Genomic DNA, 56448 nt, shown 5'->3' with positions numbered 1-56448 from the left:
CGCCTGTTCGACCTCGGCCTGGTGCCGCACCTGAACCAGATCCAGCTCGACCCCTACCACCTGCGCGACGACCTCGTCGCCATCCATCGCGAGCGCGGCATCGTCACCGGCGCCTGGCGTCCGCTGGGCTGCGGCAATGCCATGCTGGCCGACCCGGTGATCACGGCGATCGCCGCGCGTCACGGCCGCACGAGCGCGCAGATCGTACTGCGCTGGCTGGTGCAGCAGGGCTTCGTCGCCACGCCGAAGTCCTCCAACCCGACGCGCATGGCGCAGAACCTGGCCATCTTCGACTTCGCCCTCAGCGACGCCGAGATGGCGGCGCTGGGCAAGCTCGACCGTCCCGACCCCGAGATGTTCGACGCCGACAGCTTCGGGCACTGAGCATCCCTCGCTGAGCCCCTCGCCCACCCGCGCGGTGGGCGTGCGGACGGTGCCGTCCACACGCACGAAGGGGCGCCACGGCGCCCCTTCGTGCGTCTGATTCAGCCCGATCGCGCAACCCGCACGTGGGCCCGCAACTTGCTTAGCCCGTCAGGGCGTCGCCCTTCATGCCGCCAGCCTGATCCTCGCGCCCGATCAGCCCGATCTCGTCCATCCGCCGCTTCAGGCTGAGCCGATCCAGGCTCGCGATCGGCAGGTTCACGAACACCGCGATGCGGTTGCGCAGCATCCGATAGGCGTCCACGAACGCCAGGTGCCTCTCGGTGGCACTGCCTTCGACCACCACCGGATCCGGGACGCCCCAGTGCGCCGTCATCGGCTGGCCGGGCCACACCGGACACACTTCCCGCGCGGCCTTGTCGCAAACGGTGATCACGAAGTCCATCTCGGGGGCCTCGCCACCGGCGAACTCGTCCCAGCTCTTGGAGCGCAGCTCAGCGGTGGGGTAGCTCATCTTCTCCAGCAATTCGAGCGCGCGAGGGTGAACCTCGCCCTTGGGTTCGCTGCCCGCCGACCAGGCCCGGAAGCGCCCCCTGCCCTCCTCGTTGAGGATGGCCTCGGCAAAGATCGAGCGCGCCGAGTTGCCCGAACACAGGAAGAGGACGTTGAAGCATTCTTCGCTCGCCATGCGTTTCTCCTGGGATCCCTTGCGCATCAACCGAAGCGGCCGGTGATGTAGTCCTCGGTCCGCGACTCCTTCGGCCGGGTGAAGATTTCCTCGGTATCCCCCACCTCGACCAGGTCGCCCAGATGGAAGAAGGCGGTGCGGTTGGAGACGCGCGCGGCCTGCTGCATGTTGTGGGTGACGATGACGATGGTGTAGTTCGAGGCCAGCTCAGTGATGAGCTGCTCGACCTTCGCGGTCGCGATCGGGTCCAGCGCCGAGCATGGCTCGTCCATCAGGATCACCTCGGGGCTCACCGCCACCGCGCGCGCGATGCACAGACGCTGCTGCTGGCCGCCTGACAGGCCGGTGCCGGGCTGGTCGAGGCGGTCCTTGACCTCCTCCCACAGGCCAGCCCGCCGCAGGCTGCTCTCGACGATGCCGTCGAGCTCGCTCTTGGACGCGGCCAGGCCGTGCAGGCGCGGGCCGTAGGCGATGTTCTCGTAGATCGACTTGGGGAAGGGATTGGGCTTCTGGAACACCATGCCCACGCGCGCGCGCAGCAGCACGACGTCGAGCGAACGGTCGTAGATGTCCTCGCCGTCGAGCTCGATCCGGCCGGTCACCCGGCAGCCGTCGATGGTGTCGTTCATGCGGTTCAGGCACCGCAGGAAGGTCGACTTGCCGCAGCCCGAAGGGCCGATGAAGGCCAGCACTTCCTTCTCATAGACGTCGAGATCGACGCCGTGCAGGGCCTCCTTGTCGCCGTAGAAGACGCGCGCGTCACGCGCCTGCATCTTGATCACCGGCGTGGCAAGCGACTTGGCCGTCTCGCCCGGCGCAGCGGGCGCCTGGCGCAGTACATTCGATTCCATTTTCATCATCACCACCTTTGTTCGAACCGCTTGCGCAGGAGGATTGCCAGCGCGTTCATGCTGATCATCACCGCGAGCAGGACCACGATCGCCGCGGAGGTTCGTGCTTCGAAGAAGTTACGCAGTTCATTACCCTGCCACAGGTAGATCTGCACCGGCAGCGCGGTAGCCTGGTCGAGGGGCGTCGCCGGCACCGAGGCGACGAAGGCGCTCATGCCGATCAGCAGCAGCGGCGCGGTCTCGCCGATGGCCTGGGCCACGCCGATGATCGCTCCGGTGAGGATGCCCGGCAGCGCCAGCGGCAGCACGTGGTGGAAGATCGTCTGCGTCTTCGAGGCGCCGATGCCGAGCGCCGCCTGGCGGATCGAGGGCGGAATCGCCTTCAGGGTCGAGCGCGTGGCGATGATCACCGTCGGCAGGGTCATCAGCGACAGCACCAGGCCGCCGACGATGGGCGCCGACAGCGGCATCTTGAACCAGTTGATGAACACGGCGGCACCGAGCAGGCCAAAGATGATCGAGGGCACGGCGGCGAGGTTGTTGATGTTGACCTCGATGAGGTCGGTGAACCTGTTGCGCGGCGCGTACTCCTCGAGGTAGATCGCGCTCGCCACGCCCACCGGCACCGCGATCAGGATCACGATCAACATCATGTAGAGGGTGCCCATGATCGCCCCGGCCAGGCCGGCAGAGGCCAGCGAGCTGCGTGAGTCGGGGTTCATGAACAGCGAGGTGCTGAACTTCATCGCAATCACGCCGCGCTCGTAGAGCGTGTCGGCCCACTGGCGCACTTCGGGCGGAAGCTGCTGCTGGGCGTCGGGCAGGTCGCGATCGATGTTGCCCTTGAGCCACACATCCACATTGGCGTCCGCCAGCAGGCGCACCGTGACGCGCTGGCCGAGCAGTTCAGGGTTGGCCACGAACATGTCACGCAACCCGAAGCGCTCGCCGCTGGTCACGAGCCGGCGCACCAGCGCGCGCTTGGAGGCGGCCTCGGGCAGGTGCTCTATCAGCGCGTTCTCGATCACCCGGTTCCAGTTGACCATGGTCACCTGGGTCTGCCAGGCCAGCTCGCGATCGCGCAGCTGGGCGGGCGTCTCGCCGGCCTGCAGCTGCGGGCGCGGCTCGACCTTGACGATCTCCGGATCGAAATGGACGGGAATCTCCAGCGTCGCCTGCCAGAAGGCCGGAATGCCCTTGGCGAAGATGGTGATGAACAGCAGGGCCACCATGGCCAGGCCGAACAATACTGCCGACAGGCCGGCGGCGCGAAAGCGCTTCTCGGCAGCGTGGCGACGGCCGAGGGACTTCTGCACCAGCGCGTGCTGAGGTGTCCGCTGCCGGCCGGAGAGCGGCGCAACGGGGGAGGTATCAGGGGTCACGGCTTGCTCACTCATTCATATTGCTCGCGATACTTGCGCACGATGTAGAGCGCGACGACGTTCAGCGCCAGCGTGATGACGAACAGCGTCAGGCCCAGTGCGAACGCGACCAGGGACTGCGGGCTGGCGAAATCGAGGTCGCCGGTGAGCTGATTGACGATGGTCACGGTCACCGTCGACACCGCCTCGAAGGGATTCGCGTGCAGGACCGGGCTGTTGCCGGCGGCGAGCACGACGATCATGGTCTCGCCGATCGCACGGCTGGCCGCGAGCAGGAAGGCACCGACGATGCCCGGCAACGCCGCCGGCAACACCACGTTGCGGATCGTCTCCGCCTTGGTCGCACCCAGTCCCAGCGAGCCGTCGCGCATCGCGCGCGGGACCTGAGTGATGATGTCGTCCGACAGCGAGGACACGAAGGGGATGATCATGATGCCCATCACCACGCCCGCCGTCAGCGCACTGGTGGCGCGGATGTCGAGACCCACCGCGAGCCCGAGGCCATGGAAGAAGGGGCCGACGGTCACCAGGGCGAAGAAGCCATAGACGATGGTGGGGATGCCGGCCAGCACCTCGATGACGGGCTTGGCGATCGAGCGCAGCCATCCTGGCGCGTACTCCGCCATGTAGATTGCGGTCATCAGGCCGATCGGCACGGCGATCAGCAGGGCGACGATGCTGACCATGATCGTGCCCCACAGCAGCGGCAGCAGCCCGAACTGGCCCTGGCCACCGGCACCGACAGTGGAAAAGCGCGGGTTCCACACCGTGCCGAAGAAAAAGTCGACCGGACTGACGAACTGGAAGAAGCGCATCGCCTCGCCCAGCATCGACAGCACGATGCCGATGGTGGTCAGAATGGCGATGGTCGAGCACACGATCAGCAGCGTCTGCACCACACTCTCGACCTTGTTGCGCGCACGCAGGGCCGGCGAGATCTTCCTGAGGGTGAACACCAGGCCACCGACCGCCAGTGCGGCCATCAGGGCGACCATCGACAGGCGACCGGTGCTCTGCAGCTCGCTCACGCGCGCGGCGGCGGCAAGCTCATAGGCCGCAGGCTGGTCCGACACGCCGAAGCCGCTTGCAATCGACTCCACCCGGCGCAGGATCACGTTGATCTGGTTGCCGTCGAGCGCGGCCACCTCGGGCGGCAACTGCTCGATCACCACGGAGCGGATCATGCTCGGCTCGACCATGGACCACAGCAGGAACACCGCCAGCGCCGGCAGCCCGCACCACAGCGCGACCAGCAAGCCGTAATAGCCGGGACGGGAGTGCATCCGCACCACAACGCGGGCCGCCACCGAACGGCTGCGCAGGACGCCGAACTGATAGGCAAAACCCATCAGCACCAGCAGCGCACCGAGCATGATCCAGTTATTCATGTTTTCTCCGCAGCCGATGCCCCGGATGAAAGCCCCGGAAACAGGTTTCGTTTCACGGGGGTGGGCATCATTTCCTCAGTTCGGGGGCGCCACTGACAATCAGCGCCACCCCCGGGGCACATCACTGGACGACTTTCTCGGCACGCACGTCGGCGATGATGCGGGCCCGCTCTTCGTCGGCGAGCGGAATCAGCCCGGCACTCTCGAGCGCGCTGCCCGAGCCCGACATCTGCTCGCTGAGGAAGAACTCGGCGTACTCCTTGATGCCCGGCACCACGCCAAGGTGTTCACCCTTGATGTAGAAGAAAAGCGGGCGCGAGACCGGATACTCGCCCGAGGCGATCGTTTCCAGGCTCGGCGTGACGCCATTGACCGTCGCCACCTTCAGGCGGTCGCGGTTCTGGTCGTAGAAGGACAGACCGAACACGCCAACCGCGTCGGCCTGGGCCTGCAGGCGGGCCAGGGTCTCGGTGTAGTCGCCGGCGATCTCGATGATGCGGCCATCCTGGCGCAGGCTGTTGCAGAAGCTCTTCTGCGCGTCCTTGTCGAGCGCCTTGACCTCGGCGAGCGACTCGCAACCCGGGTGCGTCACCTTCTCCTCGAACACCTCACGCGTGCCGTGGTTGGAGGCCGGGATCACGAGCACGATTTCCTGGTCGGGCAGCGCGCTGTCGATCTGTGACCAGCGGGTGTTGGGGTTGGCGACCATCTTGCCATCGACCGGCACCTGGGCGGCGGCGGCCAGGAAGACCTGCTGCGGCGTCAGCGCGAAGCTGCCCTTGTCGGCGCGCGAGGCGAACACGATGCCGTCGTAGCCGAACTGCACCTCGATGATCTTGGCGACACCGGCTTTCTGGCAGCTCTCGACCTCCGCGGGGCGGATCGGACGCGAGGAGTTGGCGATGTCGATGGTGTTCACACCGACACCCTGGCAGAACTGGCGCAGGCCGCCACCCGAACCACCGGAGCCGACCACCGGGGTCTTGAACTGCGGGAAAGCGCCGCCGAACTCTTCGGCCACGATGCTGGCGAACGGCAGGACGGTCGACGAACCTGCGATCTGCAGGTTGTCGCGCGCCATGGCCGGCGCGGCGACCGAGGCAGCCATGGCCACGACGGCAGTTGCGATCAGGCTCTTCTTGAACATGTACAGGCTCTCCAGTTTCGTGAATTCATCTTGCCCCGGGGGGCGGGTGCCCCCGTCGTGCGGGAACGGAGTGGATTATCGGGATCCAAGATGACAGTTCTGTTAAACGTCACGAAACAATCGCAGAGGCAGCATGCCGGGCACTTCCGCATGGCATGAGGCCAGCGTCAACAGGAACAAGACGTCCCTATGAAACAAGGGCTTGTCACACAAAGCGACAAGCCCCTGTTGGTTTGCGCCGCATACTGCGGTGCAAGAAGCACTGGATGCAGGATCAGCCGATGGCGTGCTCCACCGCCGACGCGATCGATTTGGCCAAGCGCTCGACCTGCGCCCCGTCGCGTCCTTCGACCATCACCCGCAACAGGGGCTCGGTGCCCGAGGGCCGCAGCAGCACGCGGCCGCTGTCACCGAGTTCGCGCTCGGCGTCGTCGCGCGCACGAGCGATGGTAGCGTCGGCCTGCCAGTCGAAACCGGCGGCCATGCGCACGTTGATGAGACGTTGCGGGTAGAAGACGAGATCGGCGCAGGCCTCGGCAAGACTTTCGCCACGCTGCTTGAGGGCGGCCAGCACCTGCAGCGCCGACACGATGCCATCGCCGGTCGTGTGACGATCCAGGCAGATGATGTGGCCGGAGTTCTCCCCGCCCAGCTTCCAGCCCCGCTCGTGCAGCAGCTCGAGCACATAGCGGTCACCGACCTTGGCACGCGCAAAGGGCGCCCCCAGGCGGCCGATGGCATGCTCGAAGCCCAGGTTACTCATCAGGGTGCCGACCACGCCCTCGAGCCGACCTTCGGCATGGCGCGCGCGCGAGACCACATAGAGCAACTTGTCGCCGTCGTAGATCTCGCCCTGGCGGTCGACCATCATCAGACGGTCGGCGTCGCCATCGAGCGCGATGCCGAGATCCGCGGCCTGCGCAAGAACGGCCGTCTTGAGGTGTTCGGGGCGGGTCGCACCGACGCCGTCGTTGATGTTGAGGCCGTTGGGCTCGACCCCCACGGGCAACACTTCGGCACCGAGTTCGTGCAGGACCTTGGGCGCAATGTGGTAGGCCGCGCCATGGGCGCAGTCCACCGCGATCCGCAGGCCGCGCAGGTCGAGCTCGTTCGGAAAGGTGCTCTTGCAGAACTCGATGTAACGCCCGGCCGCGTCCGCGACGCGACGCGCCTTGCCAAGCCGCGCCGAATCCACACAGCCCATGGGCTCGTCGAGCCTGGCCTCGATCTCGGCTTCGACCGCGTCGGGCAGCTTCGCCCCCCCAGCCGAGAAGAACTTGATGCCGTTGTCGTAGAAGGGATTGTGCGAGGCCGAAATCACCACGCCCGCCTGCAGGCGCAGCGCCCGCGTCAGGTAGGCCACCGCGGGAGTCGGAATCGGGCCCGCCAGCATCACGTCGACGCCCGCCGCGGCAAAACCCGCCTCCAGCGCCGCCTCGAGCATGTAGCCCGAGATGCGGGTGTCCTTGCCGATCAGTACCGCCGGGTGTTCGCCGGCCGGCAGCTTCTCGCGCGCCACCAGGGTCAGGCCGGCCGCGTAGCCCAGCCGCATGACGAATTCCGGCGTGATGGGGGCTTCGCCGACCCTGCCGCGCACACCGTCCGTCCCAAAATATTTACGCCCCATCAGCACACCCGCCGCAGTCGAAAACCCGGATTATGACAGCGTTGAAACCGCCTGCCACACCTTGAGCGCATCGATGGTCGGCGCCACGTCGTGCACCCGCACGATGGCCGCGCCGCGCTGCACCGCGATCAGCGCAGCGGCAATGCTGGCCGGCATGCGCGCATCGACCTCTCGTCCGGTGACCGCGCCGAGCATGGACTTGCGCGACATGCCCGCCAGCACGGCCAGCCCCCCTTCGCCGAAGCGCGCGAGCTCGCGCAGCAGCGTGAAGTTATGCACCGTGCGCTTGCCGAAGCCGAAGCCGGGGTCGAGCACGATGCGCTCGCGCGCCACACCGGCCGCCTGCAGTGCCGCCACCCGTTCATCGAGGAAGGCGGACACCTCGGCCACCACGTCGTCGTAGCGCGGGTCGGCCTGCATCGTCCGCGGCTCGCCCTGCATGTGCATCACGCACAGCCCGGCGGCGCTGGCGGCAACCGCCTCGACTGCGCCCGGCGCGCGAAAGGCGTTGATGTCGTTGATCATGTCCGCCCCCGCTGCCAGCGCCGCACGCATCACCGCCGGCTTCAGGGTGTCGATCGACAGCGGCACCTGCCAGTCGCGCGCGCGCTCGACGAAGCGCACGACGCGCTCGAGTTCCTGCGCCTCGGGCACCGGGTCCGAGCCGGGGCGGGACGACTCCGCGCCGATGTCGAGCATGTCCGCGCCTTCTTCCAGCGCGCGCTCGGCGCGCACCAGCGCGGCCGACACGTCGCCGTGAAGGCCGTCACCGGAGAAGGAGTCGTCGGTCAGATTGATGATCGCCATCACCTTGGGCTGGCTCAGGTCGATCTGGAAACGGCCGCAGTGCAGAAGGGTCATGAGGGGCTCACGAGCGAATGAAAATGAGAGAGGAGGTTCAGCCAAGGGGGACGCAGGCAAGGAAAATGGGCCGGATCAACCGGCCCATTTTCGGGGAACTCCGCGTTGCCGCGACAGGCTTCAGGCAGCGGGTGCCGGCGCGTTGGGCTCGGCACCCGGCGACTCGTCCTTCGGACGCGGCGTCGGCGTGGCGACCGGCTTGGGCGGGCGCGGCGGCCGGCCGGCCATGATGTCGTTCACCTGGTCGGCGTCGATGGTTTCCCATTCCAGCAGCGCCTTGGTCATGGCTTCGACCTTGTCGCTGTTTTCCTCGATCAGGCGACGGGCGAGCGAATACTGCTGGTCGATGATGCGCCGGATCTCGGCATCGACCTTCTGCATCGTGGCTTCGGACACGTTACGGTGCGTGGTGACCTGGCGGCCGAGGAAAATCTCGCCCTCCTCTTCGCCATACACCATCGGCCCGAGCGTGTCGGACATGCCCCACTGCGTGACCATGCGACGCGCAAGATCGGTGGCGCGCGCAAAGTCGTTCGAGGCACCCGTGGTCATCTGCTTCATGAAGATTTCTTCGGCGATGCGGCCACCAAACAGCACCGCAATCGTCTGCGACAAGCGTTCGCGATCCTGGCTGTAGCGATCTTCGGTCGGCAACTGCATGGTCACGCCGAGCGCGCGGCCGCGCGGGATGATGGTGACCTTGTGCACCGGGTCAGTCTTGTCGAGCAGTCGCGCGACCACCGCATGACCCGACTCATGGTAAGCGGTGTTGCGGCGCTCTTCCTCCGGCATGACCACGGAGCGGCGCTCGGCGCCCATCATGATCTTGTCCTTGGCGCGCTCGAAGTCCTCCATGTCCACCAGGCGCTTGTTGCTGCGCGCGGCAAAGAGCGCAGCCTCATTCACCAGGTTGGCCAGGTCGGCACCGGCAAAACCGGGCGTGCCACGCGCCAGAACCTGCGGATCGACGTCGGGCGCGATCGGCACCTTGCGCATATGCACCTTCAGGATCTGCTCGCGGCCACGAATGTCGGGCAGCGCCACCACCACCTGGCGGTCGAAGCGACCGGGGCGCAGCAGCGCCGGATCGAGCACGTCGGGGCGGTTGGTGGCGGCGATCACGATCACACCGGCCTGGCCTTCGAAACCGTCCATCTCGACCAGCAACTGGTTGAGGGTCTGCTCGCGCTCGTCGTTGCCGCCGCCCATGCCGGCGCCACGCTGGCGACCAACCGCATCGATTTCGTCGATGAAGATGATGCAGGGCGCATGCTTCTTGGCCTGTTCGAACATGTCGCGGACGCGCGCCGCGCCCACGCCGACGAACATCTCGACGAAGTCCGAGCCGGAGATCGAGAAGAAGGGCACCTTCGCCTCGCCCGCGATTGCCTTGGCGAGCAGGGTCTTGCCGGTGCCGGGCGAGCCCACCATCAGCACGCCCTTCGGGATGCGGCCGCCCAGCTTCTGGAACTTGGAGGGATCGCGCAGGAACTCGACCAGTTCGAAGACCTCTTCCTTCGCCTCGTCACACCCGGCCACGTCGGCAAAGGTGACCGAGTTGGCCGATTCGTCCAGCATGCGCGCCTTGCTCTTGCCGAACGAGAACGCACCGCCCTTGCCCCCACCCTGCATCTGGCGCATGAAGAAGATCCAGACGCCGATCAACAGCAGCATCGGGAACCACGACACGAAGATGCTGGCGAGGAAGGACTGCTCCTCGTCGGGCTTGGTCGCATTGACCTGGACGCCGTAGCGCATCAGGTCGGAGACCATCCAGATGTCCTGCACGCCCGGGGTGTATACGGTGATCGTGCGCCCCTCCTGGGTCGTGGCCTTGAGCATGCGCCCGTCGATGGTCGCACGCGTGATCCGCCCCGCCCTCGCCTCTTCCAGGAATTGCGAGTATTCCATGGTGTTCGGCGGTGTCTGCCGGGCGTTGAACTGGTTGAATACGGTCATCAGCACGACGCCGATCACCATCCAGATCGCGAGATTCTTGAAGAGATTGTTCAACTTTCTATTCCCCGAAAGCCTGTTCGGCCATGTACGCGACAGACCGATTCTAGAGGTGAACGTTCCCACCGGCAAACCAATGGGCGCCATTGGCACAGGCAATGCCCATTGCCGATCGCCGGCTCAGGCCTGACGTGGCCCCTTGCCAAGCAGATAGACCTCGGCGCTGCGATCGCGGGAGGCCTTGGGCTTGCGCACGTGGACCGCGCTGAACGCGGCCTCCATCTGCTTGCGGAATTCCATGAAGCCCTCGCCCTGGAACACCTTGACGACGAACTGGCCGCCCGGTTTCAGGTGACGGACGGCGAAATCGAGCGCGAGTTCGCACAAGTGGATGGATCGTGCCTGGTCGACCGTCGCCACCCCCGACAGGTTCGGCGCCATGTCGGACAGGACCACATCGACCCGCGCGCCCTCGAGCCGGGTCTCGAGCTCGTCCAGCACCGCGTCCTCGGTGAAGTCGCCGAGCAGGAAGTCGACGCCGGCAACCGGCTCCATGGGCAGCAGATCGAGGGCGAAGATGCGCGCCTTCGGGCCACAACGCCGCACCGCGACCTGGCACCACGAGCCCGGGGCCGCACCAAGGTCGACGATGAGCGCGCCCGACTTGAGCAGGTGGTCGCGCTCATCGATCTCGAGCAGCTTGTAAGCCGCGCGCGCGCGGTAACCCTCGGCCTGGGCGCGCTGCACGTAGGGGTCATTCACATGATCGTGCACCCAGGCACGGCTGGTCTTGTTCTTCTTCATCGCAATGTCCGCCCTTTCCTTGCGGCCGCGAGGCCTGCTCTCGGAGTAGAATCCGGGTCCCTAGGCTTCAAGCACCCAGAGAATTTCAATGATCGAGCTCACCCCGGCACAGCGCCGCGACCTGCGCGCCCGCGCCCATCACCTCAACCCGGTGGTCACCATCGCCGGCAACGGTCTCACCCCCGGCGTGGTCGCCGAGATCGAGCGCGCGCTGCAGGCCCACGAACTCATCAAGGTCAAGGTTCAGGGCGCCGAACGTGAGCAGCGCGACGCCCTGATGCAGGAGCTGTGCGCCTCCCTGCAGGCCGAGCCGGTGCAGCACATCGGCAGCATCCTCATCGTCTGGCGCGCGCGTCGGGAGGAGGACAAGCCCGCCGCCACGGTCGAAAAGAAAGCCGTCCGCAGCTCCACCGCCAAATCGGCCGCCGCCTTCGCCGCTGCTGCCCGTCGCGCCGCACTCGCCAAGGCCAGCGCCGGCCCGCGCCGCTCTCCCGCGCGCACCCCTGCGCCTCGTGGCCGCACACCCGGGGGCGGCTCGCGCGGGCGCTGAACCCCGGCCGCCCTTGCCAGGGCGGCATCCGGAAAGCACGAGGCGGTGCAGCGCACCGCCTTTTTTCATGCCCTGAGCGCGCGCTGGGCTCAGACGTAGCGCACGTCGATGATCTCGAACTCGCGCACGCCACCCGGCGCCTGCACTTCGGCGACATCACCGGCGTACTTGCCGATGAGGCCACGCGCGATCGGCGAACTGATCGAGATCTTGTTGTCCTTGATGTCGGCCTCGTCGTCACCGACGATCTGATAGGTCACGACCTGGCCCGAGTCCATGTCCTCGAGCTCGACCGTGGCACCGAACACGCAACGGCCGTCGGCGTCGAGCAGCTTGGGGTCGATGATCTGGGCGTTCGCCAGCTTGGACTCGACCTCCATGATGCGGCCTTCGATGAAGCCCTGACGGTCCTTCGCGGCCTCGTACTCGGCGTTCTCGGACAGGTCGCCGTGCGAACGTGCCTCGGCGATGGCCGCGATCACGTTCGGGCGTTCGACCGTCTTCAGGCGATGGAGCTCGGCGCGCAGCTTCTCTGCGCCGGCAACGGTAAGCGGGGTCTTGTTCATGCTTGCTGATTCAGTTCTTGGTGCAGGCCCTGCACGGAATAGACCTCGAGCCCGCCCGCCAGATGACGCATGCCCATGCACGCGGCGCGCGCGCCCTCGATGGTGGTGAAGATCGACAGCTTGGCGGCGAGCGCGCTGGTGCGGATCGAACGCGAGTCGGTGATCGCCTGGCGCTTCTCCTCGACCGTGTTGATGACCATGACGAGTTCCTCGTTCTTGATCATGTCGACGATGTGCGGGCGGCCTTCGTTCACCTTGTTGACCACGGCGACCGGAATGCCGGCGGCCTCGATCACCGAGGCGGTGCCACGGGTCGCGACCAAGGTGAAACCGAGGTCGTGGAGTTCGCGCGCGACCTCGACGGCGACCGGACGATCGCTCGGCTTGACGCTGATGAAGACCGTGCCCGAGGTCGGCAGCTTGACGCCGGCGCCGATCTGGCTCTTGACGAAGGCCTCGGCAAAGCTGCGACCCACGCCCATCACCTCACCCGTGGACTTCATCTCCGGGCCGAGGATGGTGTCGACACCCGGGAACTTCACGAACGGGAACACCGCCTCCTTGACCGAGTAGTAGGGCGGCACGATCTCGCCGGTGACGCCCTGGCTGGCCAGGCTCTGGCCCGCCATGCAGCGCGCCGCGACCTTGGCCAGCGGCAGCGAGCAGGCCTTGGAGACGAAGGGCACGGTCCGCGAGGCGCGCGGGTTCACCTCGAGCACGTAGACGACCGCGTTGTCGCCCTCGCCCTGGATCGCGAACTGCACGTTCATCAGGCCGACCACGTTGAGGGCACGGGCCATGGCCTCGGTCTGGCGGCGCAGCTCGTCCTGCAGCGCGGCCGACAGCGTATAGGGCGGCAGCGAGCAGGCGGAGTCGCCCGAGTGCACGCCGGCCTGTTCGATATGCTCCATGATGCCGCCGATCATCACCTGCTTGCCGTCGGACAGTGCGTCGACGTCGACCTCGGTGGCATCGTTGAGGAAGCGGTCGAGCAGCACCGGCGACTCGTTGGAGACCTTGACCGCCTCGCGCATGTAGCGCTCGAGGTCCTTCTGCTCATGCACGATCTCCATCGCACGGCCGCCCAGCACGTAGGACGGGCGCACCACCAGCGGGTAGCCGATCTCGGCCGCCAGGCGCACGGCCTCTTCCGGCGTGCGCGCGGTGCGGTTGGGCGGCTGGCGCAGACCGAGGTCGTTGAGCAGCTTCTGGAAGCGCTCGCGGTCCTCGGCGGCGTCGATCATGTCGGGGCTGGTGCCGATGATGGGCACGCCGTTGTCGGCCAGCGCCTGGGCGCGCTTGAGCGGGGTCTGGCCGCCGAACTGGACGATCACGCCGACCGGCTTCTCGATGTGCACGATCTCGAGCAGGTCCTCGAGCGTGATCGGCTCGAAGTACAGGCGGTCCGAGGTGTCGTAGTCGGTCGACACGGTCTCGGGGTTGCAGTTGACCATGATCGTCTCGTAGCCGTCTTCGCGCAGGGCGAGTGCGGCGTGGACGCAGCAGTAATCGAACTCGATGCCCTGGCCGATTCGGTTGGGACCGCCGCCGAGCACCATGATCTTCTTCTTGTCTGTCGGACGGGCCTCGCACTCCTCCTCGTAGGACGAATACATGTAGGCGGTGGAAGTGGCGAACTCGGCCGCGCAGGTGTCCACGCGCTTGAACACCGGGCGCACGCCGAGCGCATGGCGATGCAGGCGTACCGCGGTCTCGTCGGCATTGAGCAGCTTGGCCAGACGCCGGTCGGAGAATCCCTTCCTCTTGAGCTCGCGCAGTTCGGGCGCCTGCAGCGCCTTCAGCGAGCGGCCGGCGAGCGCCTTCTCGGACAGCACGATGTCCTCGATCTGGGCGAGGAACCAGGGATCGATCTTGCTCAGGTTATGCACCTGCTCGAGCGTCATGCCTTCGCGGAAGGCCTGGCCGACGTACCAGATGCGCTGCGGGCCGGCACTCGACAGTTCGTGCTCGAGATCGGCACTGTCGGCTTCGATCTCGTCCAGGCCGTAGGCGCCCACTTCCAGGCCGCGCAGGGCTTTCTGGAAGGACTCCTGGAAGCTGCGACCCATGGCCATGACCTCGCCCACCGACTTCATCTGGGTGGTGAGGCGGTCGTTGGCCTGCGGGAACTTCTCGAAGGCGAAGCGCGGGATCTTGGTGACGACGTAGTCGATCGAGGGCTCGAAGGAGGCCGGCGTGGCACCGCCGGTGATGTCGTTCTTGAGCTCGTCGAGCGTGTAGCCCACCGCCAGCTTGGCCGCGACCTTGGCGATCGGGAAGCCGGTGGCCTTGGACGCCAGCGCCGACGAACGCGACACACGCGGGTTCATCTCGATGACGATCATGCGACCGTCTTGGGGGTTGATGGCGAACTGCACGTTCGAACCCCCGGTATCCACCCCGATCTCGCGCAGTACCGCGATCGAGGCGTTGCGCATGATCTGGTATTCCTTGTCGGTGAGCGTCTGCGAGGGCGCGACGGTGATCGAGTCGCCGGTGTGCACGCCCATCGGGTCGAGGTTCTCGATCGAGCACACGATGATGCAGTTGTCGGCGCGGTCGCGCACGACCTCCATCTCGTACTCCTTCCAGCCGAGCAGCGACTCTTCGATCAGCAGCTCGTTGGTCGGGCTGGCCTCGAGACCGCGCTTGCAGATCTCGTGGAACTCTTCCATGTTGTAGGCGATGCCGCCGCCGGTGCCGCCGAGCGTGAAGCTCGGCCGGATGATGACCGGGAAGCCGATGCCGCCCTGCACCTGCAGGGCCTCTTCCATGCTGTGGGCGATGCCCGAGCGCGCCGAGCCAAGGCCGATCTTGGTCATCGCGTCCTTGAACTTGAGGCGGTCCTCGGCCTTGTCGATGGCCTCTTCGGAGGCGCCGATCAGCTCGACCTTGTACTTGGCGAGCACGCCGTGGCGGCCGAGGTCGAGCGCGCAGTTTAGCGCCGTCTGGCCGCCCATTGTCGGCAGGATGGCGTCGGGGCGCTCCTTGTCGATGATGCGCTCGACGACCTGCCAGGTGATCGGCTCGATATAGGTGACGTCGGCCGTCTCGGGGTCGGTCATGATCGTCGCCGGGTTCGAGTTCACCAGGATGACGCGGTAGCCCTCCTCGCGCAGGGCCTTGCAGGCCTGGGCGCCGGAGTAGTCGAACTCGCAGGCCTGGCCGATGATGATCGGGCCGGCGCCGATGATCAGGATGCTCTTGATGTCTGTACGTTTCGGCATTGTCTTGCCTCGATGATTCCACGACGGCGCGCAGGCTGCGCGCGCGTCCGATACGGGAGGTGGCAGGGGTTGCGGCGGGATGCCTTCCGCCGCGTGCCGTGTGTTACTGAGCGGCGTCCATCAGACTGATGAAGCGGTCGAACAGATAGGCGACGTCGTGCGGGCCAGGGCTCGCTTCCGGGTGGCCCTGGAAGGAGAAGGCCGGCGCGTCGGTGCGCGCGATGCCCTGATTGGTGCCATCGAACAGCGACACGTGGGTGACGCGCAGGTTGGCCGGCATGGTCGAGGGGTCGACCGCGAAGCCATGGTTCTGGCTGGTGATCAGCACCTTGCCGGTGTCGAGATCCTTGACCGGGTGGTTGGCACCATGGTGGCCGGTGACCATCTTCATGGTCTTTGCACCGGAGGCCAGCGCCAGCAACTGGTGGCCCAGGCAGATGCCGAAGGTCGGCGTACCGGAGGCGACGATCTCGCGGATCGCCTCGATCGCGTAGTCGCAGGGCTCGGGGTCGCCCGGGCCGTTCGACAGGAAGACGCCATCGGGATTGAGCGCCAGCACCTCGGCCGCGGGCGTCTGTGCGGGCACCACCGTGAGGCGGCAGCCGCGCTCGGCGAGCATGCGCAGGATGTTGAACTTGACGCCGAAGTCGTAGGCGACGACGTGGAAGCGGCCCTCGCTGCGGTCGGCATAACCGCCCTCGAGCGCCCACTCGCCCTGCTTCCATTGGTAGCGTTCAGTGGCGCTGACGACCTTGGCGAGATCCATGCCGGCCAGGCCGGGAAAGCCGCGCGCCTGCGCCACGGCCGTCTCGGCATTGAGGGTTTCGCCCTCGGCGGCGGTGACGATGCAACCCGCCTGGGCGCCTTTCTCGCGCAGCACACGGGTCAGCTTGCGGGTGTCGAGCCCGGCGATGGCGACCACTTTCTCGCCCCGCAGGTAGGCATCGAGGCGCTGGCTCATGCGGAAGTTCGACGGCAGCAGGGGCAGGTCACGAATGACCAGGCCGGCCGCATGCACGCGGGTGGACTCGACGTCCTCGGCATTGACACCGGTGTTGCCGATGTGCGGATAGGTCAGCGTGACGATCTGGCGGGAATAGCTCGGGTCGGTCAGGATCTCCTGATAACCCGACATCGAGGTGTTGAACACGACCTCGCCAACCGTGCTGCCAACCGCGCCGATACCCTTGCCGTGGAAGATCGTTCCGTCGGCAAGCGCAAGAAGGGCGGACGGGTATGCACTCACGAGAAGCTCCTGGATTCAGCTTGATGATCCGGGGCGCACACGACGCGCACACCCGATATGTACAAAAAGCGGGACGGGCCTCGGGGCCGATCCCGCTTACAAACCCGCAAATTGTATATTTTCGCGAGATTGAAGGCAAACCGGCGCAGGGCCGATCGACCCACCCCCGCGCGCCGCCGACGTGTCGAACGCGGTGCGCCGCCAGGTTCAGCGCGCTTCGGCGAGTTCCGAGCGCAGCACCTGACTCAACAGGTTCAGCTCACCGATCAGCACGCGCGCCTGCGAGGTCGCCGCCTCCGGGTCGTTGGCGCGCGCCAGCTCCTCCAGCCGCTTCGCCGCCTCGACCGCACGATTTGCGGAGAACAGCCCGACCGAACCCTTCACCGCATGACCGAGTTCGCGCAAGTGCCTGAAATCCAGGCTCGCTGCGGCGTGCTGAAGCTCGCCCACGAGGCGGTCGTGGTCGCGCAGGAAGACGCTTACCAGTTGCTGCACCACGGCCTCGTCGCCCTCGAACATCGCCCGCGCCTCATCGAGGCATGCGATCTGGCGACGGTTTGCGTCGCCCAGCTCGAGCAGGCTGATGTCACTGCCCTGCTCGTCGGCCTCGCCACCGGGTTCGGACACCCGCGCAATGGCCGCGAACAAGTCGTCGGGACGGATCGGCTTGGAAACATAGTCGTCCATGCCCGCATCGAGGCAGCGCTGGCGGTCGCCTTCCATCGCGTGCGCGGTCATGGCGATGATCGGCATCGGCCGCCAGTCGCCCTGCACCACCCAGCTGTGCCTCGCCTCGCGCGCGCGGATCGCCTGGGTGGCCTCGATGCCGCCCATCACCGGCATCTGCACGTCCATCAGGATGAGATCGAAACGACCGCTGTCGAACGCCTCGAGGGCCTCCTCGCCATTATTGGCGAGCGTCACCCGATGGCCCGCACGCTCCAGGATGCGCTGCGCGACGGTCTGGTTGACCGGATTGTCCTCCACCACCAGGACATCAAGGTGTTCGGCGGCCTGAGGCTCGACCGCGCCGTCCTCGGGCAGGCGTGGGGGCTCGAGCGCGAAGCCCGCATCGTCCACGCTTTCGCCGCCGCCAGCGCCGCCGCCGCGGCGTGCGAGGCCCAGCACGTCGAGCAGGTCGTCGCGCGAGAAGGGTTTGGCGAGGCGGAACGGCAAGCCGATGTCGGCACAACGAGCGGCATCGTTGCGCTGGGAATGACTGGGCAGCATCATGATCAGCCGATCGAGCCGGGCATCCGCATCCGCGAAGCGCTGCGCCAGTGCGAAGCCCGCAGGCTCGGGCATGTCCGCATCCATCAGCAGGAAGTCGAACGGATCACTGCCATCGCGGGCCGAAACGAGCGCGGCGAGCACTGCATCGGCGCTGGTCGCGGGCTGCGGCCGCAGCGCCAACGCCTCCAGCAGCCGGCAGAGCATGGCGGCAAAGGCAGGATTGCGCGCGGCGACCAGCACGCGCGCGCCGCGCAGGTCAGACGCGTGCCGCGGCCGTGCATCGGCGACGCGCTCAAGCGGCAGCGAGAAGCGGAAGTTGCTGCCCCGTCCGGGCTGACTGTCGACCTCGATGCGACCATGCATCAGCTCCACCAGGTGACGGGTGATCGCCAGACCGAGGCCCGTTCCGCCGTACTTGCGCGTGGTCGAGGTGTCGGCCTGGGAAAAGGCACCGAAGATCGTCTCCAGCTTGTCCGGCGCAATCCCGCAGCCCGTGTCGCGCACTTCGACCTGCAGCGCCACCCCGTCCGCCGCCGCCGTGGCCCGCACGACGACCTCGATCTCGCCCTTGTCGGTGAACTTGATCGCATTGCCGATCAGGTTCATCAGGATCTGCCGCAGCCGCGTGGGGTCGCCTCTGAGCACCGCCGGCACGTCGGGAGCGATGTCGTGGAAGAGCTCGACACCCTTCTGGCTGGCCCGCAGCGCCAGCGCCCGCGCGGTCTCGGTGATGACCGACGTGATCGAGAAGTCGATCGACTCCACGTTGAGCCGACCGGCCTCGATGCGCGAGAAATCGAGGATGTCGTTGATGATGGTGAGCAGGGCTTCGGCCGATGACTTGACCGTCTGCAGGTACTCGCGCTGCTCGCCGACCAAGCCCGAATCGAGCAGCAGATCGGTCATGCCGATGATGCCGTTCATCGGCGTGCGGATCTCGTGGCTCATATTGGCGAGGAAGTCGCCCTTGGCGCGGTTCGCCGCCTCTGCCGCCTCCTTGGCTTCGAGCAGCTCAAGCTCGCGCCGCTTGCGTTCGGTGATGTCGCGATGGGTGCCTGCCACGCGCTGCCAGCGCCCATCGGCACCGCGCCCGCCGGCCTGGCCACGCACCTCGACCCAGTGCCAGCTGCCATCGCCCGCGCGCACCCGGACCTCGGCGAACAGCTCGGGCGCGTCACCGCGCAGGTGCGCGGTCAAGCACTCGCGCAAGGCCTCGCGATCCTCGTCCTGCACGAAGGACAGCCACTCGTCGGCCTGGTCCTGGTCCAGCCCCAGCGCCGCAAACAGGCCAGACCCGAACTCGAGCCTGCCACTACCCAGGTCGAGCTCCCACACGCCCGCACCGATGTTGCGTTGCACCAGTTCGAGATGCCTGCGCGCCCTGGCAAGCTCGGCCATCGCCTCCTCAGGATCGAGAGGCGGCTCCCCATTGGTCGGCATGGTCAGCGCAAGCCGAGCACGTCCTGCATGTCGAACAGTCCCTGCCTGCGTCCCGCGAGGAAGCGTGCCGCGCGCATCGCCCCCAGGGCGTAGGGCATGCGGCTGCCCGACTTGTGCGTGATCTCGATGCGCTCGCCGATGCCGGCGAACAGCACGGTGTGGTCGCCGACCACGTCGCCGCCGCGAATCGTCGAGAAGCCGATGGTCTCGGCCTTGCGCTCGCCCGTGTGCCCCTCGCGTCCGTAGATCGCGCATTCGTCGAGGCTGCGACCAAGCTCGCGCGCGACCACCTCGCCCATGCGCAAGGCGGTACCCGACGGCGCATCGACCTTGAAGCGGTGGTGGGCCTCGATCACCTCGACGTCATAGCCTTCGGCGAGAATGCGGGCGGCGACCTCGAGCAGCTTGAACACCGCATTGACCCCCACCGCCATGTTGGGCGCAAACACCACCGGGATCGCCGATGCCGCGTCGGCAATCGCTGCCTTGCCGGCGGCGTCGAAACCGGTGGTGCCGATCACCACCGCCTTGCCCAGCTCGCGCGCCAGATTCAGATGGGCAAGCGTGCCTTCGGGCCGGGTGAAGTCGATCACGCAATCGGCCTGGGCAATGGCGGCCCCCGGATCGTCGCTGATCGACACGCCCGTGTGCACCCCGGCCATCTCGCCGGCGTCGCGACCGATGAACGGTGTGCCAGGGCGATCGAAGGCCGCGCCGAGCGCGACCCCCTCTTCCCTGAGCGCGGCCTCGATCAGCATCCTGCCCATGCGGCCGGATGCCCCGGCGATGGCTACTCGAATGTCGGACATGGAACTCTATTCCTGAAATTGACGCGCCCGCCGAAATCTGGCGGGCAGAAACGAGGTGGCTTGTGCCGCCGCGGCGAGCTCAGTCTCGCCCGGCAGGGCCCGGCACCTCGACCACACGCGTGCGCGGCTGCACCTCGCCAGCGCTGGTCGCATCGGCGGCAACCTCGACATCCCCCTCGATGCGGTCGAGCACCTCATCGACGAAGAACACCGAGATCACCCGCTGCTCGGGCTGCCCGCGGCCAGGCCGATGGTGATAGACGTAATCCCAGCGGTCATCGCGGAACATGTCCACCACGAGCGGCGAGCCGAGCACGAAGCGCACCTGGTCGCGCGACATGCCGCGACGCAACTGGGACAGCATCTCCTGATCGACGTAGTTGCCCTGGCGGACATCGATGCGGTAGGGATTGACCATGCCGACGGCAGAATCGAAGGAGCAGCCGGCCAGCAGGCCGGAGGCGACGAGCGTCGCAGCGAGATAGGAACGCATGGAGGGTTTCGGGCCTGGCGCGACGGGGTCGCAGTTCTCAGAAGGGGGTAAAAAATATAACATAGGCTGTCTTTGCAAGGCGCCCGCTCGACATGAGGCTCACTGCCGGCGCCGCTCACGACGACTCATCTTCTGCTATGCCGCCCTCCTCACGTCCCCAGGCTCCCATGTCCGACAATTCGAAGAACCTGAAAAGCATCGGCCTGAAGGCGACCTATCCGCGGCTGAAGATCCTCGACCTGTTCCAGAGCTCGGATCAGCGCCACCTGACGGCCGAGGATGTCTATCGTGCCCTGATGAACGAAGGCATGGACATCGGCCTGGCCACCGTGTACCGCGTGCTGACCCAGTTCGAACAGGCGGGCCTGCTCGAGCGCCACTATTTCGAGTCGGGCAAGGCGGTGTTCGAACTCAACGAGGGCGGCCACCACGACCATCTGGTGTGCATGCAGTGCGGCAAGGTCGAGGAGTTCTTCGACGCCGAGATCGAGCGCCGGCAGAACAGGATCGCCGAAGAGCGCGGCTTTGCGATCCGTGAGCATGCGCTCTACATCTACGCCGACTGCAAGCGCGAGAACTGCCCCAACCGCGACGGCGGCCACCAAGGCGGCTGACGGGGACGCCAGCAGCGGCGGCGGCGCAAACGCCGCTCAGCGCTGGCCGAGCATCTCCGCCGCGTGCTCGCGTGTGGTCGCGGTGATGCTGACACCACCGAGCATGCGCGCAATTTCTTCCACGCGGCCTTCGCCATCGAGCACGACCACCTCGCTAATGGTCTCGCCCGCCTGCTCGCGCTTGGCGATGCGCCACTGCCAGTCGGCACAGGCGGCGACCTGCGGCAGGTGGGTCACGCACAAGACCTGACGGTCCTTGCCGAGCCGGGCCAGCAGCTTGCCGACGATCTCGGCGACGCGGCCGCCGATGCCGACATCGACCTCGTCGAAGATCAGCGTCGGCACCGCGGAATCACGACTGCTCATGACCTGGATCGCCAGCCCGATGCGTGAAAGTTCGCCCCCCGAAGCCACCTTGGCCATGCTGCGCAGTGCCTGTCCGGGGTTGGCCGCAACCCTGAACTCCACGGTTTCCACGCCGCTCGGCGCCGGCTCGCAGGGCTCGAGCGCGACATCGAAACGCCCGCCCGCCATGGCCAGCGTCTGCATGGCATCGGTGATCTCGTCGGACAAGCGCCGCGCGGCCGGTGCCCGCATTGCGCTCAGGCGCGCCGCGGCGGCATCGAAGGCTGCGCGCGCGGCGCCCTCTTCCTGCGCCAGCCGCTGCGGATCCGCGGTCGCCTCCAGGGTGGCGAGGCGCGCCGCCCACTGCTCGCGCAGTTCAGGCAATTGCTCAGGGGCGACACGGTACTTGCGCGCCATGTCCATCACCGCTGCAATCCGCTGCTCGATCTCGGCGAGGCGCTGCGGATCGAGATCCAGGCGGTCACGATAACGACGCAGCGCATGCAGCGCCTCGTCCGCCTGGATGGCTGCCGCCGACAGCAACTCACGCACGTCCGCCAGCCCGGCGTCGTAGTCGGCGAGGGCAGCCATGCGGCTGTCGAGATGGCGCAGGATCGAACACACGGCCATGTCCCCCTCGCCGAGCACGGCGAGCGTTTCGTCCGCGCCCTCGATCAGGCCGGCCGCATGCGAAAGGCGGCTGTGCTCGAGGTTGGTTTCCTCCCACTCGCCGGCCTCGAAGCCGAGTTCGTCGAGCTCGCGCAGTTGCCAGGCAAGGAGTTCGCGCTCGCGTGCCGAGCTCGCCGAATCGGCCTCGGCCTCGCGCCGCAGGCGCACAAGGCGCTGCCATTCGCGATGCAGCGCCCCCACCTCGGCCGCCAACGGAACGGCGCCCGCATAGGCGTCGAGCAAGGCGCGCTGCGCGTCGGCGCGCAACAGGGCGTGATGGGCGTGCTGTCCATGGATGTCGGCAAGCCACTCGCCTGCCGCTCGCAGTTGCGCCAGCGTCACCGTGCTGCCGTTGATCCAGGCGCGGCTGCGCCCGCCGGCGTCGATCGTGCGCCGCAGGATGACCATGCCCTCCTCCGCCGGCAGGTCCTGCTCGCGTAGCCAGGCGAGCAGGCTGCCTTCCGCGGGCAGATCGAACTCGGCCGCGACGTCGGCGCGTTCGCGCCCGGCGCGCACCATCGCCGCTTCGCCACGCCCACCCAGGGCGAGGCCGAGCGCATCGAGCAGGATCGACTTGCCGGCGCCGGTCTCGCCGGTAAGCGCACCAAAACCGGCCTGGAACTCCAGCTCGAGGCGATCGACGATGACAAAGTCGCGGATGGTGAGGCTGCGCAGCATGGTGGATTCGGCTGTTTGAAGGTTTCGACGGTTTGGAGGTGACAGCCCGTGGAGGCCGGACGAGGCAGCCGATTGACGGAGGCGGACCGCAGCGCCCATAACGTCACCGGCACGGATGTCGGATCAGTTGCGCGGCGTTGCGCTCCAGTGCAGCTTCTGGCGCAGCATGGCGAAGTAGCTGTAGCCCTCGGGGTGCAACAGGCGCAGGGAGCGCGACGAGCGCGACAGGCGCACGCAATCCCCGGCACGCAGATCGAAGCGCGTCTGGCCATCGAAATGCACGCGGGCGTCCTGCGGCGGCAGCAACTCGATGTCGATGCGGCAGGACGAAGGCAGGGTGATCGGGCGCGCCGTCAGCGCATGCGGGCACAGCGGAACGAGTGCGATGCCCCCGACGCTCGGGTGCAGGATCGGGCCATTGGCCGACAGCGCGTAGGCGGTCGAGCCGGTCGGCGTGGACACGATCATGCCGTCGGAGCGCTGGGTGTAGACGAATTCGCCATCGATCGACAGGTCGAACTCGATCATGCGCCCGAGGTCGCCCTTGTTGACCACCACGTCGTTGAGCGCCAGGGTGTGGAACACGCGCACGCCAGCGCGCAAGACCTCGGCGTCGAGCATGAAGCGCGTCTCTTCGGTGTAGCGTCCGGACAACATCTCGCCCAGGCGCTCGCAGGCGTCGGCGCGCGAGATGTCGGTGAGAAAACCAAGGCGCCCCAGATTGACGCCGACCAGCGGCACGCCGTGTTCGATCAGCCGGCGCGCGCTGTGCAGCATGCTGCCGTCGCCACCGACGATCACCGCGAGATCGGCCTCGGCGCCGATATGCTCGTAGCTGGCGACGGGAAAGTCCTGCGCACCGCCGATTGAACTCGCCGTACCCTGCTCGATCAACACCTGCAGACCGCGCTCGCGCAGGAAACGTGCAATGGTCAACACCGACTCGGCGACGTCGGGACTCTGGTATTTGCCGATCAGGGCAAGGGTGCGGAACTCGGTGCTCATGAGCGCGGATTAAACCACAATCGTGCAGCGCGCTGGCATCGCCGCGCCGTCGGTCCAAGTCCTCCGAGCCGCCCTCGCAAGCTTGCGCCGGGCAGCGCCTTGCACGCACACCCACGGCAATCCACGCCAATTCGCAGTATAGTTTGCGACTGCCATGACCTCGCTCGACGCACGCTCCCAGATCCTGCTGAAAACCCTGATCGAACGCTACATCGCGGACGGTCAGCCCGTGGGCTCACGCGCCCTGTCGCGCTACTCCGGCCTGGAGCTGTCGCCCGCGACCGTGCGCAACGTGATGAGCGACCTCGAGGAGATGGGCTTCATCGCCAGTCCGCACACCTCTGCGGGGCGGATCCCGACCGCACTGGGCTACCGTTTCTTCGTCGACTCCCTGCTTACCGTGCAACCGCTCGAGAATTCCCGGGTGCGCGCACTCGAGGGTCAGCTGCTGCCCGACCAGCCGCAGCGCCTGCTCAACTCAGCCTCGCACCTGCTGTCTGAGCTTACCCAGTTTGCCGGCATCGTCGTCGCACCGCGCAAGGATGCGGTGCGCATCCGCCAGTTCGAGTTCATAAGACTCGCCGAGACCCGCGTGCTGCTGATCATCGTCACCACCGCGGGCGATGTGCAGAACCGCATCCTCATCACCCGCCGCGCGTACACGACGGGCGAGCTGAGCGGCGCCGCGGCTTACCTCAACGAACACTTCGCCGGCCTGTCCTTCGACGAGATCCGCCACCGCCTCACCGACGAACTGCGACAGCTGCGCAGCGACATGACCGAGCTGATGACGGCCACCGTCGACGCCGGCAGCCAGGCCGCGGAGGAAAACGCAACGCGTTACGTCATCTCGGGCGAGACCAACCTGCTCGACGTCGAAGACCTGTCCTCGAACATGTCGCGGCTGCGCGAGCTGTTCAAGCTCTTCGAGCAGCGCACCGGGCTGATGCAGCTGCTCGACCTGTCCAAACGCGCCGAGGGCGTGCAGATCTTCATCGGCGGCGAGTCCGGCCTTGCCCCGCTCGATGGCTGCAGCGTGATCACCGCGCCCTACGAGGTCGATGGCCGCATCGTCGGCTCGCTTGGCGTCATCGGCCCCACGCGCATGGCCTACGACCGCGTGATCCCGATCGTCGACATCACGGCCCGCCTGCTGTCGAACGCGCTGTCCTCGAATCACTGAACATCAGCGCATGGGGCGACGGCTTGCGCCGGCCCCGGCTGCACCCCTGCAAAGGACCCCGATGCCCCGTTACTGGACCGAACCCCCGTTCAAGCATGGCACCTCGCCTCGCACCGGCGTGCTGCTGGTCAATCTCGGCACGCCCGAGGCGCCCACCGCGGCCGCCCTGCGCCCCTATCTGAAGCAGTTCCTGTCCGACCCGCGGGTGGTCGAGATTCCGCGCCTCGTGTGGTGGCCCATCCTCAACGGCATCATCCTCAACACCCGCCCCAAGGCCTCGGCAAAAAAGTACGCCAGCGTGTGGATGGACGAAGGCTCGCCGCTCAAGGTCCATACCGAGCGCCAGGCCAAGCTGCTCGCCGGCTATCTCGCCAAGGCCGGCCATGACGGGCTCGACATCGCCTACGCCATGCGCTACGGCGCCCCCTCGATCGCCGACACCCTGAATGCGATGCGCAGCCGCGGCTGCACCCGCATCCTGGTGCTGCCGCTCTATCCACAGTATTCGGCGAGCACCTCGGCCACCGTGGTCGACGAGGTCGGCCGTTGCCTCGCCCGCTGGCGCAACCAGCCCGAGATGCGCTTCGTGCGCAGCTTCCAGGACGACCCCGGCTATATCGCCGCGCTGGTGCAGAGCGTCCGCGACCACTGGAGGGTCAATGGCGAGCCCGAGCGCCTGCTGCTGAGCTTCCACGGCGTGCCGCGGCGCTCACTCGATCTGGGCGACCCCTACCACTGCGAATGCCACAAGACCGGCCGCCTGGTTGCCGAGGGACTGGGCGTCGCGCCCGAGCGGGTCATGGTCACCTTCCAGTCGCGCTTCGGCAAGGCAGAATGGCTCAAGCCCTATACCCAGCCCACGCTGGAAGCGCTCGCCGCCCAGGGCGTGGGACGGGTCGACGTGATGTGCCCCGGCTTCGTCGCGGATTGCCTCGAGACGCTGGAGGAGATTGCGATGGAGTGCAAGGAGGCCTTCCTCGAGAAAGGCGGCAAGGTCTTCCACTACATCCCCTGCCTCAACGAGCGCGACGACTGGATCCGGGCCCTGATGGCGCTCACCTGCAGCCATCTCGGCAACTGGCTCGACATCCCGCCCCTCGACGCCGCCGCCAGCGCGGCCTGCCAGGCCCGCGCGCGCGCGCTCGGCGCCAAACAGTGAGCGCGGGGCGCCCGGCTGCGGGGAATTCCCGTTCGAGCGGCAGCGCCGCTCAGGTGTCGAGCAGTTGCAGGTCGAAGCCGGTCGCCGTGTGTTCCGCACGCACGGCCGGCGGCGCAGCGGCCGCCATCTGCCGGGACAGGTGCGCCAGACGCCGCACCACCACGGTCGAGATCTCACGCCGGAAACGCTCCAGCACCTCCTCGCTGGCCAGCGCGAGCGCAGCCGGATTCACCTCGAGGTAGCTCAGGTCCTCGAGCGACACCACGGTGAGCATATGACGATGCTCGAGCTGATCGAGCCAGGCCTGCTCACCGAACACCTCGCCGGGCCCAAGCTCCATCACGCGGCGCCCCTCGACCGACAGCTCGACGCGCCCCTCGAGCACGATGCCGAAGCGCTGGTCGTTGTCGCCCTCGCGCATCAGTGCGACCCGCGGCCCCACCTTGCGCCAGGCGCAGATGCGCATGACCTCCCATAGATCGACATCCTCGAACTCGGTGAAGAAGGCCAGTCGGCGCAACCTGCCAAAGCGCTCGGCATCGAGCGGCACGTAGTTCTCATCCAGGATCTGGTAGCGCACCGCCGCCAGATCCTTGGCGAACTCGGCGCCGTTGCGGTAGCGCGAGTACAGGTCCTTCTCCAGCGCCTTGCGGATCACCGCATCCATCTGCTCGGGCACGTCGGGGTTGAGCTGCGACACCGAGGGCGGGTCGGCGTTGATGATCTTGTATACGAGCTGGGCCGGGTTGCTGGCACGGAAGGGCAGGCGGCCGGTCAGCAGATGGAAGAGCAGGACACCGAGCGAATACAGGTCGGTCTTCTGGTTGAGCGGGTAGCCCTTGATCTGCTCCGGGCTCATGTAGGCGGGCGAGCCGACCCCCATGATGAAGGTGGAGTCTGTGTCCATCTTCTTGTTGATGTTCAGCGCCAGGCCGAAGTCGGTGATCTTCACGTTGTCCTCGTCATCGACGAGGATGTTGGCCGGCTTGATGTCGCGATGGACGATGCCCTGCCTGTAGGCGTGATCGAGCGCCATGCAGCACTTGAACACGATGCCGATTGTGCGGTGGATGGGCAACAGCTTGTCGAAGCTGCAATAGCGCTCGAGCGAAGCGCCGGGAAAGTACTCCATCACCACGTAGGCCTGCGTCGGCTCGATCGACGCATCGAAGATGCGAATGATGTTGGGATGGTTGAGACGACTCGACACCACCTGCTCGGCCTTCAGCAACTTCACCAGCCGGCGGTTCCACTTGGCCTCGTCCTTGACCTTGTCGTCGAAGCGCACGTGCTTGACCGCAACCGGCCCGGGATGATCGTCGCTCTCGGCAAGATAGACGATCGCGGTGGCGCCCCGCCCGACCTCCCTGACGATCCTGTACTTGCCGATACGGTTCGGAATCCGGTTCATGCGTTTGTGGGCAGTTGCAGCACTGCCATGCGGCGTGACGAATGCACGGATTGTTGCATGAACCGGTGCGTGGCAGTGAGCCCTTGCACGCTTGGCGATCCCGTGCGCGCCGCTGCCGACACGCTGCGACCCGCACAGGCCGCATCGGGTCCGCCGACCGGCGTGTTGTGTGCCTGCCGGCCTGGATGCTTAAATCGGGCGCTGTCCTGCCCCCAAGCGATCCGCCCTCATCCGACCCGGAGCCCCGCCTTGATCGAAACCGTCGACCTGCTCATCCACGCACGCTGGATCGTCCCCGTCGAACCGGCCGGCGTCGTCCTCGAGGACCATTCCGTCGCCGTCCGCGGCGGCGACATCGTCGCCCTGCTGCCGCGTGCCCGGGCCGCGGCGACCTTTCGCGCCGACACGATCGTCGAACTGCCCGAGCACCTGCTGATGCCCGGCCTGGTCAATCTGCACGTCCACGCCGCGATGAACCTGATGCGCGGCATCGCCGACGACATGCCGCTGATGCGCTGGCTGCAGGAGGCAATCTGGCCTACCGAGGCGCGCCATGTCTCCGCTGCCTTCGTGCGCGACGGCACCTTGCTGGCCGCGGCCGAGATGCTGCGCGGCGGCATCACCACCTGCAACGACATGTACTTTCACCCGGAAGCAGCGGCCGAAGCCTTCTCGACGCTGGGGATGCGCGCCGTGGTCGGCGTCGTCATGCTCGAGTTTCCGACCCCCTTCGCGAGCGACGCCGACGACTACCTGCGCAAGGGCCTGGCCGCCCGTGATCGCTGGCAGGCCGACCCCCTGATCGATTTCGCGATCGCCCCGCATGCGCCCTATACCGTGAGCGACGCCAGCTTCGGCCGCGCGCTGGCGATTGCCGACGAGCTCGGCTTGCCGATCCACATCCATGTGCACGAGACCAAAGGCGAAATCGCCGACTCACTTGCCGCCCACGGCATGCGCCCGCTGTCCCGCCTTGCTCGGCTCGGCCTCCTCGGCGAGAACCTCATCGGCGTCCATGCCGTGCATCTGGACGATAGCGACATCGAGCTGCTCGCGCGCCACGGTTGCAGCGTGGCCCACTGCCCGACCTCGAACATGAAGCTCGCTAGCGGCATCGCCCCCGTGACCCGCCTGCTCGAAGCCGGTATCCGCGTCGGACTGGGCACCGACGGCGCGGCCAGCAACAACCGGCTCGACCTGCTGCAGGAAATGCGCCACGCCGCCCTGCTCGCGAAAGTGGCCAGCCACGACGCCACCGCCGTGCCCGCCCACACCGCCTTGCACATGGCGACACTCGGCGGCGCACAGGCACTCGGACTCGGCGCCCGCATCGGCTCGATCGAGCCTGGCAAGGCCGCAGACCTGTGTGCAGTCGACCTCGGCAGGCTGCACTGTCGGCCCCGCTTCGATCCGGTTTCACACCTCGTCTATGTTGCCGGCCGCGAGGACGTCAGCCATGTGTGGGTAAACGGAGAAACCCGCGTGGACAAAGGCGTTGCGCTGTTGCATATTAGAGACAGCGAATTGCTGCGGCTCGCGTCAGTGTGGCAAACTAAGCTCGGTAATTGAACTGGATATACTGGTGCAACCCGACGCGAAGACGGCATAACGCACGTTTTCATTTCGTTCAGTGGCAATTCCGGCGACTCGCCCTTCAAAGAGGAAACCATGATCAAACAAACCAAGAAGCAGATGCTCATGCTGGCCGCCATCGCCTCGTTCGGCGTGTCCGCTCCCAGCGCCTTCGCGCAGGTCAACGATGTTGTCGTGGCCGGCCAGGGGGAAATCCCGTACGTCATCGACGCCCGTAACGTCGTCGCCCGTAGCGGTACCGGCCTGTGCTGGCGCACCGGTTACTGGAGCCCGGCTGCCGCCTCGACCGCGCTGGCTGGCGAGTTCCCGGTTGGTTGCGCTTGCGACGCCGACATCGTTCCGGCCGACAAGTGCGTCGCCCCGGTCGCTGCCGCTGCGCCGGCGCCGGCTCCGAGGCCCACCGCCGACAAGATCAAGCTGTCGGCCGACGCCCTGTTCGACTTCGACAAGGCCGTGCTGAAGCCCGAAGGCCAGGCTCGCCTGAACGAACTCGCCGCCCAGGCCAAGGACCTCAAGCTGGAAGTGATCCTCGCCGTCGGCCACACCGACCGCATCGGCTCGGCCGCTTACAACCAGCGCCTGTCCGAGCGCCGTGCCGCCGCCGTCAAGACCTACCTGGTCTCGCAGGGTGTCGACGCCAACCGTATCTACACCGAAGGCAAGGGCAAGACCCAGCCGGTGACCGGCAACCAGTGCGACAACGTTCGCGGTCGCGCTGCGCTGATCTCCTGCCTGCAGCCGGATCGTCGCGTGGAAGTGGAAGTCATCGGCTCCAAGTAATTTCGAGCCCGATGCAAGAAAAGCCCTGCTTCGGCGGGGCTTTTTCATTTGGGCCGCGCCCCGCGCGGCCCCCCTGGAACATTGCCCCGACCTTGCGGTCCTTCTTGGCACGCATCCCTTCGCAAACTGCAACGCGAGTCCACCGACCATGAGCACACTCAACGCCGACCCCGCCGAACTGCAGAAATTCAGTGAGCTCGCCCACCGCTGGTGGGATCCTGCCTCGGAGTTTCGCCCGCTCCACGAGATCAATCCCCTGCGGCTGAGCTGGATCAACGGCAAGGCCGAGCTTGCCGGCAAGAAGGTCCTCGACGTCGGTTGTGGCGGTGGCATCCTGGCCGAGGGCATGGCAGCGGTCGGTGCCGAGGTGACCGGCATCGACCTGTCGGAAAAGGCGCTCAGCGTGGCGCGCCTGCACCTGTTCGAAAGCGGCCACAAGGTCGACTACCGCCTGTTCAGCGCCGAGGCCTTCGCCGACGAGAACCCGGCCGCCTTTGACGTCGTCACCTGCATGGAAATGCTCGAACACGTGCCCGACCCCGCCAGCACCATCGCCGCCTGCGCGCGCCTGGTCAAGCCGGGCGGCCACGTGTTCTTCTCCACGCTCAACCGCAACCTCAAGTCCTATGTGTTCGCCATCATCGGTGCCGAGTACGTCCTCAAGCTGCTGCCCGCCGGCACCCACGAGTACGCCAAGTTCATCAAGCCTTCGGAACTCACGCGCTACTGCCGCCAGGCTGCTCTCGACGCGCAGGAACTGATCGGCATGAGCTACAACCCGCTCACCAAGGTCTATTCCCTCGGTCGCGATACCGACGTCAATTACCTGCTGCATACCCATCGCCCGGACTGAGTCCGCGCGCTGAGCGCGCTGCGCGGATCCGCGCCCCGAAATGCACTGCGCCCCGATCGCCCTCAAGCGGCCGATCGGGGCGCAGTGCATTCACAGCCCGGTCTCAGGCGTCTTCGACAATCAGGACCAGCAGCTCCTTGGGCCCATGGGCGCCATAGGCCAGCGTCTGCTGGATGTCGGCGGTCTTGGACGGCCCCGATACCAGCAGCGCATTGGTCGGCAGGCCGCCAGACCAGTTCTGCGCCTGCATCATCTCGAACAGGTTGTCGCGCACCTCGCTCGCCTTCAGCAAGGCGATATGGAACGGCGGCACCAGACTCAGCAGGCGCGGCTCTTGCGGCGTCGGCCACACCACCAGACTGCCGGTGGCGGCGATGCCGCCCAGCGTGCCGGTCAGCGAGGCCGGTGTGCGGAAGAAGAGCTCGTCCTTCCACTCCTCCACCGGGCGATCGTAGGCCTTCAGGCGCAAGCCGGCGCCGGTGAGCGCCACATGTCCGGCAAGCTGCTGGCCATGCGGTGTCGCCGGCGAAATCAGCAATTCGCCGATGTTGCGCGTGGCCAGCGCCTCGAGCACCTGCTGCGGCCACGTGGCCTGGGTCGTCAGCCGGGTTTCACCATGCACCGCCTCGAGCATGGTGCGCAGGCGTGCGATGCGATCGGCGGGCGCGTAACGCCACGGCTCGGTGAGCAGGGCCACGTCGTAGTCGTCGGCGACCGGGGTCGTGCCCGCCAGGCTGCCGCGCAGCTTGGCGAGAATCCTGTCCTTGGCGCTCATTCACTGTTCTCCGAGATGCTCGCGAGCGAGCTCGTGCAGGGTGCGTGCGGCGGGTTTGGGGGCGCTGCGATGCTCGGTCCAGGGGCCGATCCTGGACGGCATCAAGGCGCTCAAGCGCGTGCCGGCGAAGGTGAGGGCGCGGTACAGCGCGGGCGAGGTGTTCATCTTGCGCCACGCCTTCCACACCATCGCCTCCTTCTTCGAGTACTTCGTCCCCTGCCCCCGCATGTGATGCGGCTCGGCCTGCGGCGGGCGCACCGCCTCCTCACGCAGCCGGCGCAGCAGTGCGGGGATGGGAATCTTGACCGGGCAGACCTCGCCGCAGGCGCCACACATGGACGAGGCCGTGGGCAGGTCGCGGGTCGTGTCCAGACCCAGCATGTGCGGGGTGATGATCTTGCCGATCGGCCCCGGATACACCGTGCCGTAGGCGTGCCCGCCGATTCGGGTATAGACCGGGCAGTGGTTCATGCAGGCGCCGCAGCGTATGCAGTTGAGCGTCTGGCGCAGTTCGCCGTCGGCAAAGGCCTGGCTGCGGCCATTGTCGAGCAGCACCAGGTGCACCTCCTGCGGACCGTCGAGTTCGTCGGCCTTGCGCGGGCCCGAGATCATATTGACGTAGGTGGTGATCGCCTGGCCGGTCGCCGAGCGCGTCAGCAGCGACAGCAGCGGCACGACGTCGCGCAGGTTCTCCACCACCTTCTCGATGCCGGTGACCGCGATGTGCACCGGAGGCACCGTGGTCGACATGCGGCCGTTGCCCTCGTTCTCGACCAGCAGCAGGGTGCCGGTCTCGGCGATGGCGAAGTTGACCCCCGACACGCCGATGTCGGCCTCGAAGAAGTTGCGGCGCAGCGTCTCGCGGCCGATCTGGATCAGGCGGTCGACATCCTCGGTGTAATCGACCTCGAGCTTGTCGTGGAACAGCGAGGCCACCTGGCCGACGTTGAGGTGGATCGCGGGCATGATGATGTGCGAGGGCTTCTCCTCGCGCAGCTGCACGATGAATTCGCCCATGTCGGATTCGAGGCAATCCACCCCGCGCTCACCGAGGTAATGGTTCATCTCCATTTCCTCGCTGACCATGGACTTGCCCTTGATCACCTTCTTCGCCGCGTGCCGCTCGACGATGCGGTGCACGATGGCATTGGCCTCGTCCACCGTCTCGGCCCAGTGCACCTTGACGCCGTTGCGGCTCAGGTTCGCATCCAGCCGCTCGAGCAGCTCGGGCAGCTTGGACAAGGCGCGCGCGCGCACACGGTTGCCGAACGCACGCAGGCGCTCGAGCTCGTCGCCGTCCGGGAACTGGACGCGGCGCTTGTCCATCAGGAAGTCCATCGCACCACGGAAGTTGCGCCGCAGCTGCGGATCGGCCAGCGCCTCGCGCGCATTGCGCTTGAACGCGATCGGGACGGCGGGCAGCTCGGTCATCGCGCTCATTGCCGACCTCCTTTCCTGCCCTCGCCTGCCCCGGCCACCGTGCGGCGCAGCAGGAAGCTCGCCAGGTGCTCGCCGCGCAGGCGCTCGCCCTGCTTCTCGAAGCAGCCGTTGATGTTGAGGAGGCAGCCACAGTCGGCGCTCACCACCTCGGCCGCGCCCGAGCCCTTCAGCGCCGCGGTCTTGTCCTTGACCATCGCGCCGGAGATATCGGGCATGCGCACGCTGAAGGCGCCGCCAAAGCCGCAGCATTCGCTCTCGTGGTCGTGATCGACCCGCTCCACGCCGTCCAGTTGCGCCAGCAGCGCTCGCCCATGCAGGTGGGTATTCATCTCGCGCCGTGCCGAGCATGAGGTGTGGAGCGCGACCTTCACCGGCGCGCCGCCGTCGTGCAGTTGCACGCGACACACGTTCAACAGGAACTCGGCAAGCTCGAAGGTGCGCGCCGCCAGCGACTCGACCTGCCTCAAGGCCTGCGGCTCGTCCTTGAACAGCTCGAAGTAGTGATGGCGGAACATCCCCGCACAGGAGCCGGACGGCACGACCACCGGCCACTCGCCGGCAAACAGCGCGAGCTGCGCGCGCGCCACCTCGCGCGCCTCGTCGGTGTAACCCGAGGTGTAGGCCGGCTGGCCGCAGCAACTCTGCGCCTGCGGAAAATGCACCTTGATGCCCTCGCGCTCGAGCAGGCGGATCGCGTCCATGCCGGCGCTCGGAAAGAACAGATCCAGCACGCAGGTCCCGAACAGGAACACGTCCGACGGCTTGGCCGGATACGCACGCGGCGGCTCGATGGCCGGCGCCACCCGGGTCGCGTTGGCTGCGGCTGATGTGGAATGACTCATGCGAATCGTCTCCCTTGGGGTCTTACTGATTCTGCAGCAGCGCGGGGGTGCCCGCGACTGCTGCTAACACTTACTGCGGCTACTGAGCGACCAGCGGATCGGTGACGCCGAGCACGTAGATCGCGACCATCGCCACCACGCCGGCCATCAGCACGTAATACACCGTCGGCCAGAAGGTCTTGCGCAGGATCGCGCCCTCGCGCCCGAGCAGGCCGACGGTGGCCGATGCCGCGACGACGTTGTGGATCGCCACCATGTTGCCCGCTGCCGCCCCGATCGCCTGCACCGCCACGATCACCGCGCCCGAGATGCCGAGCGTGCTCGCCACGCCGAACTGGAACTGGCTCAGCATCATGTTGCTGACCGTGTTCGATCCCGCGATGAAGGCGCCCAGCGCGCCGACCGAGGGTGCGAGCAGCGGATAGACCCCGCCCACACTGTCGGCCACCCACTGCGCCATCGCAATCGGCATGCTCGGCAGGTCGGCCGCGTTGACACCGGAGTTGATCAGGATGCGCACCATCGGCACGGTGAAGAGGAGCACGAAACCGGCGCCGAGCAGCACGCGCGACGACTCGCCCACCGCCTTGGCCAGGGAGCGCGCATGCATGCCATGCAGCACGACCGTGATCAGCACCACCGCCACCAGGATGCCACCCGGCAGGTAGAGCGGCTGGAAGTTGGCGCTGACGCCCTTTTCGCCGAGCAGGTTGGGGAAGCTCAGCACGACCGCCTTGAGCGCATCGCCGAACTCCGGCACCACCCGGCTCAGCACCAGCAGCGCACCGACCAGCACATAAGGCAGCCAGGCCCGCAGCATGCCGATCTGCTGGTGACGGGGCAGCTGGTCGAGCTTCATCTCGACGCTGCCCATCCAGTCGCTCGGCCAGTCCTTGGGCTCGGCGAAGTCCCAGTGCTTCTTCGGCACCAGGAAGCCGAAGCGCGCCGCCGAAGTGACGATCGCCAGGCCGACCAGGCCGCCGAGCAGCGAGGGAAACTCCGGCCCCAGAAAGACACCGGTCAGCGCATACGGGATGGTGAAGGACAGGCCGGCGAACAGCGCGAAGGGCAGCACCTCGAGGCCGGCCTTCCAGCTCTTGTCCTTGCCGAAGAATCGCGTCAGCATCATCGCCATGATCAGCGGCATCACGGTGCCGACGATGGCATGGATGATCGCGACGTTGCTCGTGATGAGCTGCAGGAAGACCTCCCAGCTCGAACCGCGCTCGACCAGTTGAGCGCCGATCGCCGCCGTGTCCAGACCGCTATTGACACCGATGATGATCGGCGTGCCGACCGCCCCGAAGGAGACCGGCGTGCTCTGCACCAGCATGCCGAGCAGCACCGCGGCCAGCGCGGGAAAGCCGATCGCCACCAGCAGCGGCGCCGCGATCGCGGCCGGCGTGCCAAAGCCTGAGGCGCCCTCGATGAAGCAGCCGAACAGCCAGGCGATGATGATGGCCTGGATGCGGCGGTCGGGGCTGATCGTGGCAAAGCCGGCGCGGATCGTGCTGATCGCCCCCGAATACTTCAGCGTGTTGAGCAGCAGGATGGCGCCGAAGATGATCCACAGCACGCCGATGGTGATGATCAGGCCTTGCAAGGTGGACGCGAGGACGCGGTTGAAGCTCATGTCCCATACGAAAAGACCGATGCACGCGGTGAGCACATACACGACCGGCATCGCCCGCTTGGCGGGCCAGCGCAGGCCGACGAGCAGGATCGCGGCGAGCAGGATCGGAGAAAAGGCGATTAAGGCGAGCGTACCGGCTTGCATGCAGTACCTCGCTCAGAACGGCAGGCGCGCGCTGCGCACCAGGGATTGAAGGACCAGACCCGACATCGACACTCTCCACGCAGCGGTTGAATTCATCTTTTACCAAACTTGGTCTTACCAATTGACCATTTGTTGGCTTAGACTAGGGGAGCCGGTGAGGGCTGTCAATCGCAAAGATCAATTTTCCCGATGTGCGTATAAGGTTGCGCCGGCTTGCCCGCAGCACCTCTAGCGGCTAGATTCCAGCCGCCGCGTGCCGATGCACGCGGCGCCGGTGTACGAACCTGGAGAAGAATCGATGAAAGCCACGCCTCTGCAGCAACGCCGCCTGTCCGATGACATCGTCGAGCGCGTCGAGACGCTGATCCTCGAGGGCAGCCTGCGCCCGGGCGAGCGCCTGCCGGCAGAGCGTGCGCTGGCGGAGCAGTTCGGCGTCTCCCGCCCCTCGGTGCGCGAAGCGCTGCAAAAGCTCATCGCGCGGGGCCTGCTGCTGAGCCGGCATGGCGGCGGCACCTTCGTCAGCGACGCGCTCGGCTCGTCCTTCCGCGACCCGATGATCGAGCTGCTCGAGCGCAGCCCCGAGGCCCAGCGCGACCTCATCGAGTTCCGCCACACGCTGGAGGGCTCGTGCGCCTACTACGCCGCCTTGCGCGCCACCGAGCCCGACCTTGAACGCCTCGGCGCCGCCTTCGAGCGCGTGGAGGCATGCTATCTACGCAAGGGTCGGGTGAGCCGTGCCGAAGAAGGGGCGGCCGATGCCCACTTCCACCTCGCCATCGCCGAGGCCAGCCACAACGCGGTGCTGCTGCACACCATCCGCAGCCTGTTCGAGCTGCTCGAACGCAACGTGGTGACCAATATTGGCGGCATGCTGCCGGCGGGCAGCGAAGTGCGGGATGCCTTGCTCGACCAGCATCGCGCGCTCTTCCACGCCATCAAGGAACGGCGTGCGGAAGATGCGCGCCAGCTCGTGTATGCGCACCTCGACTACGTGCAGGAGGTGCTCACCGAAGCACAGAACGAAGCCCGGCGCATCGAGCGCTCGCAGCGCCGTCGCGCGACGGCCTGAGCGTCAGCGCCCCCGTACCGGATTGCGTGTGCGCTGACGAACCAGAGCGCCACCGTCCGCCGACCAACCGGGCCCTCGCAGGCCCCCTCGCCTTGCTCGGCCCCTCCCCCGCCTTGCTCAGCCCCCGCCCTGACGCGCCGTCTGCGCCCGCAGCGCGTTGAGTGCGCGCTGGCCGGCACGGCCGTCGGCCTGCAGTCCGAGCCGGGCCTGCTCGAGCTTCAGCGCTTCGCGCGTGCGCGTACCGATCATGCCGTCGGCAGCGCCGATGTCATGGCCACGGGCGATCAGCAGCTCCTGCAGCTCGCGGCGCTCGGCACGCGACAGGCCCGGATCGTCGGTCGGCCAGGGGGTGGCGAAGCCGCCGGCGCCGCGCAGGCGGTCGGACAGGTGGGCGATTGCCAGGCCGTAGCTCTCGGCGGCGTTGTAGGAATACAGCGCGTCGAAGTTGCGCGTGACCAGAAAGGCCGGCCCCGCCGCCCCGGCGGGCAGCAACAGGCCGGCGGGCGTCGCGCCTGCCGGCAGCGGCGAGCCATCGACGCGCCTGACGCCGCGCGCCGCCCAGTCGCTCATCGGCTGCTTGTTGCGCCGCCCCGCGCCCGAGGTGTCCATGCCGCGCGGCAGGCGCACCTCGAAGCCCCACTGCAGATCGCTGCGCCAGCCGGCGCGCTTGAGGAAGTTGGCGGTCGAGGCCAGCGCATCGGGCACACTATCGACCAGGTCGCGCCGCCCGTCACCATCGAAATCCACCGCCAGGCGCATGAAGGTGCTGGGCATGAACTGGGTGTGGCCGAAGGCCCCCGCCCACGAGCCGGTGAGACGCTCGGGCGCCACATGTCCGTCCTGGATGATCTTCAGCGTGGTGAAGAACTCGCCGCGGAAGAAACTCTGCCGCCGCCCGAAGCAGGACAGCGTCGACAGCGAGGTGAGCAGCGGCCGGCTGCCGAAATTGCGCCCATAATTGCTCTCCACCCCCCACACCGCCACCACCGTGGCGGCATCGACCGCATATTCAGCCTCCACGCGGGCCAGCACCTCGCGCCACTCGGCGAGCATCGCCCGGCCGTCGGCCACCCGTTCCTCATCCACCAGGCCGGCCATGTAATCCCAGATCGGGGTGACGAACTCGGGCTGGGCGTCGAGGAAGCCGATCACCGCCATGTCCGGCGCCAGGGCGGCGGTATGGGTGTCGAAGCTTGCGGTGCTGACACCCTTGGCGGGCGCCTCGGCACGCAGGCCCGCCAGGCAGGCGGCGAAGGCCGCCTCGTCGGCCCGGGCGGGGGCAATGGCAGGGACAAGGGAGACGGCGAGCGTGGCAGCGAGCAGGTGGCGGCGCATGGGATTTCCGTTGCTGATGGTCAGGCGAAGTCTACCTCAGTGCGCGATCTGGATCGCGCGCCCGGGCGCATCCCAGACGCCACGATCGATGGCGCGACTACCCTCGAACACCAGCCAGCTCTGGCTGCCGTAATGCGGCAGCGGGCGCAGCAAGGCCTCGAGCGCCGCCGCATCCTGCGCCGACACCACCGCCAGCGGCGGGCCATCGCGGCCTTCCACGGTCCACACCTGGGCCGTCCCCCTGCCCTGCAGGGCCGTCGGCCGCGCCGGCAGTCCGGCCCCGGCGAGCAGCGCATCGACCGCCGCATGGCTGCCGACCAGCAGCAGCGGCTCGCCGCCGCGCGCCAGCTCGGCACCCCCCGACCTGCGCGGCGGGCGCTCGAACAGGCGCTGTGCGAGCGTATCCGCAGCCGCCACCAGCCCGGCCGGGGCGGCGCGCCCGGCGTGCTCGACATCGGCGACCACCAGGCGCGGTGCGCGGGCGATGATCCACTGGCGCAGGATGGGCGGCAGCTGCTCGGCCTCGGGCAGGCGCCAGACACGCAGTTCCGGGTCGAGGTGCAGTACGTCGGGACGAAAGTCGAGCGTCAGCGCGGTCTCGGCCGATTCGGCTTCGAGCGTGACCCACTGCGTCTGGCGCCGCCCCTCGGCGACGAATTCCAGGGGCAGGTCCAGCACATACGCGGGAGCATCCTGTTCGAGGCGCACCTGCACCCGCGTTGTCCGCGCTGCGCTGTCGTCGCCGTCGCCCGGTTCGGCGGCCGCGCCCGCCCGCTCCTCATCGTCCGCTGCCCGGTCCATCATGTCATCGATGATCCGCGCGGCCGCCACGCGCACCTGGGGGCCGCCCGCCCGCGCCAGCCACTGCGCAAAGAAGCCGTCCAGCGCCTCGCCCGACGCCGACTCGAACGCGGCCTGCAGCTCGCCCCAGCCCGCGATGCGAAAACGCTGCTGCTCCCAGAACAGACGGATGCCGCGCTCGAACGCCTCCTCGCCCAGGCGGTCGCGCAGCATCACGAACACCATCGCCGCCTTGCCATAGCCCACCGCCGCGGCCGCGCCATGGGTGCGCGAGCGGAAGGCGGCCAGCGGCTGGTGCTCACCTGCAGGCACGGCGGCAAAATCGCGCAGCCAGCCCAGGCGCATCTCGCGCGCCGCCGCGGCCGACTCGACCTCCTTGTAGGCGTAGTCGGCCATGAAGGTGGTCAGCCCTTCCGACCAGTTGCCGCGCGCATAATCGACCAGCACGCCGTTGCCCCACCAGTTGTGCAGCACCTCATGGCCGAGCGAGGTAGCACGGATGAAGGGCAGGCGCAGCACCTGCTCGCCGATGTAGGTCAGCGTCGGCATGCCGAAGCCGGTCGGCAGGGGGCTGGCCACCACCGAGAACTCGGTGAAGGGGTAGGCACCGATGCGCGTGCTGTAGTGCTCGATGTAGCGCAGGCTGTCGGCGAGATAGCCGTCCGCGAGGCCGTCCGTCGCGTCGAGCTCGGGCGGGAAATAGGTGCGCAGGCGCAGCGGACGACCGTCGGCCTGCACGTGTTCGCGCTCGCGCACCTGCCAGGGGCCGGCCATCAGGTCGATGCCGTCGCTGCGCTGCGAGAACTCGAACGATGCGCGGTAGGTGGGATCGTCGGCCGTCGGCAGCCTCTCATCCGCCAACCGTCCCGCCACCAGCGCGCGCTGCGCGCCAGGTACGGCAATATCGACCCGATAGGAGAAGAGCTCGGCCGGACGCGGATACCAGACACTGCCCGCCGGCAGGAAGCTCCCCTCGGGCGCCGCCATCGGCGGCATGCCCTGCAGCACGCCACGGTGATCGCGCCCGCGCTCGAGCGCCGCCAGCGTGCCGCCATACTCCAGGCGCAAGCGCGCGCCGTTCGGCACCTGCACCCGCCACGCGCGCAGGCTGCCGCGCTGGCCCAGCGCCTGCAACTGCAAGCTTCGGCCTGCAGCGCTCGCTGCGGAGGGCTGCAGGCCCTCGTGCAGCAGGAAACAAAAATCGGCCTCCGCCGGTTGCAGCTCGGCGCGCACCGCCAGAACCCGCGTGGCCGGGTCCAGCCGGACGTCGAGATGGATGTCGAAGGGCTGCTCGGAGACCGCCTGCGGCGCTGCCAGCGCACGGACGGAAACCATCAGCAGGCCGCACAGCAGCAGCACCGCCAGCCCGCGCAAACCCCGCCCCGTCATGCCCTCAACGTCCCTGCTGCGGGAAGCGCACCACCATCTCCAGCGTCTCCTCACCGCGCTTGAGCTTCATCGGCAACCAGGTGCCCGGCGGTTGCTGGCGCACCGCGGCGATGAGATGGATGCTGCGCTTCATCGGCGAGCCGGCCGCCTCGGTGACGATGTCGCCGCTCAACAGCCCGCTCTGCTCGGCCAGGCTGCCCGCACTGACCTCGGCGATGCGCACGCCATCGGCATGCTCTTCGAGCGCCACGCCCAGGCGCGGCGGTGGCGGCGGGCTGTGGATCGGCGCAGGCAAGGCAAACACGGCGTCGGCCAGACCGGGGCGAAGCTGACGGCAATCGGTCGTCGCCACCACCGGCAGCAGCTGGCCGATCGAAGCCACGCCAAGATCGCGCAACTGGTGCGCGACGCCATGGCCGAAGCGCACGTGCCCGCTGCCCATGATGCCGACCGCCAGCGGCGCCTCGCCCGCCGCCGTGGCATGCGCGCTGCGCGCGGCGATCAGGGCCTCGGCCATCGCGCGATCCCAGGTGAGTTGCGAATCGACGAAATTGCGGAAGCTGGCGTCGCGCCGCCCGCCCGGGCGCCGATCGTGGCCACCCATGCCGGCATGCTGGCGATGGATCCCGTACAGAAAGTCCTCGTACTCGCTCGAAGGCGCCGCGGCCGCGCCCACGCCCTCGCGCTCGGCTTCGGGCACGGCGGCCCAGCCCTTCTGTGCCACGCTGCGCGTCAGCGCCGAGTCCACGTTCAGGGCCACCATCGGGATGCGGTTGAGGCGCGCGAAGTGGAACAGCGGCAGGTAGAGCTCGGCCGGCATGCTCCACACCCGGCCCCAGTCGGCTTCGGCGAGGAAGGCCGCCTCGCTCAGCTCACCTGCGACCCAGCGATCGAGCACCGGCTGCACCCGGCGCGGGAACATCTCGAAGCCGATCACCATGTGTGGCCGCTGCGCATGCAGCGCGGCCAGCGTCTGCAACTGCCAGCGGTGGTGGTCCATGTCGTCATGCTGTTCGCCGAGCAGGACCACATCGCGCCGCGCCATCGCCGCGAGCAGGGACACGGCGTCCGCCGCCTGCGGCTTTGCGGCGTCGAGCCGCATCCAGCTGCCAGGCTCCAGGCATTGCGCAGCGGCGCGGGCTGGCTGGGCGAGCACGCCCAACGCCGCGAAGGCCAGGAGACTGCCGGCAAGCGCGGCGGCGCCGAACCGAGAACGTAGAGACATGGCGGTCTGCTCGTCAGAAGAACAAGCGGTAGAGCACGGGTCCGCGCGCGAGTTCCGGCCAGCGCCAGCGGCGAGCTATGCGGGCAGCGCGTCCGGCGTGAAATGATCGACGCGATCGGTGATCAGCCCGTCGAGCCCCAAGTCGAGCAGGCGCTGCGCGTCCTCGTCGTCATTGACCGTGTAGGCCAGCAGGCGCAGCCCGGCGCTGCGCGCGCGCTCGGCATGCGCGGCCGTCCAAGCCGAGCGCTCGCCCACCACCGCCACGCAGCCCAGGCACTGCGCGGTCGCCAGCCAGTCGCCCTCGAAACGCGCTAGCAGCAGTGCGCGCGGCAGATCGGGCGCTGCCCCGGCGGCAGCCTCGAGCGCGGCCACCGCAAAGGACGACAGCAGTGGCGGCGGCGCCCACGTCCAGCTTCGCGCCAGCTGCTGCGCCACCACCAGCCCGGTGCGCCGCTCGTCACCGGGCGCAGGCTTGAGCTCGACGTTCAACGCGCACGCCTGGCGCCGGCAGAAGTCCACCACGGCCGCAAGCGAAGGCAGGCGCTCGCCCGCGTGGCGAGCCGAATGCCACGCGCCCGCGTCGAGCGCGGATAGCGTGGTCCAGTCGAAGTCGAGGGCCTCGCCACGGCCACTGGTGGTGCGTTCGAGACGATCGTCGTGGAGCAGGAAGGCCTGGCCGTCCGCGCTCAGGCGGACGTCGCATTCGAACATGCGATAGCCGTGCGCATAACCGAGCGCAAAGGCCGCCAGCGTGTTCTCGGGCGCCAGGCGACCGGCGCCACGATGGGCGATCCAGCGCGGATAAGGCCACGCCGGCCCGTCCCTGCTCATCCGCCGGCTTCGGCCTTCGGCTTGTGCGAACGGCGGCTGCGGCTGGCCGGCTTCTTTACGGGCGGGGCGTCTGCCTCTGCGCCCTCTGCGGTGCCGCCCGCGGCCGTGCCACCGGCGCTCGCAGCGGGCAGCGGTGCAGCCAGGGACGGCGCACTCGCCAAGGGCGCGACTTCGTCGGCCCGCACCGGCACCGCGAAGGCTCCCGCCGCCGCTGCCGTGTCCTTTTCTGCCTTGCCGCCGGCTTTGCGTCGTGCGCCGCCCTTCGCGCGCGCTTCGCCGGCCGCCGGCGCACTCTCGGCTGACGCCCGAGTGCGCCGCGCCGGCTTCCTGGCCGGGGCGGGCGCGACGGCCGCTTCAGGGCGTGCGGGCTCGACGCGATCCGCCGCATGCCCAGCCTTGCCCGCCTCGGCGGGACTCGCGGCCATGGCTGCAGCCACTCCCGGCAGCGTCTCCGCCGCGGAGGCCGGACGTTTGGAGGACGGACGTTTGGAGGCCGGAGGTCCGGATGTGGGGACTGCGGAGGCCGGGGCTGCCGGGGCCGCCGCGGCTGCGACAGACGCGGCCTCCGTTGCGCCCGCACCCCCCGCACCCAATTCGTCGGTCGCTGCTTGCGTCGCCTCCTGCTCCCTGGACGTGGACTCCGCAGCCCCCCGGCCACTCCCGCGCCGACGCGACGAGCGCGCCGCGCTCCTGTCCCCGCGACCACCCCGCTCCTCAGGCGCGGCCGCCTCCGCCGTCCCAGACTCGACGGTCACCTCGTCCGACACCGACGGCGCCTCTGCATGCGCCAACGCGGCCTCGTGCTCGGCCGCTGCACGCTCGACCGTCGCACTCGGTCGGCTCACATAGGTGCCCGACTTCTCGTCCCGCCCGAGCTCCAGCAGCCCGCGTGTCTGCGCCTCTTCGAGCAAGTTGCCGAAGGCGCGGAAGCCGAAGTAGCTCTCGTTGAAGTCCGGTTTGCGCCGCTTGATCGCCTCCTTCAGCATCGAGGCCCAGATCTTGCCGCTCTCGCCGCGCTCGGCCAGCAGCGCCTCGAAGGTCTCGACCGCGATGTCGATCGCCTGGCGGCGCCGCGCCTCGCTCTCCTCCTTGCGCCGCTTCTCCTCCTCGGGCGAGCGCTTGGGTGGCGGCGTACTGTCGCGCGCGTCGCGCTTGGCCGCCGCGCGCTGACTGTCGCGCACCAGATCGTCGTAGAAGATGAACTCGTCGCAATTGGCGATCAGCAGGTCGGAGGTCGATTGCTTGACGCCGACGCCGATCACCTGCTTGGCGTTCTCGCGCAGCTTGGACACCAGCGGCGAGAAATCCGAATCACCACTGATGATGACGAAGGTGTCGACATGCGACTTGGTGTAGCACAGGTCGAGCGCATCGACCACGAGGCGGATGTCGGCGGAGTTCTTGCCCGACTGGCGCACGTGCGGGATCTCGATGAGCTCGAAATTGGCCTCGTGCATCGCCGCCTTGAAGCTCTTGTAGCGGTCCCAGTCGCAATAGGCCTTCTTGACCACGATGCTGCCCTTGAGCAACAGGCGCTCAAGCACGCGCTTGATGTCAAACTTCTCGTAGTTGGCATCCCGCACGCCCAGCGCCACGTTTTCGAAGTCGCAGAACAGCGCCATGCTGATGCTGTCGGGGGATGAGGCCATGAACGTCTCCGTTGCAGTCAAGGTGTCGATGGTAAGGCCTGGGCCGACGCGGCGCCAGCCGGCGCCATCGCCTATCATGCAATTGGCTTGATCGCAGCCAGGCCTTGCACAGACACACATCAAGAGGAGACAAACCCATGCGCCACCGCCCTGCCCTCGCCCTGAGCCTTTTCACCGTCGCGCTTGCCGCCTTCGCCACGCCGGCCGCCGCGACCGAGCGCGCCAGCGCCGAAATCATCGACCGCGACGGCAAGGCCGTCGGCACCGCCACCCTCACCGAAGGCCCGCACGGCGTGCTCATCCACGTCGTCGCCAAGGGCCTGCCGCCCGGGCCGAAGGCCATCCACATCCACAGCGTCGGCACCTGCGAGGACCCCGACAAGGGCTTCGTCGCCTCCAAGGGCCACCTCAACCCCGCCGCCAAGCCCCACGGCCTGATGAACCCCGAGGGCCCCGACGCGGGCGACCTGCCCAACCTGTTCGTGCATGCGGACGGCTCGGTCGAGGCCGAGTTCTTCACCACGCTGGCCAGCCTCGGCGGTGCCGGCCAGCGTCCGACCATCCTCGACGAGGACGGTGCCGCGCTGGTGATCCACGAGAACCGTGACGACCACCTGACGCAGCCGATCGGCGGCGCCGGCCCGCGCTTCTTCTGCGGCGTGATCAAGGCCCAGTGAAGCAAGCCCGCGCCCGCAGCCCGCTCGGCTGCACCGCACTCGCCCGCCACGCGCTGCTGCTCGGCGCCTGGCTGGGCGGAGCATTGGGCGCGCAGGCAGGCGAGCCTGTTCCGGCCGATCCCTGGAGCATCGCCCAGATCACCGCCGCGCCCCTGCAGGCCAACGGGATCGGCCCGCTGATCCTCGGCGCCCGCCTGACCGAAGCCGCCCGCCGTACCCTGCCGCTCGACCCCGCTGCGGCGCAGATCGGCACCGGCTGTGACGATCGCGACCAGGTCAGCGTGGTACTGCAGGTGGAGAACCACGTGCTGACGGTGATGGCAATGGCCGGCGCCGACGGGCGGATCGACGAGGTCTTCGCGCTGCCGGTCGAGGGCGCACGGCGTCTGGACAGCGCCGAGGCCTGCCAGGCCCATGGCGAACGTTTCGCCCAGGCACTGTCTCACCGCCTGGGCGCGGCCACAGCGCAAGAGATGGAACGCAAGCCGGTGTCGGACGAATTCCGCTTCCGCTTCGAAGGCGGCGCACGAGTAGTCGCCCGCTGGTTCGCAGGCGGCCGCAGCTGCGACCTGCTGCTTCAGTTCGGCGATCGTGGCAAGGGCGCCGGACAAGGCCCCCCGCCCCGCTCCTGACCACATCGACATGCGGAGACCCGGTCCATGGACGCAGAGCGCAAGCCGAAGATGCAGATTTTCCAGGACGAGGTGAAGCTCGCCCATACGAAGCACTGGGACATGGACATGATGAGCCGCGCCGAGCTCGAGGCCTACATGGCCGCGCAGGCGTCGCCTGGCGCACCGTCGTCAGCTGCGCAGCGGTCTGCCGCCGAGCCGTCCACCGCCGAGCCGTCCGCCGACATCCACCGCCCTCCGGCTGGCAGCGCGATCGTTTCCGGCGGGCAAGCCCTGACTGCGTGGCAGCGCTTCCTTCGGCTACTCTCCCGGGAGTCCTGAACGACACGCCCCCTCCATTGCCGATGCCCGACTCGCTGCAGGCCTTCAGCTTTCGTGCCCTCGCCCTGCTCCTGCTGTGGTGGATGCTGAGCGGCGGCGCGGGCTGGTTGTTTGGCACAGCCGCAGCGGCGCTGGCGGCTGCGCTGAGCCTGCGCCTGACGCCACCGGCGGCCCATCGGCTGCGCGCGCGCCGCCTCCCCGCCTTCGTCGCCTTCTTCCTGCTGCAATCCCTGCGCGCCGGCTGGGACGTGGCGCGGCGCACCCTGCATCCGGCCCTGCCGCTCGACCCCGGCCTGCTCAGCGTGGCGCCGAGGCTCCCAGAGGGCGCGCCAGGCTGGTGGTTGATGCTGGTCATCAGCCTGTTGCCGGGCACACTGAGCGTGCAGCGCCGGGGGTCCAGCCTCGAGATTCACTGCCTGGACGCCGGGCTGGATGTCGAGTCGGACGTGCGCCATGCCGAGGCCCAGATCGCCCGCCTGTTCGGGATCGAGCTCGCAGCGGACCCAACCGCAGCGGTGCGGCAATGAAGGCCATGCTCACCCTGGACACCCTGCTCGAAGCCTTCGCCCTGCTGCTACTGCTGTCGCTGGTGCTCGGCCTGCTGCGCATCTGGCAGGGTCCCGGTTTTGCCGATCGCATGCTCGCCGCGCAACTGCTGGGCACCACCGGGGTGGCGATGCTGCTTCTGCTCGCCGACCCGCTCGGGCTGCCGGCGCTGCGCGACGTGGCGCTGGTGCTCGCCCTGCTCGCGGTGCTGGCGGTGCTCGCCTTCGTCGCCCGTGTGTGGGATCCCGACGAACGGCCTCAGGACGACGGCGCTGGCGCGCACGACGCGAAACCGGTAAGCCCCGCGGACGGAGTCAGCGCGAGGCCGACACGGCAAACGGGCCGTTCAGGCGAGGCCAGCGGGAGGCGCGGATGACGCTCATCACCCTCCTGCAGGGCCTGCTGATCGGTGCCGGGGTGGCCTTCTTCGTGGTCGGCTCGATCGGCGTGCTGCGCTTTCCCGACGTGTATACCCGCATCCACGCCCTCACCAAGGCGGATAACCTCGGCCTCGGCCTGGTCGTGCTCGGCCTGCTGCCCGGCGCGGAATCCGTCGCCGCCGCGCTGAAGCTGCTGCTGGTGTGGATCCTGGCCCTGCTCGCCAGCGCCTGCTCGGGTTACCTGGTGGCGCGCGCGGCGCGCCGGCGCGGCATCGCCCCCTGGCAGCGCGCGCCCAGCGCCCGCCCTACGGAGGACGGGCGGTGACGGGCGGATTCGATGTCGTGCTCGGCCTGGCGCTGCTCGCCACCGCCGTCGGCACGCTCGCCTCGCGCGAGCTGTTTCGCGCCATCGTCATGTTCATCGTGTTCGGCCTGTTGATGGCGCTGGCCTGGGTGCGGCTGCAGGCGCCCGACATCGCGCTCGCCGAGGCGGCGATCGGCGCCGGGCTGACCGGCGTGCTGCTGCTCGACACCCTGGGCTACCTGCGCCGCCGTTTCGAGCGCCCGCGCACCCAGGACACGATACCAACCGGAAAGGGCGGGCGTGGCAATCAAGACCGTCAGGGCCAGCAAGGCGAAGGGGGCGGCTCATGAAGCCGCGCCTCTCCACCCTGCTCGCGGCGATCGCCAGCCTGATCGTCACCGCCGCGCTGGCGTTCGCGGTGCTGGAGCGTCCCGCCCCGGCCGAGAACCTGCCGCAGCGCGTCAGCCAGCACATCGACGAGGCCGGCGCTGCCCACCCGATCACCGCGGTGCTGCTCGATTTCCGCAGCGTCGACACCTTGCTCGAGGTGGCGGTCTTGCTGGTCGCCGTGGTGGTCGCACTCGCGTTGCGCGAAGCCCAGCCCGACGGCCCCGACCGCATGGGCCTGGACAACCCCTTGCTGCGCGCGGTGATGAGCTGGCTGCTGCCGCTGCTGCTGCTAGTGTCGGCCTACCTGCTGTGGGCCGGCGCCACGCGCCCGGGCGGCGCCTTCCAGGCCGGCGCCGTGCTCGCGGCGGCGGGCGTGCTGCTGCGCCTGGCGGGGGTGCGCCTGGGCGGCTTCGCGGGCACGGCAGGCGCGACCCGGCTGCGCCTGCTGCTGGTGCTCGGGCCGGCGGTGTTCGTCGCGGTCGGCATCGGCACGCAGCTCGGCGGTCGTGCCTTCCTCGACTATCCGCCTGCCCTCGCGGGCGGCCTGATCCTCGTCATCGAGCTCGCGCTCACGCTGTCGATCGCGCTCGCCCTGCTGTCCTTGTTCCGCCTCGCGCCGCCGCAATCCGACGTCGAGCACCTAGGCGAGCGGCGGCGGAGGCCGCGCCAATGAGTGCCGAACTGGCCAGCGGTGCCGCCTTCTACGCCTGGCTCGGCGTGCTGCTGTGCGGGCTGGGCCTGTTCGCCTTCGTCGTCCATCGCCACCTGCTGCGCCGGCTGCTAGCCTTCAACATCATGGGCAGCGGCAGCTTCCTGCTGCTGGTCGGGCTGGCGCAGGACGGCCGCGGGCCGGACCCGGTGCCGCAAGCGCTGGTGCTCACCGGCATCGTGGTCGCGGTCGCCTCCACCGCACTGGCGCTGGTGATCTTTCGCCGCTGGCACCGCGTCAGCGGCGAGAGCACGCTGCCGGAGGACGTATGAACCTGCTGCCCGCGCTGGTGATGGGGCCGCTGTGCGTGGCGCTGGCGACCGTGCTGCTGCCGCTGCGCTGGCGCGGACCGGTGGGGGTGGCGCTTGCACTGCTGGTGACCGCCGCGGCCATCAGCCTGCTGGTCGAGGTGGTCGGCGCCGGGCCGCAGACGCACGCACTCGGCGGCTGGGCGGCCCCCCTCGGCATTGCGCTGAGGGCCGATGGGCTGGCCGCCGGCATGGTGGTGCTGAGCGCCGCGATCGCCCTGCCCTGTGCGCTGCACGCCGCCCTCGGCCTGCGCGGCACGGGCACGGAGGACGGCTTCTGGCCGCTGTTCTGGTTTCTATGGGCGGCGTTGAACGGCATCTGGTTGTCGGCCGACCTGTTCAACCTCTATGTGGGGCTGGAGTTGCTCGGCCTCGCCGCGGTCGGGCTGGTCGCGCTGAAGAGCTCGGCCACCGCGCTCGCCGCGGCGATGCGCTACCTGCTGGCGGCCCTGCTCGGTTCGCTCGCCTACCTGATCGGTGTCGCCCTGCTGTATGCCGCCTGGGGCAGCCTCGCGCTCGCCGATCTCGAGCGTTTCATCACCGCCCTCGGCCCGGCCGCCCTGCAGGAGGCGGCTGGCGGCGGCGCCTCCCGCCCGCTCGGGACCCACGCCACCACCGTGGTCGCGCTCACCCTGATGACCGTCGGCCTGCTGCTCAAGACCGCGCTGTTTCCGCTGCACGGCTGGCTGCCGCCGGCCCACGGCGGGGCCCTGCCGCCGGTCAGCGCGCTGCTGTCGGCGCTGGTCATCAAGGCCTCGCTCTACATCCTGATCCGCCTGTGGCTGACCCTCGGCCCCGACCTGACCCCGCTCGCGCTCGGCTGGCTGCTCGGCGCGCTGGGCGCCGCCGCGGTGTTCTGGGGCGGCTGGATGGCCTTGCGCCAGGCGCGGCTCAAGCACCTGGTCGCCTATTCCACGGTGGCGCAGATCGGCTACCTGTTCCTGTTCTTCCCGCTCTTCGGCGTGGCCAGCGCGGAGGCCGCCCGCCTGGCCTGGGATGGCACGCTGCTGATGCTGGTCGCGCATGCGCTGGCCAAGGCCGGCATGTTCCTCGCCGCCGGCAACCTGGTGCTGGCGGTGGGCAGCCCGCAGATCGCCGACCTGACCGGCATCAGCCGCTTCCGGCCGCTGTCGCTGATGAGCTTCGGCCTGGCCGGCGTTAGTTTGATGGGCCTGCCGCCGAGCGCGGGCTTCACTGCCAAGTGGCTGCTGCTGCAGAGCGCGCTGGCAAGCGGGCAATGGGTGTGGATCGGGGTACTCGTCGGCGGCGGCCTGCTCAGTGCGGCCTACGTGTTCCGCGTGTTTGCCCACGCCTTCGTCGAGGGCCCGGCACGCGACCGTTTCGCCTCGCCGCCACTCGGGCTGGAGCTGTCGGCGCTGTTGCTGGGCAGCGCCAGCGTCGTGCTCGGCCTCGCCGCGCAGGCGCCGCTCGACTGGCTGCGGGTCGGCAATGCCCTCGCCGGAGGCGTACCAGGCCTCGCCGGTGGTGCGCCATGAACGCCAACGCCCTGCTGCCGCTGGCCGTGATCGGCACCTCGCTGCTGGCCGCGCTCAGCATCTTCCTGCTCGCCGAGCACCGCCACCGCCTGCGCAGCGGGTTCAACCTCGCCGCCGCGTTGCTCAAGCTCGGGCTGGTGGTGTGGATGGCGCTCGGGGTGCTGGAAGGCGAGCGCTTCGAGCTGCGCTACAGCCTGGTGGAGGGCGTCGCCTTCGTGCTCCGTGCCGATGCGCTGGGCATCATGTTCACCGGCCTGTCCTCGGTGCTGTGGCTGTTCACCACGATCTACGCCATCGGCTACCTCGAGAACGCGCCCAACCGCAGCCGCTTCTTCGGCTTCTTCAGCCTGTGCGTGGCCAGCACGGTGGGCATCGCGCTCGCCGGCAATCTGTTCACCTTCTTCCTGTTCTACGAGCTGCTGACGCTGTCGACCTATCCGCTGGTCGTGCATCGCGGCACCGAGAAGGCGCTCGCCGCCGGGCGGATCTATCTGATCTACACCCTCGGCGGCGGTGCCGTGCTGCTGCTCGGCATCGCCTGGCTGCATGCCCTGGCCGGGGACGTGGCGTTCGGCGCCGGCGCGACCCTGGCGGCGCTCGAGACAGCCTCGCATCCGCAACTCATCCTGATCTTCGTGCTGCTGGTCGCCGGCCTGGGCGTGAAGGCGGCGCTGTTTCCGCTGCACGGCTGGCTGCCCACCGCGATGGTGGCGCCCGCGCCGGTGAGCGCGCTGCTGCATGCGGTGGCGGTGGTAAAAGCCGGCGCCTTCGGCATCGTGCGCGTGGTGTACGACGTGTTCGGCATCGAGCTCGCCTGGCAGCTCGGCCTGCTCGGGCCGCTCGCGGCGCTGGCCTGCTTCACCATCCTGTATGGCTCGCTGCGCGCCCTGGCGCAGACCGACCTCAAGCGCCGGCTGGCGTTCTCGACGGTGAGCCAGGTGTCCTACATCGTGCTCGGCATCTCGCTGTTCGGCCCGCTCGGCACCGCCGGCGGGCTGGTGCATCTGCTGCACCAGGGGCTCATGAAGATCACGCTGTTCTTCTGCGCCGGCAATTACGCCGAGACCCTGGGCGTGCACCGGGTGGACGAGCTCGACGGCGCCGGGCGCTGCATGCCCGCCACCAGCATCGCCTTCACCATCGGCGCCTTCGGCATGATCGGCGTGCCGCCGCTGGCGGGCTTCGTCACCAAGTGGTATCTGGGCCTCGGCGCACTCGAGGCCGGCATGGGCTGGGTCATCGCGGTGCTGGTGGCGAGCAGCCTGCTCAACGCCGCGTACTTCCTGCCCATCCTGCACCGCATCTGGTTCCGGCCGCAGCGCGGGCCGTGGCCGGACGAGCGCTTCCAGCACTGTCACGACACCCATCCGCTGTTGCTCGCGCCCGCCCTGGCGACGGCCGCCTTCAGCGTCATCGCTGGCCTCTTCGCCAGCCTGCCCTACTCGCCGCTGTACTGGGCGGAGGTGGTGGTCGGGCGGGAGTACCTGCCATGAAGCGCGCGGCGATTGCCCCGGAGGCCCGCTGATGGAGCGCGCCATCGACGCCTTCGGCCTGGTGCTGGTGCCGGCGCTGCCGCTGGCGATGATGCTCGCCTGGTGCGTGCCGGGCTGGCGCTGCCGCATCGAGTGCTGGACGCCGTGGGCGGCACTGCCCGCCCTGCTGCTGGCGCTGAGCGGCGCGCAGGGGGTGAGCGTGCGGCTGGACGCCATGCTGTTCGGCACCGTGCTGGCGCTGGACGACGTGAGCCGGGTGTTCCTCGCCTTCACCGCGCTGCTGTGGCTGGGCGCGGGCTTCTACAGCCGCGGCACACTGGCCGGCGACGAACGCGCGAGCGCCTTCCGCCTGTTGTGGCTGGCGACCATGGCGGGCAACTTCGGCCTCATCCTCGCCCGCGACCTGGCAAGCTTCTACGCCAGCTTCGCGCTGATGAGCTTTGCCGCCTACGGCCTGGTGATCCACGACCGCAGCCGCGCGGCGCTGCACGCCGGGCGGGTGTATCTGGCGATGGCAGTGATCGGCGAGGGGCTCATCATCGCCGGCCTGCTGCTCGCAGCCGGCGCCAGCACTGCGCCGCAGGCGCCGCTGCTGGCCGATCTGCCCGCAGCCATCGCCGCCTCGGCGAGCCGCGACCTCACCATCGCCTGCCTCATCGCCGGCTTCGGCATCAAGGCCGGCCTGCCGCTGCTGCACATGTGGCTGCCGCTGGCGCACCCGGTGGCGCCGGTGCCGGCGAGCGCGGTGCTGTCGGGGGCGATGATCAAGGCCGGGCTGCTGGGCTGGCTCAACACGCTGCCGCTTGGCCTGCTGGCCTTGCCGCAGTGGGGCGGCGCGCTGATTACGGTGGGCTTCGTCGCCGCCTTCGGTGCCGCCGCCATCGGCATCCATCAGCGCAAACCCAAGACCGTGCTCGCCTATTCGAGCATCAGCCAGATGGGGCTGATCACCGTCGGCGTCGGCGCCGGCCTGCACCAGCCCGCGCTGTGGCCGGCGCTGGCGCCGGCGATTGCGCTGTATGCGCTGCACCACGGCCTGGCCAAGGGCGCGCTGTTCCTCGGGGTGGGCATCGCGCCGGCGCTGGCGGGCCTGCAGGGCGGGCGCCGACGCGCGCTGTGGCTGGCGCTCGCGCTGCCCGGCCTCGCCCTGTCCGGGCCGATGGTGAGCGGCGCCGCGGCCAAGATCAGCCTCAAGAGCGCGCTCGCGGCGGGCATCGTCACGCCGTCGTGGTGGCAGCACCTGCCGCTGGTGCTGAGCCTGGCCGCGGTCGGCACCACCGCGCTGATCGCGCGCTACCTGTGGCTGCTCGCGCACAGCCTGCGAGAGGGCGCCGCGCACCAGCCCGACGACCACCCTCACCCCGCCCCCGTTGCCGCTCAGTGGCTGGGCTGGGGGCTGGTGCTGGGGGCCAGCGTCGGCGGGCTGATCCTGCTGCCCTGGGTGCCGGTGCCGGCGGGCTTTCCGCCCGACCCGGCCTACCTGCCGGACCTGCTGTGGCCAGTGCTGCTCGGTGGCGTGCTCGCGGTGTGGGCCGCGCGCCGCCTGAGGGTGTGGCCGCTGCCGGCGGGCGATGTGCTCGTGCCCCTGCTCGGACTGCTGCGCGCCCTCGCCGAACAGGGTCGCCGGATAGGCTGCCAGGCGGCCGAAGTCGCCGCACACCTGAAACGGCAGTGCACGCCAGCCCGTGAAGCAGGGGCCGAGGCGATCGCGCCGCCGCCGGCCAACCCGCTGGAGCTGGCGCTGCGCCGGCACGCGGCGCTGCTGTTCGCACTGCTGGCGGCAGGCGGCTTGGTGCTGATCGTGGCGCTCTCAGGGGCAGCGCGGTAAGCATCACGACTGCAGATCACCGCCCGACGCGAACCTGGTCGTGCCGAGAGCATCAGCTTGCGCAAGGATCGAGTCTGTTAGTATCTCGAGATTCACAAGGCTTATCGACACTCCACGCCCGCCATGTCTGCCCCGCTCGTCATCCTGATCCTGTCGCTGCTGCTCGGCCTGCAGCCGATCACCACCGACCTCTACCTGCCCGCCCTGCCCGCGCTCACCGCCAGCTTCGGTGCCGTGCCCGCCCAGACCCAGTTGACGCTGACGGCGCTGCTGCTCGCCTTTGGCGCCTCGCAACTATTCTGGGGGCCGCTTTCCGACCGCGTCGGACGGCGCAAGGTGCTGCTGATCGGCCTCGTCGGCTATACCCTGGCCGCCATCGGCAGCGCGCTCGCCACCTCGATCGAGCTGCTGGTGTTCTGGCGCGTGCTGCAGGGGGCCTTCATGGGCGCGGGCACGGTGTGCGCGCGGGCCATCGTGCGCGACCTGTACACGCCGCAGGAAGGCGCTCGGGCGATGAGCAAGGGGCTCTCCGGCCTGGGCGTGGCCGCCTGCGTGAGCCCACCGCTCGGCGGCCTGCTCGCCGAGTGGTTCGGCTGGCGCGCCACGCTGCTAGCGCTCACCGTGATGGGGGCCGCCACCCTGTTCGTCGTCGCCCGCCACTTCCAGGAAACCCTGCACGAACGCCACCCCGAAGCGCTGCAGGCCGCGGTGCTCTTGCGCACCGCGCGCGGCATCGTCGGCAACGCCAGCTTCTGGACCTACGCCGCGCTGTGCACCGCCTCGTTCGGTGGCCTGTTCTGCTTCCTGTCGGCCTCGTCCTTCGTCTTCATCAACCTGCACGGCACCTCGCCGAGCTTCTACGGCGTGCTACTGCTCCTGCTGTCGGCCTTCTACATCGTGGGCACCATGCTGTGCCGGCGCATGATCCTGCACCTCGGCGTGCAGCGCAGCGTGATGATAGGCGGCGCGCTGTCGCTCACCGGCGGCGGCCTGATGCTGGCGCTGGCGCTCGCCGGCGTGAATACCGTGTGGGCCATCATGATGCCGGCCTTCGTCTTCATGCTCGGACACGGCGTGCATCAACCCTGCGGCCAGAGCGGCGCCATCGCCCCCTTCCCGAAGGCCGCCGGCGCCGCCTCGGCGCTCACCGGCTTCCTGATGATGCTGGTCGCCTTCGGCGCCGCCTACGGGGTGGGCGCCCTGATGGACGGCAGCGCCATGCCGATGATCGTCGGCATTGCCTTGTGCAGCGCCCTCGTCGCCTTCATCGCCTGGGTGCCGGTGCAGCACGTGCGGCTGTGACTCAAGGGCGACCACCGCTTGGCGGTCGCCCCACGCCGGGGGCGACGCAGCCGTCGCGGCTCGCACCTTATCGCTAACCGCCTCGGCTTGCGGCGCGCGCCCGAACCCTGCTGCATGGCGCGCCGTGCATCGGGTCCCGTGCATGCCGGCGTGCGGGCTCATCCCCGGGACTATAATTCGACGCAGACTTCATCTGCCCGGACGAGGACACCATGGCCCTGCCCCAGCCCGCCGCCCCCTTCACCGCCGCAGACTACCTGCAGTGGGAAGCAGCGCAGCCCGACAAGCACGAATACGTGCGCGGCGAAACCTTCGCCATGGGCGGTGCCAGCCGGCGGCATGTGACCATCGCACTGAACGTCGCCTCCGCTCTCGACGACGTCCTCGAAGGCACGCCCTGCCGCGCCTATATGGCCGACATGAAGGTCCAGGCCGCCGAGGACGAGGCGTATTTCTACCCCGACGTCCTCGTCACCTGCGACCCCGCGGACCACCGCGCCGACCAGTTCATGCGCGCACCCACGCTGATCGTCGAGGTGCTCTCGCCGGCCACCGCCGCCTACGACCGCGGCGAGAAGTTCTCTGCCTACCGCCGCCTCGCGTCGCTGCAGGACTTCGTCCTCATCGACCCCGACCTGCGCCGCATCGAGCACTACCGACGCCAGGGCGAGCGCTGGGAGTTGCAGGATATCGCCCCCGAACAAGCGCTGGAGTTGCAGAGCCTCGACGTCACCATCCCCTGGCAGCGCGTGTTCCGCAACGCGGACTGAGCCGCCCCCGACCGCGCCGCGCAAGACCGAGGCCCGCGCGAGCCACCCGGAAGACGAGAGAGAGACGATGCGGACACAACTGGTCGACAGCCCGGCGCTCATCATCGAAGTGCTCTCGCCCACCACCGAGGGCATCGACCGCCGCGAAAAGCTTCGCGCCTACCGTACGCTCCCCAGTCTCAAGGAGTACGCAATGGTCAGCCAGGACGAATGCAAGGTCGACCTCTAGCGCCGCCGCGGCGACATCGGCTGGGACATCATCACCTTCGAGCCCGGTGACGCGGTCGAATTCGCGAGTGTGGAGCTGCAGATGCCGATCGCGGATGTGTACTTCGAGGCCGGCGTGGAGTGCTCGGCGTAGCCTGCTCCCCTGGCAAGGCCCAACCCACCTACGGCCGCCGCGCGACACCGCCGGCGGTCGTGGCGTGTTTCAGGCCCGAAGCCGCCAGCGCCGCAGCAGGCGACAAGCGGCCGCTTGCTCGCCCTCTCGAGGTCAGTAGCCCTGGAACAGAAAATCCAATGCCGCGGTGATCTGCTCCTGCGCGTGAGCGAGCGAAGTCACGGGCGACTTCAACACCCGCAGCGGCACAGCGCCCATCTTTGGCGTTTCCATAAGGCAGTCCTCTCCCTCGATGGTCAATACCGGCGTCAGGCGGGCAGGCAACCTGATCTTTGGGAAGTGCTTGAGACTGCGCAAGGGAATCACCACCCGGCTGTCCAGGCCGTCGAGCAGATCGCTTTGCACATCCAGCAGGTAGGGCGTCGTGTCGGCGTGCCTCCCGGTGTTGGCATAGACGTCGAAACGCGCCATCAGAAACTTCTCCACGCGTCGAGCGGCAAGCCTTCCGCCTCGATGGTCGCATTGTAGGCAGCGATGAAATCAGCATGATCCTCGCGCCACTTGCGCGCCTGCTCGCGGCGGACCACCTCGCGCAGGTAGGCATCGCAGACCTGGGAGATGTTGATGTCGAGTTGCTTGGCCGCCTCCAGAACGTCGCTGCTCAGGCTCAGGTTTATCGCGCGCTTACCAGATGGACCGGTGTGCATGCGTTGGGTGCTTCGTGTGGCTGGCATCGCGACCTCCATGCGCATTCGTTTGTGCGCATAGACTATGCCTACATGCCGTTCTCAGTCCATAGCTCAAAGCACGAGGTCGTGGCCTGCCCTCTGGGTCAAGATAGTTGTCGCCTCGATAGAATCTGAAACCCGAGGGCGAT

53 protein-coding genes (1 of these 53 only partly in view) are annotated in these 56448 nt (G+C 68.3%); 24 read left to right on the top strand and 29 right to left on the bottom strand.

Going from position 1 to position 56448, the window contains the following annotated elements:
• On the top strand, positions 1-384 hold the final stretch of the coding sequence (locus tag PLC66_RS07840) for an aldo/keto reductase (RefSeq protein ID WP_324539091.1). The gene continues 456 nt to the left of window position 1, outside the view; only the last 384 of its 840 coding nucleotides appear in the window; the start codon falls outside the window, past its left edge; it ends in the stop codon at positions 382-384.
• 142 nt (positions 385-526) lie between these two features.
• On the opposite strand, the gene PLC66_RS07835 is transcribed toward PLC66_RS07840, so the two are convergent.
• The 9 genes from PLC66_RS07835 to PLC66_RS07795 all read right to left on the bottom strand — a co-directional run bounded on the left by PLC66_RS07835 (position 527) and on the right by PLC66_RS07795 (position 11088).
• Positions 527-1072 (bottom strand): arsenate reductase ArsC, encoded by a 546-nt coding sequence (locus PLC66_RS07835; protein ID WP_324539089.1) that lies wholly within the window; start codon positions 1070-1072, stop codon positions 527-529.
• A 26-nt stretch (positions 1073-1098) separates the two neighbouring features.
• A complete protein-coding gene (gene pstB, locus PLC66_RS07830; RefSeq protein ID WP_503012185.1) occupies positions 1099-1932 on the bottom strand; it encodes a phosphate ABC transporter ATP-binding protein PstB in 834 nt (277 codons plus the stop codon).
• A complete protein-coding gene (gene pstA, locus PLC66_RS07825) occupies positions 1932-3320 on the bottom strand; it encodes a phosphate ABC transporter permease PstA (protein WP_324539087.1) in 1389 nt (462 codons plus the stop codon). The genes pstB and pstA overlap by 1 nt, the downstream gene beginning before the upstream one ends.
• A complete protein-coding gene (gene pstC / locus PLC66_RS07820) occupies positions 3317-4693 on the bottom strand; it encodes a phosphate ABC transporter permease subunit PstC (protein WP_324539085.1) in 1377 nt (458 codons plus the stop codon). Before pstC ends, pstA begins: the two co-directional genes overlap by 4 nt.
• 121 nt (positions 4694-4814) lie before the next feature.
• On the bottom strand, positions 4815-5840 hold the full coding sequence (locus PLC66_RS07815; protein ID WP_324539083.1) for a substrate-binding domain-containing protein: 1026 nt from the start codon (positions 5838-5840) through the stop codon (positions 4815-4817).
• A gap of 274 nt (positions 5841-6114) precedes the next feature.
• Positions 6115-7467, bottom strand: a complete 1353-nt coding sequence (gene glmM, locus PLC66_RS07810) for a phosphoglucosamine mutase (protein ID WP_324539081.1) — start codon at positions 7465-7467, stop codon at positions 6115-6117.
• 30 nt (positions 7468-7497) lie between these two features.
• Positions 7498-8328: a dihydropteroate synthase gene (gene folP / locus PLC66_RS07805; RefSeq protein ID WP_324539079.1), complete on the bottom strand. Its 831-nt coding sequence runs from the start codon at positions 8326-8328 to the stop codon at positions 7498-7500.
• 120 nt (positions 8329-8448) lie between these two features.
• On the bottom strand, positions 8449-10341 hold the full coding sequence (gene ftsH / locus PLC66_RS07800; RefSeq protein WP_324539077.1) for an ATP-dependent zinc metalloprotease FtsH: 1893 nt from the start codon (positions 10339-10341) through the stop codon (positions 8449-8451).
• A 123-nt stretch (positions 10342-10464) separates the two neighbouring features.
• Positions 10465-11088 (bottom strand): RlmE family RNA methyltransferase, encoded by a 624-nt coding sequence (locus PLC66_RS07795; protein WP_324539075.1) that lies wholly within the window; start codon positions 11086-11088, stop codon positions 10465-10467.
• Positions 11089-11176: 88 nt separating this feature from the next.
• Between PLC66_RS07795 and yhbY the strand changes: the two genes are divergently transcribed.
• Positions 11177-11638 (top strand): ribosome assembly RNA-binding protein YhbY, encoded by a 462-nt coding sequence (yhbY, locus tag PLC66_RS07790; protein WP_324539073.1) that lies wholly within the window; start codon positions 11177-11179, stop codon positions 11636-11638.
• An 89-nt stretch (positions 11639-11727) separates the two neighbouring features.
• On the opposite strand, the gene greA is transcribed toward yhbY, so the two are convergent.
• The 6 genes from greA to PLC66_RS07760 form a co-directional block, all read right to left on the bottom strand.
• Positions 11728-12204 carry a transcription elongation factor GreA gene (gene greA, locus PLC66_RS07785; protein ID WP_324539071.1) on the bottom strand — a complete coding sequence of 159 codons (477 nt, stop codon included), beginning with the start codon at positions 12202-12204 and terminating at the stop codon, positions 11728-11730.
• Positions 12201-15431, bottom strand: a complete 3231-nt coding sequence (gene carB, locus PLC66_RS07780; protein ID WP_324539069.1) for a carbamoyl-phosphate synthase large subunit — start codon at positions 15429-15431, stop codon at positions 12201-12203. The genes greA and carB overlap by 4 nt, the downstream gene beginning before the upstream one ends.
• A gap of 103 nt (positions 15432-15534) precedes the next feature.
• Positions 15535-16677 carry a glutamine-hydrolyzing carbamoyl-phosphate synthase small subunit gene (gene carA, locus PLC66_RS07775; RefSeq protein ID WP_324539067.1) on the bottom strand — a complete coding sequence of 381 codons (1143 nt, stop codon included), beginning with the start codon at positions 16675-16677 and terminating at the stop codon, positions 15535-15537.
• 207 nt (positions 16678-16884) lie between these two features.
• A complete protein-coding gene (locus PLC66_RS07770) occupies positions 16885-19350 on the bottom strand; it encodes a response regulator (RefSeq protein WP_324539066.1) in 2466 nt (821 codons plus the stop codon).
• Between the two features lie 2 nt (positions 19351-19352).
• Positions 19353-20159, bottom strand: a complete 807-nt coding sequence (gene dapB / locus PLC66_RS07765) for a 4-hydroxy-tetrahydrodipicolinate reductase (protein ID WP_324539064.1) — start codon at positions 20157-20159, stop codon at positions 19353-19355.
• Between the two features lie 79 nt (positions 20160-20238).
• Complete coding sequence (locus PLC66_RS07760) at positions 20239-20652, bottom strand: outer membrane protein assembly factor BamE (RefSeq protein ID WP_324539062.1); 414 nt, start codon at positions 20650-20652, stop codon at positions 20239-20241.
• A gap of 167 nt (positions 20653-20819) precedes the next feature.
• On the opposite strand from PLC66_RS07760, the gene fur reads away from it, so the two are divergent.
• Positions 20820-21266, top strand: a complete 447-nt coding sequence (fur, locus tag PLC66_RS07755; RefSeq protein WP_324539060.1) for a ferric iron uptake transcriptional regulator — start codon at positions 20820-20822, stop codon at positions 21264-21266.
• A 36-nt stretch (positions 21267-21302) separates the two neighbouring features.
• Here fur and recN read toward each other — a convergent pair whose 3' ends face one another.
• Positions 21303-22958 (bottom strand): DNA repair protein RecN, encoded by a 1656-nt coding sequence (gene recN, locus PLC66_RS07750; RefSeq protein WP_324539058.1) that lies wholly within the window; start codon positions 22956-22958, stop codon positions 21303-21305.
• Positions 22959-23081: 123 nt separating this feature from the next.
• Positions 23082-23963 (bottom strand): NAD kinase, encoded by an 882-nt coding sequence (locus PLC66_RS07745; protein ID WP_324539056.1) that lies wholly within the window; start codon positions 23961-23963, stop codon positions 23082-23084.
• Between the two features lie 154 nt (positions 23964-24117).
• Here PLC66_RS07745 and hrcA point away from each other — a divergent pair, with 154 nt between their 5' ends.
• Both hrcA and hemH read left to right on the top strand, forming a co-directional pair.
• Positions 24118-25146, top strand: a complete 1029-nt coding sequence (gene hrcA, locus PLC66_RS07740; RefSeq protein WP_324539054.1) for a heat-inducible transcriptional repressor HrcA — start codon at positions 24118-24120, stop codon at positions 25144-25146.
• Positions 25147-25207: 61 nt separating this feature from the next.
• Positions 25208-26305: a ferrochelatase gene (gene hemH / locus PLC66_RS07735; protein WP_324539052.1), complete on the top strand. Its 1098-nt coding sequence runs from the start codon at positions 25208-25210 to the stop codon at positions 26303-26305.
• Positions 26306-26354: 49 nt separating this feature from the next.
• On the opposite strand, the gene PLC66_RS07730 is transcribed toward hemH, so the two are convergent.
• Entirely contained in the window at positions 26355-27716 is a 1362-nt protein-coding gene (locus PLC66_RS07730; protein WP_324539050.1) for a serine/threonine protein kinase, read from the bottom strand.
• Positions 27717-27965: 249 nt separating this feature from the next.
• Between PLC66_RS07730 and PLC66_RS07725 the strand changes: the two genes are divergently transcribed.
• From PLC66_RS07725 to ubiG, 3 genes are all read left to right on the top strand, one after another.
• Positions 27966-29285, top strand: coding sequence for a TRZ/ATZ family hydrolase (locus PLC66_RS07725; RefSeq protein WP_324539048.1), 1320 nt, complete (start codon positions 27966-27968; stop codon positions 29283-29285).
• Between the two features lie 99 nt (positions 29286-29384).
• Complete coding sequence (locus PLC66_RS07720; protein WP_324539046.1) at positions 29385-30089, top strand: OmpA family protein; 705 nt, start codon at positions 29385-29387, stop codon at positions 30087-30089.
• Positions 30090-30237: 148 nt separating this feature from the next.
• Complete coding sequence (gene ubiG, locus PLC66_RS07715) at positions 30238-30942, top strand: bifunctional 2-polyprenyl-6-hydroxyphenol methylase/3-demethylubiquinol 3-O-methyltransferase UbiG (RefSeq protein WP_324539045.1); 705 nt, start codon at positions 30238-30240, stop codon at positions 30940-30942.
• Positions 30943-31045: 103 nt separating this feature from the next.
• Here the strand turns inward: ubiG and PLC66_RS07710 are convergent, their stop codons facing one another.
• From PLC66_RS07710 to PLC66_RS07695, 4 genes are all read right to left on the bottom strand, one after another.
• On the bottom strand, positions 31046-31717 hold the full coding sequence (locus tag PLC66_RS07710) for a LutC/YkgG family protein (protein WP_324539043.1): 672 nt from the start codon (positions 31715-31717) through the stop codon (positions 31046-31048).
• Positions 31718-33157 (bottom strand): LutB/LldF family L-lactate oxidation iron-sulfur protein, encoded by a 1440-nt coding sequence (locus PLC66_RS07705; protein WP_324539041.1) that lies wholly within the window; start codon positions 33155-33157, stop codon positions 31718-31720.
• Positions 33154-33999, bottom strand: a complete 846-nt coding sequence (locus tag PLC66_RS07700; RefSeq protein WP_324539040.1) for a (Fe-S)-binding protein — start codon at positions 33997-33999, stop codon at positions 33154-33156. The genes PLC66_RS07705 and PLC66_RS07700 overlap by 4 nt, the downstream gene beginning before the upstream one ends.
• A 79-nt stretch (positions 34000-34078) precedes the next feature.
• Complete coding sequence (locus PLC66_RS07695; protein ID WP_324539039.1) at positions 34079-35776, bottom strand: L-lactate permease; 1698 nt, start codon at positions 35774-35776, stop codon at positions 34079-34081.
• Positions 35777-36074: 298 nt separating this feature from the next.
• Here PLC66_RS07695 and PLC66_RS07690 point away from each other — a divergent pair, with 298 nt between their 5' ends.
• Complete coding sequence (locus PLC66_RS07690; RefSeq protein WP_324539037.1) at positions 36075-36845, top strand: GntR family transcriptional regulator; 771 nt, start codon at positions 36075-36077, stop codon at positions 36843-36845.
• Between the two features lie 117 nt (positions 36846-36962).
• On the opposite strand, the gene PLC66_RS07685 is transcribed toward PLC66_RS07690, so the two are convergent.
• The 5 genes from PLC66_RS07685 to PLC66_RS07665 form a co-directional block, all read right to left on the bottom strand.
• The gene (locus PLC66_RS07685) at positions 36963-38180 is read right to left on the bottom strand and encodes a lytic murein transglycosylase (RefSeq protein WP_324539035.1); all 1218 of its coding nucleotides are present in this window, start codon (positions 38178-38180) and stop codon (positions 36963-36965) included.
• Positions 38181-38216: 36 nt separating this feature from the next.
• Complete coding sequence (locus tag PLC66_RS07680; RefSeq protein ID WP_324539033.1) at positions 38217-40370, bottom strand: M1 family metallopeptidase; 2154 nt, start codon at positions 40368-40370, stop codon at positions 38217-38219.
• 4 nt (positions 40371-40374) lie between these two features.
• Positions 40375-41595 carry a ChaN family lipoprotein gene (locus PLC66_RS07675; RefSeq protein WP_324539031.1) on the bottom strand — a complete coding sequence of 407 codons (1221 nt, stop codon included), beginning with the start codon at positions 41593-41595 and terminating at the stop codon, positions 40375-40377.
• A gap of 75 nt (positions 41596-41670) precedes the next feature.
• A complete protein-coding gene (gene ugpQ, locus PLC66_RS07670; RefSeq protein WP_324539029.1) occupies positions 41671-42426 on the bottom strand; it encodes a glycerophosphodiester phosphodiesterase in 756 nt (251 codons plus the stop codon).
• Complete coding sequence (locus tag PLC66_RS07665; RefSeq protein WP_324539027.1) at positions 42423-44075, bottom strand: NYN domain-containing protein; 1653 nt, start codon at positions 44073-44075, stop codon at positions 42423-42425. Before PLC66_RS07665 ends, ugpQ begins: the two co-directional genes overlap by 4 nt.
• A gap of 137 nt (positions 44076-44212) precedes the next feature.
• Between PLC66_RS07665 and PLC66_RS07660 the strand changes: the two genes are divergently transcribed.
• The 15 genes from PLC66_RS07660 to PLC66_RS07590 all read left to right on the top strand — a co-directional run bounded on the left by PLC66_RS07660 (position 44213) and on the right by PLC66_RS07590 (position 55460).
• Positions 44213-44752: a superoxide dismutase family protein gene (locus PLC66_RS07660; RefSeq protein ID WP_324539025.1), complete on the top strand. Its 540-nt coding sequence runs from the start codon at positions 44213-44215 to the stop codon at positions 44750-44752.
• A complete protein-coding gene (locus PLC66_RS07655; RefSeq protein WP_324539023.1) occupies positions 44749-45384 on the top strand; it encodes a hypothetical protein in 636 nt (211 codons plus the stop codon). Before PLC66_RS07660 ends, PLC66_RS07655 begins: the two co-directional genes overlap by 4 nt.
• Positions 45385-45411: 27 nt before the next feature.
• Positions 45412-45705, top strand: a complete 294-nt coding sequence (locus PLC66_RS07650) for a hypothetical protein (RefSeq protein ID WP_324539021.1) — start codon at positions 45412-45414, stop codon at positions 45703-45705.
• Positions 45706-45728: 23 nt separating this feature from the next.
• Positions 45729-46232: a Na+/H+ antiporter subunit E gene (locus PLC66_RS07645; RefSeq protein WP_324539019.1), complete on the top strand. Its 504-nt coding sequence runs from the start codon at positions 45729-45731 to the stop codon at positions 46230-46232.
• The gene (locus PLC66_RS07640; RefSeq protein ID WP_324539017.1) at positions 46229-46627 is read left to right on the top strand and encodes a monovalent cation/H+ antiporter complex subunit F; all 399 of its coding nucleotides are present in this window, start codon (positions 46229-46231) and stop codon (positions 46625-46627) included. Before PLC66_RS07645 ends, PLC66_RS07640 begins: the two co-directional genes overlap by 4 nt.
• Positions 46624-46956, top strand: a complete 333-nt coding sequence (mnhG, locus tag PLC66_RS07635) for a monovalent cation/H(+) antiporter subunit G (protein ID WP_324539015.1) — start codon at positions 46624-46626, stop codon at positions 46954-46956. Before PLC66_RS07640 ends, mnhG begins: the two co-directional genes overlap by 4 nt.
• Complete coding sequence (locus PLC66_RS07630) at positions 46953-47285, top strand: Na(+)/H(+) antiporter subunit B (protein ID WP_324539013.1); 333 nt, start codon at positions 46953-46955, stop codon at positions 47283-47285. The genes mnhG and PLC66_RS07630 overlap by 4 nt, the downstream gene beginning before the upstream one ends.
• Positions 47282-47998 (top strand): hydrogen gas-evolving membrane-bound hydrogenase subunit E, encoded by a 717-nt coding sequence (gene mbhE / locus PLC66_RS07625; protein WP_324539011.1) that lies wholly within the window; start codon positions 47282-47284, stop codon positions 47996-47998. The genes PLC66_RS07630 and mbhE overlap by 4 nt, the downstream gene beginning before the upstream one ends.
• On the top strand, positions 47995-48306 hold the full coding sequence (locus PLC66_RS07620; RefSeq protein ID WP_324539009.1) for an NADH-quinone oxidoreductase subunit K: 312 nt from the start codon (positions 47995-47997) through the stop codon (positions 48304-48306). The genes mbhE and PLC66_RS07620 overlap by 4 nt, the downstream gene beginning before the upstream one ends.
• Positions 48303-49838, top strand: coding sequence for a complex I subunit 5 family protein (locus tag PLC66_RS07615; RefSeq protein ID WP_324539007.1), 1536 nt, complete (start codon positions 48303-48305; stop codon positions 49836-49838). Before PLC66_RS07620 ends, PLC66_RS07615 begins: the two co-directional genes overlap by 4 nt.
• Entirely contained in the window at positions 49835-51331 is a 1497-nt protein-coding gene (locus tag PLC66_RS07610; protein WP_324539005.1) for a complex I subunit 5 family protein, read from the top strand. Before PLC66_RS07615 ends, PLC66_RS07610 begins: the two co-directional genes overlap by 4 nt.
• Before the next feature lie 31 nt (positions 51332-51362).
• Complete coding sequence (locus tag PLC66_RS07605; RefSeq protein ID WP_324539003.1) at positions 51363-53159, top strand: complex I subunit 5 family protein; 1797 nt, start codon at positions 51363-51365, stop codon at positions 53157-53159.
• Positions 53160-53282: 123 nt separating this feature from the next.
• Complete coding sequence (locus PLC66_RS07600) at positions 53283-54461, top strand: multidrug effflux MFS transporter (RefSeq protein WP_324539001.1); 1179 nt, start codon at positions 53283-53285, stop codon at positions 54459-54461.
• A gap of 212 nt (positions 54462-54673) precedes the next feature.
• The gene (locus tag PLC66_RS07595; RefSeq protein WP_324538999.1) at positions 54674-55231 is read left to right on the top strand and encodes a Uma2 family endonuclease; all 558 of its coding nucleotides are present in this window, start codon (positions 54674-54676) and stop codon (positions 55229-55231) included.
• A 67-nt stretch (positions 55232-55298) separates the two neighbouring features.
• On the top strand, positions 55299-55460 hold the full coding sequence (locus PLC66_RS07590) for a Uma2 family endonuclease (protein ID WP_324538997.1): 162 nt from the start codon (positions 55299-55301) through the stop codon (positions 55458-55460).
• Between the two features lie 264 nt (positions 55461-55724).
• Here the strand turns inward: PLC66_RS07590 and PLC66_RS07585 are convergent, their stop codons facing one another.
• Complete coding sequence (locus PLC66_RS07585; RefSeq protein ID WP_324538995.1) at positions 55725-56042, bottom strand: CcdB family protein; 318 nt, start codon at positions 56040-56042, stop codon at positions 55725-55727.
• The gene (locus tag PLC66_RS07580; protein ID WP_324538993.1) at positions 56042-56317 is read right to left on the bottom strand and encodes a type II toxin-antitoxin system CcdA family antitoxin; all 276 of its coding nucleotides are present in this window, start codon (positions 56315-56317) and stop codon (positions 56042-56044) included. The genes PLC66_RS07585 and PLC66_RS07580 overlap by 1 nt, the downstream gene beginning before the upstream one ends.
• Positions 56318-56448: the final 131 nt, after the last annotated feature.

Source organism: Thauera sp., assembly GCF_035444905.1.
GTDB lineage: Bacteria > Pseudomonadota > Gammaproteobacteria > Burkholderiales > Rhodocyclaceae > Thauera.
Note: the sequence above shows the minus strand (reverse complement) of the source record. Positions and strands in the feature narration are given on the sequence as shown.

Bases quoted from the DNA above. Each gene is read 5' to 3' on its own strand.
- PLC66_RS07835 (WP_324539089.1), bottom strand. From the start codon at position 1,072: ATGGCGAGCGAAGAATGCTTCAACGTCCTCTTCCTGTGTTCGGGCAAC.
- pstB (WP_503012185.1), bottom strand. From the start codon at position 1,932: ATGATGAAAATGGAATCGAATGTACTGCGCCAGGCGCCCGCTGCGCCG.
- pstA (WP_324539087.1), bottom strand. From the start codon at position 3,320: ATGAGTGAGCAAGCCGTGACCCCTGATACCTCCCCCGTTGCGCCGCTC.
- pstC (WP_324539085.1), bottom strand. From the start codon at position 4,693: ATGAATAACTGGATCATGCTCGGTGCGCTGCTGGTGCTGATGGGTTTT.
- PLC66_RS07815 (WP_324539083.1), bottom strand. From the start codon at position 5,840: ATGTTCAAGAAGAGCCTGATCGCAACTGCCGTCGTGGCCATGGCTGCC.
- glmM (WP_324539081.1), bottom strand. From the start codon at position 7,467: ATGGGGCGTAAATATTTTGGGACGGACGGTGTGCGCGGCAGGGTCGGC.
- folP (WP_324539079.1), bottom strand. From the start codon at position 8,328: ATGACCCTTCTGCACTGCGGCCGTTTCCAGATCGACCTGAGCCAGCCC.
- PLC66_RS07795 (WP_324539075.1), bottom strand. From the start codon at position 11,088: ATGAAGAAGAACAAGACCAGCCGTGCCTGGGTGCACGATCATGTGAAT.
- yhbY (WP_324539073.1), top strand. From the start codon at position 11,177: ATGATCGAGCTCACCCCGGCACAGCGCCGCGACCTGCGCGCCCGCGCC.
- greA (WP_324539071.1), bottom strand. From the start codon at position 12,204: ATGAACAAGACCCCGCTTACCGTTGCCGGCGCAGAGAAGCTGCGCGCC.
- carB (WP_324539069.1), bottom strand. From the start codon at position 15,431: ATGCCGAAACGTACAGACATCAAGAGCATCCTGATCATCGGCGCCGGC.
- PLC66_RS07770 (WP_324539066.1), bottom strand. From the start codon at position 19,350: ATGCCGACCAATGGGGAGCCGCCTCTCGATCCTGAGGAGGCGATGGCC.
- dapB (WP_324539064.1), bottom strand. From the start codon at position 20,159: ATGTCCGACATTCGAGTAGCCATCGCCGGGGCATCCGGCCGCATGGGC.
- PLC66_RS07760 (WP_324539062.1), bottom strand. From the start codon at position 20,652: ATGCGTTCCTATCTCGCTGCGACGCTCGTCGCCTCCGGCCTGCTGGCC.
- fur (WP_324539060.1), top strand. From the start codon at position 20,820: ATGTCCGACAATTCGAAGAACCTGAAAAGCATCGGCCTGAAGGCGACC.
- recN (WP_324539058.1), bottom strand. From the start codon at position 22,958: ATGCTGCGCAGCCTCACCATCCGCGACTTTGTCATCGTCGATCGCCTC.
- PLC66_RS07745 (WP_324539056.1), bottom strand. From the start codon at position 23,963: ATGAGCACCGAGTTCCGCACCCTTGCCCTGATCGGCAAATACCAGAGT.
- hrcA (WP_324539054.1), top strand. From the start codon at position 24,118: ATGACCTCGCTCGACGCACGCTCCCAGATCCTGCTGAAAACCCTGATC.
- hemH (WP_324539052.1), top strand. From the start codon at position 25,208: ATGCCCCGTTACTGGACCGAACCCCCGTTCAAGCATGGCACCTCGCCT.
- PLC66_RS07730 (WP_324539050.1), bottom strand. From the start codon at position 27,716: ATGAACCGGATTCCGAACCGTATCGGCAAGTACAGGATCGTCAGGGAG.
- PLC66_RS07720 (WP_324539046.1), top strand. From the start codon at position 29,385: ATGATCAAACAAACCAAGAAGCAGATGCTCATGCTGGCCGCCATCGCC.
- ubiG (WP_324539045.1), top strand. From the start codon at position 30,238: ATGAGCACACTCAACGCCGACCCCGCCGAACTGCAGAAATTCAGTGAG.
- PLC66_RS07710 (WP_324539043.1), bottom strand. From the start codon at position 31,717: ATGAGCGCCAAGGACAGGATTCTCGCCAAGCTGCGCGGCAGCCTGGCG.
- PLC66_RS07705 (WP_324539041.1), bottom strand. From the start codon at position 33,157: ATGAGCGCGATGACCGAGCTGCCCGCCGTCCCGATCGCGTTCAAGCGC.
- PLC66_RS07700 (WP_324539040.1), bottom strand. From the start codon at position 33,999: ATGAGTCATTCCACATCAGCCGCAGCCAACGCGACCCGGGTGGCGCCG.
- PLC66_RS07695 (WP_324539039.1), bottom strand. From the start codon at position 35,776: ATGCAAGCCGGTACGCTCGCCTTAATCGCCTTTTCTCCGATCCTGCTC.
- PLC66_RS07690 (WP_324539037.1), top strand. From the start codon at position 36,075: ATGAAAGCCACGCCTCTGCAGCAACGCCGCCTGTCCGATGACATCGTC.
- PLC66_RS07685 (WP_324539035.1), bottom strand. From the start codon at position 38,180: ATGCGCCGCCACCTGCTCGCTGCCACGCTCGCCGTCTCCCTTGTCCCT.
- PLC66_RS07680 (WP_324539033.1), bottom strand. From the start codon at position 40,370: ATGACGGGGCGGGGTTTGCGCGGGCTGGCGGTGCTGCTGCTGTGCGGC.
- PLC66_RS07675 (WP_324539031.1), bottom strand. From the start codon at position 41,595: ATGTCTCTACGTTCTCGGTTCGGCGCCGCCGCGCTTGCCGGCAGTCTC.
- ugpQ (WP_324539029.1), bottom strand. From the start codon at position 42,426: ATGAGCAGGGACGGGCCGGCGTGGCCTTATCCGCGCTGGATCGCCCAT.
- PLC66_RS07665 (WP_324539027.1), bottom strand. From the start codon at position 44,075: ATGGCCTCATCCCCCGACAGCATCAGCATGGCGCTGTTCTGCGACTTC.
- PLC66_RS07660 (WP_324539025.1), top strand. From the start codon at position 44,213: ATGCGCCACCGCCCTGCCCTCGCCCTGAGCCTTTTCACCGTCGCGCTT.
- PLC66_RS07650 (WP_324539021.1), top strand. From the start codon at position 45,412: ATGGACGCAGAGCGCAAGCCGAAGATGCAGATTTTCCAGGACGAGGTG.
- PLC66_RS07645 (WP_324539019.1), top strand. From the start codon at position 45,729: ATGCCCGACTCGCTGCAGGCCTTCAGCTTTCGTGCCCTCGCCCTGCTC.
- PLC66_RS07640 (WP_324539017.1), top strand. From the start codon at position 46,229: ATGAAGGCCATGCTCACCCTGGACACCCTGCTCGAAGCCTTCGCCCTG.
- mnhG (WP_324539015.1), top strand. From the start codon at position 46,624: ATGACGCTCATCACCCTCCTGCAGGGCCTGCTGATCGGTGCCGGGGTG.
- mbhE (WP_324539011.1), top strand. From the start codon at position 47,282: ATGAAGCCGCGCCTCTCCACCCTGCTCGCGGCGATCGCCAGCCTGATC.
- PLC66_RS07620 (WP_324539009.1), top strand. From the start codon at position 47,995: ATGAGTGCCGAACTGGCCAGCGGTGCCGCCTTCTACGCCTGGCTCGGC.
- PLC66_RS07615 (WP_324539007.1), top strand. From the start codon at position 48,303: ATGAACCTGCTGCCCGCGCTGGTGATGGGGCCGCTGTGCGTGGCGCTG.
- PLC66_RS07610 (WP_324539005.1), top strand. From the start codon at position 49,835: ATGAACGCCAACGCCCTGCTGCCGCTGGCCGTGATCGGCACCTCGCTG.
- PLC66_RS07605 (WP_324539003.1), top strand. From the start codon at position 51,363: ATGGAGCGCGCCATCGACGCCTTCGGCCTGGTGCTGGTGCCGGCGCTG.
- PLC66_RS07600 (WP_324539001.1), top strand. From the start codon at position 53,283: ATGTCTGCCCCGCTCGTCATCCTGATCCTGTCGCTGCTGCTCGGCCTG.
- PLC66_RS07595 (WP_324538999.1), top strand. From the start codon at position 54,674: ATGGCCCTGCCCCAGCCCGCCGCCCCCTTCACCGCCGCAGACTACCTG.
- PLC66_RS07590 (WP_324538997.1), top strand. From the start codon at position 55,299: ATGCGGACACAACTGGTCGACAGCCCGGCGCTCATCATCGAAGTGCTC.
- PLC66_RS07585 (WP_324538995.1), bottom strand. From the start codon at position 56,042: ATGGCGCGTTTCGACGTCTATGCCAACACCGGGAGGCACGCCGACACG.
- PLC66_RS07580 (WP_324538993.1), bottom strand. From the start codon at position 56,317: ATGGAGGTCGCGATGCCAGCCACACGAAGCACCCAACGCATGCACACC.